Genomic DNA, 57,671 nt, shown 5'->3' on the forward strand with positions numbered 1-57,671 from the left:
TCGATGCCTGTCACCTGGCCCGCCACGATGATGGGGATGCCCATGGCGCCAAAGGCCACGGGCGCCGTGTTGGCGATCAGGCACAGGCCCGCCGCGTACAGCGGGTTGAAGCCCAGGCCCACCAGCAGCGCCGACGTGATGGCCACGGGCGCGCCGAAACCGGCAGCCCCTTCCAGGAAGGCGCCGAAGGCAAAGCCGATCAGCAGCACCTGCAGGCGCTGGTCGTCCGTGACCGACAGCACGGAGGCGCGGATGATCTCGATCTGCCCCGTTTTCACGACGATCTTGTACAGGAAGACGGCCGTGACGATGATCCACGCGATGGGCCACAAGCCGTAAGCAAAACCGTAACCGGCCGCCGCCAGCGCCTGCGGCACGGGCATGCCGTAAGCGAAAATCGCCACAGCCAGCGCCAGCGCCAGGGTGACGGCGGCCGCCACGTGGCCCTTGATGCGCAGCGCCGCCAGGGCGATAAAGAAGAAAATGATGGGAACGGCTGCCGCCAGCGACGACAGCCACAAGCTGCCGAGCGGGGTATAAAGTTGGGTCCAGGTTTGCATGTCGGGTCTCCTCCGGTGGATGCGGGTTGAGTAAAAAAAACGGCTTTTGATGTAATTGTGTGTAGCGTGTTTTTTGCGGTGCTTCGGTGCTGCCGGGCGGGGCTATTCTTCCTGCCCCCGTGCGTTGAGCAGGTCGGCCAGGCTGCGCGGCGCCGGCGTCAAAGGCTTGCGGTGCTGCGTCCAGCCCAGTTGCGCGCGCGGCGTCAGCAGCCGCAGGCGCGTGGCGGCCCAGCGGAACAGGCGGTAGCTGGCGGGGCGCGCAAAGGCGCCGCTCCAGAAACGCCAGATCAGGCTTTCGCCGCGGCTGAACTTGGCGCCCTGGCCGCGCAGCGGATGGGCCACCTGTTCGCCGGGATTGCGGTTCGCCTCCGTGCGCAGGCGCACGAGCAGTTGCGGAATCGGGATGCGCACGGGGCACACTTCGCCGCAGGCGCCGCACAGGCTGGAAGCGGTGGCCAGGTCGGCCGTCGCGGCGAGCCCCAGCAAGTGGGGCGAGATGATCTTGCCGATCGGCCCCGGATACGTGGTGCCGTAGGCGTGGCCGCCGATGCGCGTATAAACGGGGCAGTGGTTCATGCAGGCGCCGCAGCGGATGCACTGCAAGGTGGCGCGCAGCTGCTCGTCCGCGTAGGCCTGGCTGCGGCCGTTATCGAGCAGCACCAGGTGCACTTCGCGCGGCCCATCCTTTTCACCCGCGCGGCGCGGGCCGGAAATCAGGTTGAAATAGGTGGTGATCGCCTGCCCCGTCGCGGAGCGCGTCAGGAGACTCGCCAGCGGCACGATATGTTCCAGCTTGGCCACCACCTTTTCCATGCCCATGATGGCGATGTGCACCTCCGGCACGGACGTCGTCAGGCGGCCATTGCCCTCGTTTTCCACCAGCCACAGGGTGCCCGTGTCGGCCGCCGCGAAGTTCACGCCCGACAGGCCGATATCGGCCTCGACGAAGGCGTGGCGCAGGGCGCGCCGGCCCGTCTGGATCAGGCTATCGACGTCTTCCGTGTAGGGCGCATCGGGGATATGCTCGGCGAACAGGCCGGCGATGTCCGCGCGGGTCTTGTGAATCGCCGGCATGACGATGTGCGACGGCTTCTCGCCGGCCAGCTGCACGATGTACTCGCCCATGTCCGATTCCAGGCAGGTCATGCCGCGCGCTTCCAGGTAGTGATTGAGCTCGATTTCCTCGCTGGCCATCGACTTGCCCTTGATGAAGCGCGTCGCCTGATTGCGCTGGGCGATGGCGTGGATGATGGCGTTGGCCTGCTCGCCATCCTCGGCCCAGTGCACCTGCACGCCGGCCGCCGTCAGCTTGTCTTCCAGCTGCACCAGCAGATCGGGCAGGCGCGCCAGCGCGTGCTGGCGCACAGCTTCGCCGATGTCGCGCAGGCGCTCCAGCTCATCGCCATCGGGGAATTGGGCGCTGCGTTTGTCCTGTAAAAAATCCATGGCGCCGCGAAAGCTCTGGCGCAGCTTCGGGTCCTCCAGCGCGGCGCGCGCGCGCGCGTGGAAGTCTGCCGGTTTGACGAATTGCAAGGGCTTGGCGTTCATGGCTGGCCTCCTTCATGGGCTGACAAGTCATCGATGATCAGCACCCACAGCCAGCGCGGGCCGTGCGCGCCATAGGCCAGGGTTTGCTGGATATCGGACGTTTTCGAGGGGCCAGACACCAGCACCAGGTTGGCCGGCATGCCGTCCGCCCAGCGCTCGGCGCGCGCCGCCGCGTGCAAGTCCGCGTGCAGGGTGCTCGCATACACGAGGCAAATGTGCAGCGGTGGCGCCAGCGACACCGTGCGCGGCGTGGCTGCGTCAGGTGCGATGACCAGGGTGCCGCTGGCGGCGATACCCGAACGGGCGACCGTGAAACCCGCGTCGACGCTATCGAACAACTCGCCCTTCCATTGCGCCAGGGGACGCTCAAAAGACAGCGCTTCTACGCCGGTCGGCAAGGCGGCGTTCAATGCCCGCCCTTCGGCGCTGCCGGCATCGAACAGCAGACGGTGCACGCCGTGCGCGCCCAGGCGCTGCGCCAGCATGGCGGGCCAGGCGTCTGCGCTCACGCAATCGACTTGCGCATGCGCGGCACGCAAGGCGGCCTGCATGGCGGCCATCTGCTGGTGCGGCGACTGCGGCGCTTGCGCGCGGCGTGCCTGGTAGTGGCTGTCGATGGCGACGTCGATGGTGTCCACCGCCACAGGCGAGGCGGGCTTGGCTGCGCGCAGCCGTCCCAGCATGCGTTCGCGGGCAGTCAGGGCCGCGCTCATGCCGCGCCTCCCGTGCGGCGCCACAAAAAACTGGCCAGGTGCTCGACGGGCAGCGGCGCGCCCTGGTGCTGCGCGGCGTGGCCGATATTGAGCAGGCAGCCGCAGTCGGCCGAGACGAGCCGGTCGCAGCCCGTGGCACAAGCCGAAGCGATCTTGTCGCTGACCATGGCGCCGGAAATGTCCGGGTGCTTCAATGAAAACGTGCCGCCAAAGCCGCAGCATTCCGATTCGCGCTGATGTTCGATGCGCGTCACGCCGGGCAAGGCGTCGACCAGGGCCACGCCGTGCTGGCGCGTGCCCATTTCGCGGCGCGCGCCGCACGAGGTATGCAGCACCACGTTTTCATCCGCCTGCCCGGGGTCGGCCAGGGCCAGGCTGGCCAGGTCGAGTTTCAGCACGCAGAGGAGAAATTCGCTCAGTTCATACACGCGTCCGGCCAGCTCCAACGCCTTGGGACCAGCGACCGGGTCGTCCTGGAACAGCTGCGGCCAGTGGTGGCGCATCATGCCGGCGCAGGAACCGGACGGCACGATCACGGGCCAGGGCTGCGCAAACAGGTCGAGCTGGGCGCGGGCCACGGCACGCGCCTGCTCCGGGTTGCCGCTGCTGTAGGCAGGCTGGCCGCAGCAGCTCTGCCCGCGCGGATAATGCACCAGCAAGCCTTCCCGCTCCAGCAGGCGCACCGCGTCGAGCCCCGCCTGCGGCACGAACAGGTCGACCAGGCAGGTGGCGAACAGGTACACCTGGAGCGGTGCGGGCGGATACTGGCGTGGCTGGCGCGGGTCTGGCTGCATGAGTGTGTCTCCCCGGCGCTCTGCATGTTGCTGCGGCGCCGCTGTGTGTTGTTAAGAATGACCGGTTCACGCATAATTCCAGCTTCCGCGAGCCACTTCAAATTGCTCGGACCACTTGAAAACAACAAACGAGACAACAGCGATGGCGACAGGCATGCAAACGCGGGGCAGGGTCGAAATGGTGATGCGCAGGCTGGAGACAGCCCTGCTGGACGGCAGCCTGCCGGCGGGCGCGCAACTGCCGGCCGAGCGCCTGCTGGCGCTGCAATATGGGGTCTCGCGCAATACCGTGCGCGAAGCGGTGCAGCGCCTGGCGGCGCGGGGACTGGTGCGCAGCCGGCGCGGCGCCGGTGTATTTGTGACAGATCAATTGCGCACCGGCATAGCCTCGCCGTGGAGCCAGCTGGTGGCCGACCACCCCGCCCTGCGCGACGACATCCTGGAATTTCGCCGCGTGCTGGAAGGAGCGACAGCCTATTTTGCGGCGCAACGGGCCAGCACCGGCGAGCGCGCGCTGATCATGGCGCTGCTGGCGGAGCTGGAACAGGCGCGCGCCAGCGACGACAAGCACGGCGAGGCGCAGGCCGATGCGCGGCTGCATGAAGTCATCGCGCAAGCGTCGCACAACACCATGTTCCTGCACTTGCACACCAGCATCATCGGCATGCTGCGCGAACATATCACCATCAATGGCACGGGCTTGCGCCAGCAGGACGACGCCACCTCGCTGCAACTGCTGTCGCAGCACCGCACCCTGTGCGAGGCCATCTGCGCCAGCCAGCCCGAGGAGGCGCGCACGGCCATGCAAAGCCACATCGATTTCGTCCGTACGCGCGTCACCAGCGAAGACGATGGAGGCCACTGGTAGGACCAGTACATGAACTCAAAGGCGGCAAAAACTGCTACCATCGCGCGCCGCCACTCACTTCACTCTCGCATGACCGTCCTTAGCCACACCCATCCGCTGGTACTCCAGCTGGAAAACGACTTGCTGCCCTTGTTCCGCGCCGCCCTGCCGCCACTCGTGGCCGCTGCGCCTCAGGTGCTCGCCTCCGTGTTCGCCTTTTCCAGCGGCACGGCCAGCGCTTTCGAGGATTATCATTTCGGCATTTCCTGCCTGCTAGGGGAAGTGCCCGAGGATGCACCGGAAGAAGTCGCCCTGCTGGTCAGCGTCACGGGACTCGACGCCAGCGCCCGGCTGAGCGCAAAAATCGTCTGGGGCCAGCCATCGGGCCTGGTGGAGGCGCAGACCGAGCTACTGGATGGCGAGCTGCCTGCCCTGCATGCGGCCCTGCCCGGCTTGCTGGCCAGCTTGCAACAGGCAGTCTGCCGTGGCAGGCCGAATGTGACAGGAGCATGAAAAAGTTCCAGGAAACAACAACTTACGATTTCCGTAGCGCAACTTTATTGACTTCCACTAGCCCTAGCCCCTATCCTTTCGGTTACGTTTGGTGAGAATGTGTGCATGTTCCTGCGAACATGCACACGGCGTCGCCTTGCTTGCGCAAAGTCCATTCCGCATTTATTTATTGCAACCATCAGGGCAACGTGCCTGGACGGCCGCTGCCGGCAAATACGGAGCCGACTGCCATGCCATCGAACCGCCATTTTCGTGGAACATCCTTGCTGGGCTGTGTCTTCCTTCTCGCCGCCATGCCCGTGCAGGCGCAGACCACGGACAGCGCTGCCGCCACCTTCAGCGCCAATGCCAGCCTCACCTCGCAATACATTTCACGCGGCTTTCGCCAGACCTGGGGTAAACCTGCGCTGCAAGCGGGTGCCGACTACGCGCACCCCAGCGGCTGGTCGCTGGGCACCTGGGTTTCCAGCGTCAGCGACCGTTATATCGAGGACGCGACCATCGAATGGGACCTGTATGGCGGCTACAGCGGCACGGTAGGCGAACTGGGCTACAGCGTGCTGACGTACTATTACAAGTATCCGGGCGCCGTCTACCGCGCCACAGGCGTCAAGTACGACTATGGCGAACTGTCGCTGGGCCTCAGCTACAAGATGCTGTATGCCAAGTACAACCATACCGTCACGCCGAACTTCTTTGGCATCACGAATGCGCGCGGCACGGGCTACCTGGACGTGGGCGCGAATGTCGACCTGGGCAATGCCTGGACCTTGAACCTGCACGCCGGCAATGGCCGGGTGGCGGGCACGGGTAATGCCATCTGGAACTGGCATGACGCCAAGGTCGGCGTCACCAGAACCTTCGACGGCGGCTGGAGCGCCGGCGCCGCCGTCACGCGCGCCTGGGGCGCCACCGATGCCTACGACCATTACACCCTGGGTATCCCGAATGCGGCCGGCCAGTTTGACACGTCCAACCCCGCCGCCGCCACGCTGGTCGTGGCCATCAGCAAGACGTTCTAGGCGCGCCACACGCGCCGCCCAAGATACCGATACACATCCCCATCAAGGAACAGCATCATGCAACTTTCTCTCAACAGCAAAATCTGCGTCGCCGCTACCGCGCTCGCCATCCTCAGCCTGGGCGTCACGGCGACGGTGATCGGCTACAAGAGCAGCGCCAGCGCCGAGGCAGCCGCTTTGGCACTGGCGCACACGTCGGCGCGCGAAGTGGCGGGCGCTCTGCAGGCGCGCATCGCCAGCAACCTGGCCAGCGTCAGCAGCCTGGCCGGCGCCATGCGCGGCACGAAAAGCGCGAACCTGCCCCTGCAGCGCGAGCAGATCAATGAACTGACCAAGGCCACCCTGAGCAGCTCGGAAGACTTGCTGGGCGCGGCCGTAACGTGGGAACCGAACGCGCTCGACGGCAAGGATGCGGAATTTGCCAACCAAAAACCGAACTACGACGCCAGCGGCCGCTTCATGCCCTACTGGACACGGGGCGCCGGCGGCAAGCTGCAAGTCGAACCGATCGTCTTCGATCCGAAACCGGGCGCCAACGACTGGTATGACGTGCCCAAGCGCACGGGTAAAACCTTCTTTACGGAACCGTATATCTACCCCGTCGATGGCAAGAATGTCCTGATGGCCTCGCTGGTGACGCCCATCATGATCGACGGCAGCTTCAAGGGCACGGCCAGCGCCGACTTCATGCTCACGCGCCTGGCGAAAATCCTGGCCGACCTGAAAGTGATCGAGGGCGGCAAGCTGGCGCTGATCTCGAACGGCGGCCTGTACGCCAGCCACCCCGTGCCTGAGCGGCTGGGCAAGAAGGCCGACGACGTGCCGGCCGCCGGTCTGGAAAAGGTACGCCAGGGCCAGGCGTATGAATACGAGGATGACCAAGGCTACATCCATTTGCTGCAGCCGCTGCAGATCCACCCCGACATCGCGCCCTGGAGCGTGGAACTGAACTTCCCGAAAAGCGTGGCCACCGCCTCGGCGCGCGAGCTGATGACCTACACCCTGATCGTCGCCCTGCTGTGCGCGGCAGCCACGGCCGGTATCCTGATCCTCGTCGTCAACCAGCTGACGCGCCCCCTGCGCACCCTGGGCCGCACCATGACGGACCTGTCCAGCGGCGACGCCGACCTGCGCGTCAAACTGGAAGTCAAGGGCACCGACGAGCTGGCCGTCATCGGCAAGGGTTTCAACGCCTTCGTGGAAAAGATTCACGCCGTGCTGCTGCAAGTGCAAGCCAGCGCTGACAATGTGGCCCGCGCCAGCGCGGAAATTGCACAAGGCAATAACGACCTGTCGGCCCGCACGGAACAGCAAGCCAGTTCGCTGGAAGAGACGGCCGCCTCGGTAGAAGAGCTGACGGGCACCGTCAAGGAAAACGCCGACCATGCGCGCCAGGCGAATCAATTGGCAGCTTCCGCGTCCAGCGTGGCACAAAAGAGCGGCGAAGTGGTCGGCAAGGTGATAGCCACCATGACCTCGATCAATGACTCGTCGAACAAGATCGTCGACATCATCAGTGTGATTGACGGCATCGCCTTCCAGACGAATATCCTGGCGCTGAACGCCGCCGTGGAAGCGGCGCGCGCGGGCGAACAGGGGCGCGGTTTCGCCGTCGTCGCCACGGAAGTGCGCAACCTGGCACAGCGCTCGGCCGCGGCGGCCAAGGAAATCAAGCTGCTGATCGACGATTCCGTGGGCAAGGTGGCTGCAGGCAGCAAACTCGTCGATGAAGCGGGCGCCACCATGGAGCAGGTGGTCGACAGCGTGCGCAAGGTCACCGCCATCATGGCTGACATCAGCGTCGCCACCACCGAGCAAAGCGACGGCATCGCCCAGGTCAACCAGGCGCTGGCGCAGATGGATGGCGTGACGCAGCAAAACGCGGCCCTGGTCGAGGAAGCGGCGGCGGCCGCCGAAAGCTTGCAAGACCAGGCCAGCCATCTGGCCGAGGTGGTCAGCGTGTTCAAGCTGGGCGAGCAGGTGCGCCAGGCGGCACCAGCAGCAAGCGTGGCGACGCCGCGCGCCGCCACGCCAACAACACCGGCGCCCGCCAAGCGCCTGAGCATCGCCAAGCCGCAAGCGGCACAGCGTGCGCCCGCCAAGGCACCGGCAGGGGATGACTGGGAAGAATTTTAAGCCTGCCATCTCTGGCGGCGGCCGGCGCCATTATCAGGCGCCGGCATTCCCTTCACCTGCTGCATTCGCAAGACAATGGCGCTCTGTATATGCGCCCCTATCAATACGTGCTTCATTCATGATTATGCGCGGCACTCCACCCGTTTCTTCTCGCCGTCATTTAATGGCAGCACTTGAGATTGCATTCATATCCCGCCACAAAGATCGGCTTTGTTAATGGTATCTGCCACAGTGGTCTTGACTGGCTGTGGTGGTGGTGGCCGTGCCGGTAGTGTTGACGTCGCTGTCCCGCCAGTGGTGCTCGCGCCCCTTCCTGCACTGGCCGCTTATGTTGATACTTGGCAACCCGCTTGTGAAAACCAGTACCGCCAGCTCCCGATTGCAACGGCCCCGTGCAGTTCAGCGCGTCACCGCGACATGATCCAAATCAAGTCAGCGATAGATTCGGCGAGAATTGCCGCTGATTAATAATCCTATAATCAGGCCGCGTTGACGGCACGCCCTGCTGCCGGATGAAAAAGGATGATGAATGAAAAAATTACTGGCTGTATTGGCTGGCTCGGCCGCAACACTCCTGGCTGGCTGCGGTGGTGGTGACAGCGGTACGGTGCAACAGCTTGCCGGCGAGTCCGGCAGCACTTCGCCGCTGGCCGCGTATGTCGGCACCTGGCAGTCGGCCTGCGACCATCACGACCGCCAATTGCTCGTCATCGCGTTGAAGAGCGACGGCAGCGGTTCGCTGGAACTGACGCCGACCGGCGAAACGTACTTCAAGGCCGATTGCTCCGGCCCCGTGGTCGCGACAGACGGCATGAGCGCGACGATCACCGGCAAGCCGGATGGCACAGCCGACATGCTGATCAAGCTGGCGGAAAACGCCACAGCAACGAGCTTGCGCGTCGACAAGATCACCTCGTCGGTCCCGGCCTATACGTTCCTGAGGAGCGGTACTACCGTAAAATATGTGCAGATGGATGGCAAGAACAACTGGTGCGTTGACGTGGACAATGGCGCTTCCTGCATGCAGGACGACGGCATGCAGCCGGCATTAAGCGTCCCCGGCGGCCTGTCTTTGCGCGCTAACGACCTGTACACGGTGATGCTGGACAAGGGCGCGTATGTGCTGGACATGCACTACGTCAAAAAATAAACGCTTGATCTGCTGTGGGGCCGCCCGGCCCTGCAGCTTGCCACAGCCGCGCCATCCCGCCCGCCGCCGCATCGACTTGAGGCCATTAGCGAGTGTATGTGCAGAATCGAACATACATTGCGAAAATACAAAGCTATTCTGTTGAAAAACAGGAGCTTGCCATGCCGCCCAATGCCTTTCCCCTACCGTCCAACGCTGCACTGGCCGCCCTGCTGCAGCCACAGGACAGCGCTTTCCACCCCATCGAAGGTTTGCAGCGTCTGCGCGACGCGGGGCTGGATCAATTACCCCTGCCCGGCCACGGCTCCACGCTGCAGCGCTGGCAAATGCTGGCCGCCATCGCCGCCATCGACCTTTCTCTGCTCAAGCTGTACGAGGGCCATACCGATGCGCTGGCCATCCTGGCGGAGATCGACGGGCCCGGCGCACCGACCGGCAGCAACTGGGGCGTATGGTGCGCGGAAATGCCGGGCGCGCGCGTACAGTTGCAGCAGGCGGCCGATGGCCGCTATGTGCTCGATGGCCGCAAGGCCTGGTGCTCGGGGGCGAATGGACTCAGCCACGCCTTGGTCAGTTGCTGGAATGAGGAAGGCCAGGCCTGCCTGGCCTCCGTGGCGCTGTCGCAGCCGGGAGTGCACGTCACGGATGAAGGCTGGCAAGCCGTCGGCATGCTAGCCTGCGCCAGCGTCGACGTGACCTTTTCCGGCGCGCGGGCCTTTCCCGTGGGCCCGCCGGGCGCCTACCTGGAGCGCCCCGGCTTCTGGCATGGCGGCGCCGGCATCGCAGCCGCCTGGTATGGCGCGGCCTGCGCCGTCGCCAGCCACCTGCATGCGCGCGCGCAGCACGCTGCCCCCGATCCCGTGCGCCTGGCGCAACTGGGCCAGATCGACTGCGCATTGCGCGCCACCGGCGCCCTGCTGCGCGAAGGCGCCGCCGAAATCGACGCACAGCCGCAGCGCGACGCCATGGGCCTGGCCCTGCGTCTGCGCCTGGCGGTGGAAGACGCCGCCACCCAAGTCCTGCACCTGGCCACGCGTGCACTGGGCGCCGGCCCCCTGTGCCGCGATGCCCGCTTTGCACGCCTGGCGGCCGACCTGCCCGTCTTTCTGCGCCAGAGCCACGCCGAACGCGATCAGGCCGTGCTGGGCGGTATCGTCGCCGGCGCCGAAGACCACCCGTGGGCACTTTGACATGCTCGCCCATCCCGATACGCATGCGCGCCGCATCGAAGGCAGCGGCACGCCGGACCATGTATGGCTATCCTGGCGGGGGTTGAACGACCTGCCCACCATCAGCGCGCACGCACTGGTGCCGCCAGGGACGCGCGCCGTCATCGTCGCGCCCCATCCCGACGATGAAATCCTCGCCTGCGGCGGCTTGCTGCAACTGCTGGCGGCGCAGGGCAGCGAACTGCTGCTCATCGCCGTCACCGATGGCGACGCCAGCCACCCGGGCTCGCCGCTCTGGCCACAGGATCGCCTGCGCCAGGTACGCCCGCAAGAGTCCGCGCAGGCGCTGGCCGCACTGGGACTGGCGTCGCCCGCATGGCTGCGCCTGCACCTGCCCGATGGCGGCGTGGCCGGCATGACACCACACCTGAGCACCACATTGGCAGCGCAGCTGCGTCCCGGCGACAGAGTCTTCACCACCTGGCGCCTGGACGGCCACCCGGACCATGACGCATGCGGCCGGGCTTGCGCTTCGGCATGTGCGGCCAGCGGCGTCACCCTGGTGGAAATGCCCATCTGGGGCTGGCACTGGGCCGCACCGGGCGACATGCGCGTGCCGTGGCATCGCGCACACCGCCTGCCCTTGCCAGCCCATATCCTGCAGCGCAAGCGCGACGCCCTGCACTGCTTCGCCAGCCAGATGCAGGACGATCCGTTGACGGGCCGCCCCGCCATCGTCGCCGGCGACGCCTTGCGGCGCCTGCTGCATGCCTGGGAGGTGTATTTTCTATGAACGCATCTTTCATGCCGGACGAGCAGCGCGGCAGCTATTTCGAACAACTGTATCGCCAGGATGCCGACCCGTGGCGGGTGCGCCAGCGCTGGTACGAAGAGCGCAAGCGCGCCCTGCTGCTGGCCAGCCTGCCACAGCGGCGCTACCGCCACGCCTATGAACCAGGCTGCGGCAATGGTGAACTAACGCTCGAACTGGCGCGGCGCTGCGACCGCGTGCTGGCAGCCGACCTTTCGGCCGAAGCGCTGCGGCTGGCGCAGCAGCGCCTGCTGGACGCGGGATGCGGCGGCAACGTCGTCCTCGCGCAGCACCGGCTGCCGCAGGACTGGCCGCGCATCCTGCCCGGCGCCGACAAATTCGACCTGATCGTCCTGAGCGAGATCGCCTATTACCTGTCCCCGGAAGAACTGGCACGCGTGGTCGAACACAGCATTGCCAGCCTGGCGCCGGGCGGCAGCATCGTCTTGTGCCACTGGCGCGCGCCGTTTGCGCAGCGCATCATCTCAACCGTGCGCGTGCATGCGGCGTTCCAGGATGCGCCCGGCCTGCACCGCGTGCTGCGCCACGAAGAAACCGACTTTCTGCTGGGGATCTGGTCGAACGATATGCGCTCGGTGGCGCAATGCGAGGGCTTCGCATGATAGGCGTCGTCGTACCCGTGCATAACGAGGAAGCGTGCCTGGGCGCCTGCCTGGAAGCGTTACGCCTTGCCGCCACCTGTCCCTTGCTGCATGGCGAGGCGGTGTGCATCGTCATCGTGCTCGATACCTGCAGTGACCAGTCGCAGCGCATCGTGCTGGAGCATGCCATGCAGGCGGACCTGCGCTGGCGTCTCGACTGCATCGCCATCAATGCGCAGAACGTGGGCACCGCGCGCGCGGCCGGCGCGCAGCAACTGCTGCAGCGCGGTGCCCGCTGGCTGGCCTTTACGGATGCGGATACGCGCGTATCGCCCTCCTGGCTGAGCGCCCAACTGGGCCTGGACGCCGATGCCGTCTGCGGCACTGTGGCGGTGGACGACTGGTCGCCGCATGGGCCAAACGCCGCTGCGCTGCGCCAGCACTTCGCGCACACCTACACCGATGCCGACGGCCACCGCCACATCCATGGCGCCAACTTCGGCGTACGCGCCAGTGCCTACCTGCGCGCTGGCGGCTTTGCGCCATTGGCCTGCAGCGAGGACGTGGCCATGGTCGCCGCGCTGCAAGAATGCGGCGCGCACATCGCCTGGAGCGCCGCACCGCGCGTCACCACCAGTGCCCGCCGCCATGCGCGGGCAAGGGGCGGCTTCGGCGATACTTTGCTGCAGGTGGTGGCGGCGATGGAATCGTCACCACTCCTGACGCTGACATAGCCTCAAAAAAGATCGCCGGGCCGGTTTTTTTCCGGTCCGGCGATCAGGTTTGTCCTTGCTACTTGATTACTTCAGCGGCATGGCGATACCGAACATCACCGATTGGGTACGCCCGCTATCGATATTCAGATTGCTGTTGTAGTCCAGCGTGATGGTCATGCCATTCGACAGCAGCAGCTTCACGCCCAGCCCCGCCGTCCAGTTGCCCGTCTGCTGCGGCAAGGTGCGGATCACATACACGGGACCGTCCGCCGCCAGGTCGGCATACGCCAGGCGCGCATCATCGGCGCCCTGGAACTGGTGGCGGTACTCGAGCCGCGCACGCGGGAACCACGTGCCCAGGCCTCCCACGTACAAGCCCTCGGCCCGCACACCCAGCGCGCCGATGCGCGAACGCACGGTTTGCTTGAAGTAGCTCAAGGCATTGATGCCCGCCGCCTTCTCCGTGTACGGATCGAGCTTGGCCGACATCAGTTCCACCCGGCCATATGGGGACCACATCCATGTTTCATGGCGCATCTCGATACCGCCGACGACTGCACCGAACACTTGCTTGCCGTCGCGTTCACCCGTGGCGAAACCGCTGCCATCGCTCAGGTAGCGCGAGGCGTCGTATTGCAAGGTGCCATAGCCGAGCACACCGTCGAGGAAGACGCCTTTGCTTGGGCGCAGGGTGCCATACACGGCCGCCACGGCGCTGTCGGCCGTGCTGCGGCTGCCGTTCTGGCCCACGTCGCTGCGGTCATGGCTGAAGCCGGCACCCACGCCCAGGGTGGCCAGGTCGCTGAGACGGTAATCGCCGCCCACGCTGACGCCATTGGTGCGGAAACGGAAGCCCGTCTCGCGGCCATTCACATAGTGCTGGCCGAAATCGACCGCGCCACCAAGCCACAGCGATAAGGCCTGCTTCTGCCTGTCCGGCTTCTGCGGCATGTCCGGCAAGCCATTTGTAGCCTGGCCGACATCCACACCGCCCGCCTGTCTGTCGCTACTGAAACCAGTATCAGTTTGGCGCAAGGCTGCCTTGCGCATATATGGTTTCACGGCCGTACCAAACACGCGGTCTGCTTCCTGCTCCTGCCAGCGCGCCAGCGCCGCCGTCGGGTTGCCACTGTCGTTCGGCGGCGTCATGCTCAGACCGAAGTTGGAACGTCCCCAGCCGTCACCATGCAGGCTTTCCAGGCGCTGCGTGAAGTTCGACAGCTGCGCGCTGGCGAAACGCCGTGCCGCATCGGCTTGCGCCGCCTGCAAGCCGATCACTTCCGGATCGAGCGACGGATCGCGACGCGCCGTCACGGTCACGTTGACCACGCCCGGCTTCGAGGTGGCAAAGGCATTGCTCAGGGTGTAGCTGACGACAGCCGCGCCGGCAAACTTGCCCGACGCAGCAAAGCTCAGCTGGTACGACGGCTTGCCGGCCGTGCCCACGTCGCGCACCTCCGCCTTGCCCGCCTCCGCCGGCGTGACGCTGAGCACATTGGCCGCCGTGAACGGACCGCCCGTGGCGCCCGCAGTGAGATCGACGGTCACCGTCAGGCCGGCCACCACCGTGGCGCTCTGGTCGAGCACTTGCGGCATCGGATTGACCCTGATCGTCGATTTCACCGGCGCCGAAGTGCCGAACACGTTCGACACGGTGTAGCCGATGCTGATGTCGCCGCTGGTGTTGATGCCTGGCGTGTAGACGATATCCATGCCGCTGACCGTTGCCGTGCCGCTGACGGGCTGCGTGGTGATGGCCACTGCCGTGAACGGGCCGCCGGTGGCGCCTTCCGTCACATGCAGGGTCACCGGCGTGCCGGCCAATACCGTCGCCGTTTTGGCGACAGGCACGGGCACTGGCTGCGGCGCCACCGTCACGCTGACCGTGGCCGGCGCGGACGTGCCGCCAGGGCCCGTGACCGTGTAGCTGAAGGCGTCAGGACCAAAGTAGTCGGCATTCGGCACATACGTCAACTTGAAGCTCGCGCCCACGGCGCGCGCCATGCGCGCCAACGCCCCCGTCGATACCACCGTGACGCGCCCATGCCGCGGCGGCGTGACGATGGTGACGTCGGTGATCGGGCTGCCATCGGTGGAAGCGATGGTCAGGCTCAACTCCTGGTTGACCGAGGTCGTCGCCGTTTCATTGGCAATCGGTGGCGGCGCCTGGTTCACCTGCAGGGTCAACGCTTGCTGCACCGTGAACTGGTGTGCATCCCTGGCCTGCAAGGTGAAGTTGTAACTGCCCGCCACCGTCGGCGTGCCGCTGACGATGCCGGTCGCCGCATCAAGCACCAGGCCGGTTGGCAAGGTGCCGCTGCTCAGGGAATATGCATAGGGCGCGATGCCGCCGGCTGCCGTGAACTGCTGGCTGTAGGCGTCGCCGGCGCGAATGCCGGTCAGGCTGGAGGGCGTGAGCGTCAAGGCTGGCGCGGCCACCGTCAGCGTATAGTTTTTGCTGACGCTGAATGGTGCCCCTACACCCGTGCTGCTATCCGTGACCTTGATGCTGAACGGGAAACTGCCGGCCACATTCGTCGTGCCGGAGAGTACGCCCGTCGCTGCGTTCAGGCTCAGGCCGACAGGCAAGCTACCAACCACGGCATAGCTATATGGCGCCGTGCCGCCCGTGCCCGTCAAGGTGGTGCTGTAGGCCGCTTCCGCCGTCGGATTGGGCAGGCTGGCTGGCATCAGAGCGAGCGTTGCCGAAGCTACAGTCAAGGTATAGTTTTTCGTCGCCGTGAACTGACGTGCATCCTTCACTTGAACGGTCAGCGCAAAACTACCGGCTGCCGTTGGCGTACCGCTCAGCACACCGCTTGCGCTCAGCGCCAGACCGGCTGGCACGCTACCGGAAACCGTAAAAGCGTATGATTCGATACCGCCGGTGGCCGTCAATTGCTGGCTGTAAGCGGTACCAACTGTGGCGGCCGGCAAGCTGGCTGGCGTGATGTCCATCGCGGATGTCACCGTCAAGGCATAGCTTTGCGCTGCCTGGGCATTCACGCCAGCCACTGCGGCCTGCGTCGCGGTGATGCTGCTGGTACCAGCGGCAACGGGCGTGATGACGCCAGAGCTGCTGACGGTCGCCACGCCCGCATTCGAACTGGTATAGCTGATGGCGCCATAGCTGCCGCCCGCAAGGCTGGAAGTAGCCGCATTGGTAAAGCTATTCCCCAATGGAACGGAAGCCGCAGTCGGTGTCGCAAACGTGATGACACCGGTCGGGATATACGTGAATTGATCCGCCACGCTGCTGGCACTGGTGCCGCCAACCGTAGTGACCTTCACGTCCACCACGCCCAAGCTGCCCGATGGACTGGTGGCCGTGATCTGCGTAGCACTGTTGACCGTGAAGCTGGTGGCATTGGCGCTGCCGAATCGCACCACCGTGGCGCCGGCAAAGCCCGTGCCGGTGACGACGACGCTGGTGCCGCCGGTGATGGCGCCGGAAGCGGGCGCAATGCCGGTGACAGCCGGTACCACCACATAGGTGAACTGATCTGACGCGCTGGTAGCGCTGGTGCCGCCTGTCGTGGTGATGCGCACATCGATCGTGCCGGTGCCAGCCGGCGCCGTCGCTGTAATCTGCGAGGCACTGTTGACCGTGAAGCTGCTCGCCGCCGTGGCACCAAACGTCACCGCCGTGGCGCCGGAAAAGCCTGAGCCGTTGATCGTGACGCTGGTGCCGCCCGTCGTTGGACCGGACGCTGGCGACAGGCCGCTCACCACTGGCGCGCCCACATACGTGAATTGGTCCGCTGCAACCGCGGCACTGGTACCGCCCGTGGTGGTGATCCGCACATCGACCGTGCCGGAACCCGCCGGCGCCGTCGCCGTGATCTGCGTGGCGCTGTTGACCGTGAAACCGGTCGCCGCCGTGGCGCCGAAGGTCACAGCTGCCGCGCCCGAAAAATTAGTACCGGTGATGATGACCGTCGTGCCCCCGGTCGCCGGACCGGAGGTGGGCAAAATGCTGGTGACCACCGGTGCCGCCACATAGGTAAATTGATCGGCCCCGCTGGTAACGCTGGTGCCCCCCGCCGTGGTGACGCGTACGTCGACCGTGCCGGAACCCGCTGGCGCCGTCGCCGTGATCTGCGTGGCGCTGTTGACCGTGAAACCGGTGGCCGCCGTGGCGCCGAACGTCACCGCCGTCGCACCGCCAAAATTCGAGCCAGTGACGATGACCGTGGTGCCGCCCGTCGACGGACCGGAGGTGGGCGAAATGCCACTCACCACGGGCCGTGCCACATAGGTAAATTGATCGGCAACACTGGTGGCGCTGGTGCCGCCTGGCGTGGTGATGCGCACGTCTACCGTGCCACTGCCCGCTGGCGCCGTCGCCGTGATCTGCGTGGCGCTATTAACCGTGAAACCGGTCGCCGCCGTAGCGCCGAAGGTGACAGCTACCGCGCCCGAAAAATTAGTGCCGGTGATGATGACCGTCGTGCCGCCGGTCGCCGGACCGGAGGTGGGTGAAATGCTGGTGACCACAGGTGCCGCCACATAGGTAAATTGATCGGCCCCGCTGGTAGCGCTGGTGCCCCCCGCCGTGGTGACGCGTACGTCGACCGTGCCGGAACCCGCTGGCGCCGTCGCCGTGATCTGCGTGGCGCTGTTGACCGTGAAACCGGTGGCCGCCGTGGCGCCGAACGTCACCGCCGTCGCGCCGCCAAAATTCGAGCCGGTGACGATGACCGTGGTGCCGCCCGTCGACGGACCGGAGGTGGGCGAAATGCTGGTGAGTACGGGTGCCGCCAAGTAGGTAAATTGATCGGCCCCGCTGGTGGCGCTGGTGCCGTTTGGCGTGGTGACGCGTACGTCGACCGTGCCTGAGCCCGCGGGCGCCGTCGCCGTGATCTGCGTGGCGCTGTTGACCGTGAAACCGGTCGCCGCCGTGGCGCCGAACGTCACCGCCGTCGCGCCGCCAAAATTCGAGCCAGTGATGATGACCGTCGTGCCGCCCGTCGACGGACCGGATGTGGGTGAAATGCTGGTGACCCCCGGTGCCGCCACATAGGTGAACTGGTCTGCACCGCTGGTAGCGCTGGTGCCACCGCCGGTAGTGACGGTGATATCCACCGTACCAGTGCCAGCAGGCGAAGTGGCTGTAATTTGTGTGGGGCTATTGACTGTAAAGCTGCTGGCATTGCTGGCGCCAAACTTCACAGCCCCTGCACCCGTCAGGTTGGTACCGGTGATGACCACGCTGGTGCCACCCGCAGTGGAGCCAGTGGAGGGCGAAATACTGCCCACCGTAGGGATAGGTGCGGCATTGATCGTCAGGCTGATGCTGATTGTCTTGGAATAAGGACCACCGCCAGCCGTGCTGTCCGTAGATTTCAAGACAAAATTAGAAGTGCCTGTGGCAGTAGGCGTCCCCGACAACAGGCCGCTGCCTGACAAACTCAAGCCTGTCGGCAAGGCGCCGGACTCCACCACATAAGTGTAGCCAGAGGTACCGCCGCTGGTACTGAACTGCTGGCTATAAGTCTGTGACACGGCTCCTGCGGGCGGACTTGCTGGCGTAATCGCCAGCACAGGTGCGGCCACCGTAAATGAATAATTCTTGGTGGTAGTGAGCGCTGTAGGCATGGTCGAATCCGCGATCTGCACCCCAAATACAAACACCCCGCTCTCCCTCGGTGTGCCGGAAATAATGCCGGTGGACGACAAACTCATCCCTACCGGCAAGGCGGAGGAGAGAGTGTAGGAATAAGGAGCGATGCCACCGGTTGAACTAATATTTTGGTTATAGCTCACACTAATCACAGGAGCGGCCAAGCTTGCAGGCGTCACCGTGATGGGGCTAGATGGTGGCAAAATAGTCACTACAAAAATGATATCACCAGCAATGTCATCCCTCAGGGTAAAGGTATCGGAAGTAGCTCCGTCACCATTATTGGTGTAATACACGATGCCGTCGCCATTACCCGCGACGTTAGGGATACTGCCATGCGAAGGCGGCACGGGCATACCCGTAAAGCCGAACGGCGTACATCCTGACAGGTCTATCGTGTGGACTGCGCCTGAAGCCACCGTGAAGCTTTGGTTGGGAGGGCACTCTATACTGGGCCCTGCCGCCTGCGCTGGGCTGTTGCTCAAGGCCAACATCAGCAGGCATAGCCAGGCTAACAGTTTTATCGAACTGGACTCTAATCTGGACATCAAGCTGGCGCCGCCTGCCCCAGTGCCAATTATTTGCTGTCGATGATGTGCGGGAAGAAAATGAGAAAAGAGGCGAAGCAAACGATGAAATATGCCGTTGCAAAGAAATAACATTATTTCTCCCGCGCAGAATTTTTTTGAACCAGAATTGGATAGGAATCTGAATCACAAATGATGCTAAAAAACACATTCCACCGGGACAACAAATATTTACACTTGTCTTATGTCAACGTATGCTACCTTGCGTAGCTAATAAAGCAACTGGAAAAAGGAGCATACTAAAAAACAACAATAGTGCCAAATTTGAAATATAAGCAATCACACCGGAACCCCCCACTTGACACCTGGAGAACAAAAATGGCTGATGTTTATGTTGGACAAATAATGATGAGCGGATTCGCATTTGCACCGCGCGGTTTTGCACTCTGTAACGGGCAAATTCTGCCTATTCAGCAAAATCAAGCCCTGTTTTCACTGCTGGGGACTACCTACGGCGGCAATGGCACAACGACATTTGGATTGCCTAATTTACAAGGAACTGTGCCCATCCATGCGGGTCCATCGGTCGATGCAACATGGCAACCCAGCAACTATCCCTTAGGTACCCGCGCCGGCGTAGAAACTGTCAACTTGACAGTGACTCAGATTCCCGTGCATTTACATACCGCCACTGCCTTGAGCACGGCAGCGACCTTGAAGAATCCCAGCAACGCGCTATTTGGCGATAGTGGCACGGCAGCCATTTATGGCAGTGCATCGGGCGCCAGGGTGACGCTGGCGAGCCAGACTCTGGGCACGACGGGCGGCAACCTGCCGCATCCGAACATGCAGCCATTCCGTGTCATCAATTTCTCCATCGCCTTGAACGGCATCTACCCTAGCCGCAATTAATCCAGCCACCATTCCCGGAGATAGCCATGAGCACACCTTATATAGGCGAGATCCGCCTGTTTGCCTTTCCCCGTATTCCCAATGGCTGGCTGGCCTGCGATGGCAGCTCGGTATCGATTGCCGACAATGAAACCTTGTTCACCTTGCTGGGGACCACCTTTGGCGGCGATGGCGTCAGCACTTTCGGCGTGCCTGACCTGCGCGGCCAGGTTCCTGTGCACCAGGGCACGGGACCACAATTGACGACACGGGTACTGGGCCAGAATGGCGGTACCGAGCAAGTGACTCTGCTGGCGACCCAATTGCCGCAGCATACGCATGAATTCAATGTGAGTAGTGCACTGGCCACTGCCTCTGCACCGGCAAGTAGCCTGCTGCTGGCAGCTCCGGCCAATAACGACAAGATGTACACCAGCAGCCTGGCTGGCCTCACCTCGTATCCACTATCGCAGGCCGCAATCACTTATACGGGCGGCAATCAGCCGCACGACAATACGATGCCAACCCTGACCGCATCATTTTGTATCGCTGCGTTCGGCATTTATCCATCCCAGCAGTAACAGCTTCCGTGCAGACAAGGCACCACCACAGGTGCGCATTGCCAACCAAACTGACCAGGAGAACCTATCGTGACATCACCATTCCTCGGCGAGATACAAGTCTTTGGCTTCAATTATGCCCCGGCTGGCTGGGCCAGCTGTAATGGCGCCACCCTGCAGATACGTCAATACACCGCCCTGTTCTCATTGATCGGCACGCAATATGGTGGAGATGGAGTAACAACCTTCCAATTGCCCAACTTCACGGGACGCGCGCCCTGCGGCCAGGGTCAGGGGCCAGCCCTGACAGCACGCACCATAGGCGACACATTCGGCAGCGAAAGCGTGCAACTCGATGTGACGCAAATTCCCGGCCACACCCATCAGCTCACTGTTGCGCGTCAACCGAATACGAGCTTGCAACACAATGTTCCATTGACTAATGACGGTTTGATTACCATCGGTAGCGTGAATACTTTCTTGCCGGCGGCAGCCCCTTCCACCACGTTTGCTGCCGAGGCGATCTCTCCCGCGGGAGGCAACCAGGCACACGAAAATCGTCAGCCGCTGCTGGCATTGAACTTCTGTATCGCCTTGCAAGGTGAATTTCCTGCATTTGGCTAATTACATCTATACAGGGACAGGCAATGCCATCGCGGCAATGCCTGGCCTGCCCCTTCTTTAGTTGAACACCGCCTGATACAGGAAACCTTGACCATCACGCGCCACCGGCACCAGGAAGATGCCAACCTCGCCCAACGCATCATGCTGCAGCAGAAAGATCTTTTGGTTGAAGAGGATGGGGGAACTATGATGGAACAACAAGCTGAACGGCGCGCGCAGCATGCCCTCGATCGTGGCGGACTGCAAGGGACACACCTCCTTCAAGATGAAAGCGGCATTCCCGTCGTTGGCAGAGATAAAGGTATCGTTGACGCGCGTGGCGAAGTGTTCCAGAGTCAATACATTCATCATTGCAGGTATTCCATTCCATGAACGCTGTGATTGAAGCAACGATTTATTCTACTGGAAGCATTGCCTCTTTGGCACAACTTTTAACATGCAATTATCCCCATCTGCGCTCGGCAGCAATGCGGCCGCTCGGGCCATCAAGCCCGGCCGCCGGCACCGCAACTACCATGTAGCTTAGGCCACCTAGCGCATCGCTTCCAGCAAACCCGGCGCAAATTCGGCGCCGTGCCTGACCTGCGCGGTGGATGCCTTCAGCGTGGCGCCGATCGGTTCCGCGCGGCAAGCCAGGCATAGGCCCTGGAAGTTTTCCGTCACCGCATTGAAAGCGATGTTGTTCACGGGCCGGGCAAAGCCGTGGCCTTCGTCGGGAAATAGCACGTACGTGACGGGGATATTCTTCGCCGCCATGGCTGCCACGATCTGGTCCGATTCGGCCACGTTGACGCGGGGGGCGTTCGCCCACTGGCCGATCAGCAGCGGTCGCTGGATATTCTGCGCAAAGTTCAACGGCGAGCGTTCCATCAGCAGCGCCTTGCCTTCTTCCGTGGCCGGGTCGCCCATGCGCTTGTAAAACTGCTGCTTGCCCGCTTCCCAGTAAGGCGGGATGGTTTCAGCAGGGTAAACAGGTTCGACGGGCCGACGATGTCGACGCCACAGGCAAAGGTCGTCGGCGTGAATGCCATGCCGGCCAGGGTGGCGTAGCCGCCATGCGAGCCACCCATGATGGCCGCCTTGTCGGCCGAGGTCACGTCACTCGTCACGGCCCATTGCACCGCGTCAAGCAGGTCGTCATGCATCGTGCGGCCCCACTGCAGGTCGCCGGCCGAGATGAATTGCGTGCCGAAGCCCGTCGCCCCCCGGTAATTCACCGGCAGCACAGCGTAGCCGCGCTGCTGGGCAGTTCGCACCTTGTGGAAGGCTCGATGCCACATGCCTGCGTGGAGTTCAAAGAAAATAAGCTGAGTAACTACGGCAAGGACAAGCACGTGATTGCGGATGTTTCCGAGATTCCGATGGCGTTACCCTGGCTAGAATAAAGCCCGACTTTTGCAAATAGCCGCCATCCTCTGTCAGCGCTGAATGGCTGCTTTCGCCCCATTGCAGCCGTTGGGAATCGCTGGGAAGTGCGGTTTGAAGCGGTGGCTAAGGTTCTTCGTCTGCTCAGGTGTGTAATGCTCAACGACTTGAACCGTGTCGGATAATTGAATAAGAGGGTAGTGTTCCCGCATCCCCTTGAGCATTACCATTGGCGGCCACATGGCCTCCATGCCGCAGAACGCGGCGGCCTTATTTAAAGGCATGTACGTGCAGCGGGTGACCCATACGACAGCCGTTTGACTAGGTTTTCCTTCGCACTCATAACGCAGATAGCCCGGTTCAATGTGCAATTCGCCGAAGCGGATCGTCGACCTCTTGTTTCCATTTAGCAAATCTGGGAAAAGTCGAGAGACCACCATCAAAGTTTGCATGCTTGACTCCTTGGTAAGCAAATAAAATGATCTGCTTTAAATTTGATGGAGACTCTTGGCCAGCCATGGCTCCTTTCAAACTCAGTAATGCAATGATGCCCGCTATGACTTTGCGCACGAAGCGCCCCCTAATTCTATGTGAGCGACCGTTTGTGGCCGAACCCGGCCGTTCGGGCAGCATAGCAGGTTGTCAGGGTGAAAATCTAGCGGCTGCATCGTCAGGCTGGATTCGCCCCAAAACGGCCGGTCGTAACCAGCAGATAATGCTTACTTCAGGATCATACTGAGAAGGGTGATAGCCGCGATCCGAAGTCATTAGAGGTATCATTAATGCTCGGAAGCAACCCGTTTTTCCACCTGGTTATTTAACATTGATTGCAACTAATGAAGAAAATCGCGATTATGGCAATTATTGCCACTATGTTAGCCCCCATCGCTGAAGGCTCCTCTCTCACCATCGACGGAGTGGTGGTTGGGTCGCCGTCGGGTCAAACCAGAGCGACCACTGTAACATTTGAGAATGCTTTTTCCCCAGATGATGGGGCTGAGGCTTTAGTTCTTAAGGTCATCAATACATCCGTTTCGACAATCAGGCTTGCAGCGTACTCCTTCAATTCACTGAAGATAGTAGAAGCTTTGCTTAACGCGAAGAAACGAGGTGTCGATGTTAAAGTCATAGTTGATGACCGACGAAACCAACGAAAGAACAGCATTAAGGCACTCAATCTGTTAGTTAACGATGGTATCCAAACCAAGACTATTTCAGTTTATGCTATGCATCATGACAAATACATAGTTGCTGATGATTTAACTGTGCAGAATGGAAGCTTCAACTACAGTAAAGATGCCGCCACATCAAATAGTGAAAATGTGGTTGTAGTATGGAACAGTCCAGAATTAGCGAAATCGTTCATGCTCCACTGGCAAAACCGATGGTCTAAGGGTGTCGACTACCGATATTCACAAGAATAAATAGCCACAACTACACTGGACTCAGCTGAATCTCTTACAGCTCATTGCAGTTAATCCACTCCAATGGCTCATCAACGACCGCTCCTGGCCGCTGGACGAAATGTTTGAGCGGACACACCCACCTAATGAACTCACCCGATATATGTTAAAACGGCAAAGCCAGCGCAGAAGTGGCGTGGACGTGAGCCATCTACCTCCCGCTCAGCGGCTGCTTTTTGGCCGATAGCGGACATCGGCATGCTGTAACGAAAATCATACGTCATGTAAACGGAAAAACCCAGCACCGATATTATACAAACGTATAATATACGGTACTGGGTTTCTATACAGCTTGCGCTGTATCTCCTTGAATCTAATGGTCGGGGCGAGAAGATTCGAACTTCCGACCCCATGCACCCCATGCATGTACGCTACCAGGCTGCGCTACGCCCCGACGAGGTTGGAATTATAGCAGAGGCTTTTAGGTTTTTGCCATGCTTTGCGCATGATTCATATCGAACTGCGCAAAGTTTTTTCAGCCTGGCGGCAAAGCGTTCTACTCGCCCAGCAGCAATGCCGTCAGGACGATGCGAAAACCGGCGATCAAGGGTTCGACCTTCATGTCCGGATTGTGCACCGCCCGCACGGGCAAGCCCTGGTACATGGCGATCATGGCATTCAGGCGCCCTTCCAGCATCTCTTCGTCGGCCGGCAGGCTGCGCTTGATGCGCGCATCGCGTATGATCGAAAGAAACAGCTTGCGCGAACGGATATCCGCACAGTGCAACATTTCCGCGATGGCGGGATTGCGCGAAGCCTCGGCAAAAATTTCCAGCGGCATCACCCAGGTTTTCGGGTCCAGGCTTTCCAGCACATGCTCGCCAGCATTGTCGACCACGGCCTGCAGCGGGTCCTCGCGCTGCGCCAGGTCCTGCATCAGGTTGGTGACCCGCTCCATGTTCTTCATGACGAAGGCGGCGATGATCGCATCCTTGCTGTCAAAATAATTATAGATGTGGCCCGCGCTCATGCCGGCCGCCTTGGATATCTCGGCCATGCTGGCACCGTGGAAGCCGCGGCGGCTGAAACAGCTTTCGGCCGCATCGAGCACCTGCTTGCGCCGCGTGTTGGCGCGCTCGGGGTCTGGATGCTTCTTTTCAACTTGATTCATGATTTTCCAGTAGCGCGCCGGCCCTGCCCTTGCGGGCAAGGCCGGCGTCGGCGTCCCCGTGATTATTGGACGCTGCCAGCCGCCGCAACGGCTGTCTGCTCAGGCTGCCAACCGCCGCCCAGTACCTTGTACAAGGTCACCAGGTTGGTCGATTTGGCCAGGCGCGCCGTGATCAGGCTTTGCTGCGCCGTGTACAGCGCGCGCTGCGCCACCAGGGCGCTCAGGTAGGACTCGGCGCCCTGCTTGTAGCGCGCGTCATGGATAGTGTAGCTCTTCGTCGACGCCTCGACCAGCGAGACCTGCGACTGCAGGCGCTCGTCGATGGTGCCGCGCTGGGCCAGCGCATCGGACACTTCACGGAAGGCGACCTGGATCGCCTTTTCGTATTGCGCCACAGAAATTTCACGCTGCACCTTGGCGATATCGAGGTTGGCGCGGTTCACGCCGCCATCGAAGATCGGCAAGCTGATCTGCGGAATGAAACTCCACGTGCCGCTGCCCGCCTTGAACAGGCCCGACAGGTTGTCGCTCAGCGAACCGGCCGTGGCCGTCAGCGAAATGCGCGGGAAGAAGGCCGCGCGCGCCGCGCCGATGTTGGCGTTGGCAGCGCGCAAGGTGCGCTCGGCCGCCAGCACGTCGGGGCGGCGTTGCAGCACGTCCGACGGCAAGCCGGACGGAATGTCCGCCAGCGCCGTCACGTCGCCGAACTCGCCTTGCGGCAGCAGGTCGGCCGGCACGGGGCCGCCCACCAGCAAGACCAGCGCGTTCTGATCCAGCGCCACCTGGCTCGTGAACACAGCCACGTCGGAACGGGCCGACTCGACACTGGTCTGGGCATCGTACTTGTCCAGGCCCGAGGTGGCGCCGGCACTGAAGCGGCGCACGGCCAGGTCATACGACGACTGCTGGCTTGTCAACGTGTCCTGCGCCACACGCAGGCGCTGCTGGTCGGCCACCAGGTTCAGATAGGTGCTGGCCACTTCGGCCACCAGGCTGATCTGCTGCGCACGGCGTGCTTCTTCCGTGCCCAGGTATTGCTCCAGCGCGCTGTCGGACAGGCTGCGCACGCGGCCAAAGAAGTCCAGCTCGTACGCCGATACGCCCAGGTTCGCCGTGTATTGGCGATTGATGGACGCTTCGCCGTTGGCACTGGCGTTCTTTGGCACGCGTGTGGCCGACTGGCCGCCGGAGGCCGACAGGGTCGGGATCAGGGCGGCGCGTTCGATGCCGTAGGTGGCACGCGCCTTCTCGATGTTCAGGATCGAGACGCGCAGGTCGCGGTTGTTGGCCAGCGCCAGTTCCAGTACCTGGCGCAGGCGCGCATCGGCAAAGAATTCGCGCCAGGCGACGTCCGCCACCGGCTTGGCGTCGGCGGCGGCCGTGTCGGCCTTGTAGGAAGGGCCCGTCGGCCACGCCGTGGGCGCCGGCGCTGCCGGACGCTCATACGTGGGAGCCAGGCTGCAACCGGCCAGCAAGGCCAGTGCCGCCATGGAGAGTAGCGTTTTTTTCATATTAATGCGCATCCTTAGAAAGCGTGACGGCTGGCGAGCCAGGCGTCGCCGGCGTGGTTGGCGCGTCCGGCTTCGAGAAGAAGCCGCGCACCAGCACGAAGAACACCGGCACGAAGAAGATACCGAGGAACGTGGCCGTCAACATACCGCCCAGCACGCCGATACCGATGGCGTTCTGGCTACCGGAACCAGCGCCGCTGGAGATGGCCAGTGGCAACACACCGAGGCCGAAGGCAATCGAGGTCATCAGAATCGGACGCAGACGCAGACGCACCGCATGCAAAGTCGCGTCCAGCAGCGACATGCCCGATTCCTGCATTTCCTTGGCAAATTCCACGATCAGAATCGCGTTCTTCGCCGACAGGCCCACCACCGTGAGCAAGCCCACCTGGAAGTATACGTCGTTCGACAGGCCGAACATCCACGTACCGAGCACGGCACCGATCACGCCCAGCGGCACGACCAGCAGCACGGAGAACGGAATCGACCAGCTCTCATACAGCGCAGCCAGGCACAGGAAGACGATCAGCAGCGACAGCGCATATAGCTGCGGCGTCTGCGAACCGGATTCACGCTCTTCCAGCGACACGCCGGTCCAGCTGAAGCCTATGCCAGGCGGCAACTGCGCCACCATCGCTTCCATGGCGTTCATGGCGGCGCCCGTGCTCTGGCCCGGTGCCGGCGTACCCAGGATCTCTACTGACGGCAAGCCGTTGTAGCGTTCCAGGCGTGGCGATGCGTAAATCCACTTGCCGGTGGCAAAGGCGGAGAACGGCACCATCTGGCCTGCGGTATTGCGCACGAACCACTTGTTCAAGTCTTCCGGCAGCATGCGCGATTCGGCATTGCCTTGCATGAACACTTTCTTCACGCGGCCACGATCAAGGAAGTCGTTCACATACGAACTACCCCAGCCCACGCTCAGCACGCGGTTGATTTCCGAGATCTGCAAGCCCAGCGCGGTAGCTTTCTGCTGGTCGATGTCGATCTTGTACTGCGGCGTATCTTCCTGGCCGTTCGGGCGCACGCCCACCATGGCCGGGTTTTGCGACGCCATGCCCAGCAACTGGTTACGCGCTGCCATCAGGGCGTCATGGCCGACACCGCCGATATCCTGCAGTTGCATGTCGAAACCCGTGGCGTTACCCAGTTCCAGCACGGCAGGCGGTGCGAACGTAAACACCATCGCATCCTTGATCTGCAACAACTTGCCCATGGCGCGGCCGGCCACGGCCGGCGCTTTCTGCGCCACGTCCTTGCGCAGAGACCAGTCTTTCAGGCGCACGAAGGCGATACCCGTATTCTGGCCGTTACCGCCGAAGCTGAAACCGGCGACGGCAAACACGGAAGCGACGTTGTCTTTCTCGCTGTTCATGAAGTGGTCTTCGACCTGCTCGATCACTTTCAGGGTGCGCTCTTGCGTGGCGCCCGTCGGCAATTGAATCTGCGTAAACAGGATGCCCTGGTCTTCTTCCGGCAGGAAGGAGGTCGGCAGGCGCATGAAGACGAATACCAGGCCGGCCAGCAAGATGACATACAACAGCATCGAACGGCCGCGGTGACGGATCATGCTGCCGACCAGGCCCTGGTACTTGTTGCTGCTGCTGTCGAAGCTGCGGTTGAACCAGCCAAAGAAACCCTTGTTGGTGGCGTGATGGCCCTTCTCTACCGGCTTGAGCAGGGTGGCGCACAAGGCTGGCGTGAATACCAGCGCGACGACCACGGAGAGCACCATCGACGACACGATCGTGATCGAGAACTGGCGGTAAATCACGCCCGTCGAACCGCCGAAGAAGGCCATCGGCACGAATACTGCCGACAGCACCATGGCGATACCGACCAGCGCGCCCGTGATCTGCGTCATGGACTTGCGCGTCGCTTCCAGCGGCGACAAGCCCTCTTCGCTCATCACGCGTTCGACGTTTTCCACCACCACGATGGCATCATCGACCAGCAGACCAATGGCCAGCACCATGGCGAACATGGTCAGCGTGTTGATCGAATAGCCAAACGCGTTCAGGATGCCGAACGTACCCAGCAGCACGACCGGCACGGCCATGGTCGGAATCAGGGTAGCGCGGAAGTTTTGCAGGAACAGATACATCACCAGGAACACCAGGATGACCGCTTCCACCAGCGTCTTGACCACTTCTTCGATCGACAGTTTCACGAACGGGGTGGTGTCGAACGCTACCTGGTAGCTCATGCCTTCAGGAAATTGCTTGCTCAGGTTGCCCAGCATGGCTTTCGCCGCATTGGCCGTATCGAGTGCATTCGCGCCGGTCGCCAGCTTGATTGCCACGCCGGTGGCCGCATGGCCGTTGTAGCGGGCCACGGTGTTGTAGTTCTCGCGGCCCAGTTCCATGCTGGCCACGTCCTTCAGGTACACCATGGCACCGTTGGTGGTCGTTTTCAGCAAGATGGCGCCGAACTGCTCCGCCGTTTGCAATCGGCTCTGCGCCGACACGGTGGCGTTCAGCTGCTGGCCCTTGACGGACGGCGTGCCGCCCAGTTCACCAGCCGACACTTCCGCATTCTGCGCCTGCACGGCCGTGATCACGTCCGCCGGGGTCAGGTTGAAGCTTTGCAGCTTGGCCGGATCGAGCCAGATACGCATGGCGTACTGCGAACCGAACAGTGTCACATCGCCCACGCCGGCAACACGGCTCAGCGGATCGACGACGTTGGCGGCCACATAGTCGCTCAAGTCGGTCTGGTCCATCTTGCCGTTTTCGGAAATGAAGCCGAACACCATCAGGAAGTTCTTCGTGGCTTTCGACACGACCAGGCCTTGCTGCGTGACAGCCGTCGGCAGCAGTGGCGTCGCCAGCTGCAGCTTGTTCTGTACTTGCACCTGGGCGATGTCGGGATTGGTGCCGCTGGTAAACGTCAGCGTGATGCTGATGCCGCCAGTCGCATCGCTCGACGAGGCCATGTAGCGCAAGCCGTCGATACCCTTCATCTTTTGTTCGATGACCTGGGTGACAGCATCTTCCACGGTCTTGGCGGAAGCGCCAGGGTAGGAGCCGCTGATCGAAATCGACGGCGGAGCGATGCTCGGGTACTGCGCGATCGGCAGGCTGAGGATCGAAATCACGCCGGCAAGCATGATGACGATCGCGATCACCCACGCAAAAATCGGGCGATCAATGAAAAAACGGGCCATTGATATTCTCCTGAATTAGTGGGCGCTGGCAGCCGGTGCGGCGGCAGAAGCGGCAGCGGCAGCGGCAGGTGCAGCAGCGGCCTTGGCCGGTACGGCGACGGCTGGGGCACCTGGCTTGACTTTTTGCAAGCCTTCCACGATCACGCGGTCGCCAGCGGCCAGACCGGACGTCACCAGCCAGTCGTTGCCGACCGTGCCGCTGGTGGTCAGCACGCGCTGCTCGACCTTGTTTTCCTTGTTCAGGATCAAGGCGGTGGCCTGGCCCTTCTGGTTACGCGTCACGCCCACTTGCGGCACGGTAATGGCTTTTTCATCCACGCCCGTTTCCAGCTGCGCACGTACGTACATGCCTGGCAGCAATTCGCCTTTCGGGTTCGGGAACAGTGCGCGCAAGATCACGTTGCCGGTGGTCGGATCGACCGTCACGCCGGAGAACTGCAGCTTGCCCGCTTCGCTGTACTTGCTGCCGTCCGGCAGGATCAGGTCGACCTTGGCCTGGCCTTCGCCCACTTTCTTCAGCGAGCCGTCGGCCATCTGGCGTTTCAGGCGCAACAGGTCGGTGCTCGACTGGGTCACGTCGACATACATCGGGTCAAGTTGCTGCACGGTCGTCAGCGCTTCGGCCTGGCCCGCCGTGACCAGCGCGCCGGCCGTCACGGTCGAGCGGCTGGTACGGCCGTTGATCGGTGCCGTCACGGTGCTGTATTTCAAGTTGATGTTCGCCGTTTCCAGCGCTGCGGTGGCCGACTCGACGTCAGCCTTGGCTTGCTCGAACGCGGCGACGGCATCATCGTATTCCTGGCGGCTCACGCCTTCGATGGCGACCAGTTCCTTGTAGCGGGACGCTTTCGGACCAGCCGTCAGCAGGTTGGCCTTGGCTTTCGACAGCGCGGCCTTGGCCGAGTTGTATGCCGCCTGGTAGGTGGCCGGATCGATCTGATACAGGGCCGTGCCCGCTTTCACATCGCTACCCTCGACAAACAGGCGCTTCTGGATCAAGCCACCGACTTGCGGACGCACATCGGCGACCTGGTAGGCATTCGTGCGGCCGGGCAATTCGGCGCTCATCGGCAACGCGGCCGGATTAACAGTAAACACGACCACCTGTGGCGCTTGCTGCGCGTGAGGTGCTTCCTGTTTTTTACTGCAGCCGGCCATGATTACAGTGGCGCACAGAACGGCAATAGCGCCGCTCGTACGCGGCGACGTCAAGGAAAAGGTTGGTTGCATCTTGGACTTTCTGAAAAAGAAGCTGGCTAGTGTCGTTAGAAATGACTAAATTTATTAACGCAGATCAAAGAATGAACGATCATTCTAAAATCGTCAAGCATCGTTACAATTGAAACATAGCAACTAACAAGCGAATTAAATTATCAATGAAGCAACAATGATAAAACAGCGACAGCGTCGTGACGTCAGCCAGGTCGAAGAGGAAGCTGGCGGGCGGCGGCAAAACGGCAATGCGGGAAAGTTGGATTGAATGAATACTGTAGCAGGGTAATGCGTTTTTTGCTGAAGCCGTGATCGCGCACGCAACACTGTCCAGGCCGCCCTCGCCCGGCCACCATGAATATTTACCAATGGTATCGAAAAGACATGCCGCGGCCGACGCGCTACTAACTTGGCCACAGCGTGGCAAAGCGGGCTGCAACGGTGACAGCACAGACGCAAGAAACGATGCAACACGATGGTCCCAACGGCCCGGACACGCTGGCGTTGCAACTCGGGCCGAGGGCGCGCGCAGCGCCAGTTACAGGTGCGCGCGCCGCAGTGGCGCAAGGCGCCCTGACGGGTTGGGTACGGCCCGCTCACGCAAGGAACAAGCTGGCTTCGCTCATCACCTGACGAAACCGGTGGATGTCGACGCCGTCGCCGCCCTGCTGGAACAGCACCAGGCGCAGTTGGCGTAGTTGGCGTAGTTGGCGGGGGCCGCTACGCGGGCAAAAGAACGTAAATAGCGTTCATTTCCACTTGCCGCGCAATTCCTGCACCTTTTGCTGCAGCAACTCCGGCGTGGCGGCCTCGGGCGCCACAGGCATGCCCACGGCCAGCGACAAACGCGAACGCAAGCCTGCCTTGAAGGCGCGCTCGAACAAATGGCCATTGCGGTGGCTCAACAGATGACCCCATAAGCCACGCAGCGCCAGCGGAATCACGGGCACCTTGCTGCGCTCGACGATCTTGGCGATGCCGCCCTTGAATTCGCTGATCTGGCCCGTGCGCGTCAGCTTGCCTTCAGGGAAAATGCACACCAGTTCCCCCTCGTGCAGCGCTTGCGCAATGTCGATGAAGGCCTTTTCCATGAGGAAGGGGTTTTCCTTGGCTGGCGCGATGGGGATGGCCTTGGCCGTGCGGAAAATCCAGCCCATCAGCGGCATCTTGAAGATGCGGTGGTCCATGACGAAACGGATGGGGCGGGGGCTGGCCGCCATGATGACGATGGCGTCCACATAGCTGACGTGGTTGCACACCAGCACGGCCGCGCCTTCCGTCGGGATGCGCTCGCCATCAACGACTTTCACACGGTGCACGGTCTGGATGAGTATCCACGCCAGGAAACGCATGAGGAATTCCGGCACCAGCGAGAAGATGTAGGCGGCCACCAGCGCATTCAGAATGGCCGTGACGAGGAACAGCTGGGGTATGGTAAAACCTCGTCCCAGCAGCACGATGGCCACGCCAGCGGCCGCCACCATGAACAGGGCGTTCAAGATATTCATGCCGGCGATCGTGCGCGAAATGTGTTTCGGGTCGCAGCGCGTCTGGATCAGGGCGAACAGGGGCACGATGAAAAAGCCGCCAAACACGCCGATCATGACGATGTCGAGCAAGATGCGCGGCACGCCCGCCTGGCTGACAAACGCCAGCGCGTCGACAACTTGTGTATTCATATACGCATTGCTGGCGAAATACAGGTCGATGCCGAACAGCGACAAGCCGATGGAGCCGAACGGCACCAGGCCGATCTCGATCTTGTGGCCGGACAGGCGTTCGCACAGCAGAGAACCGGTGCCGATGCCAACGGAAAACACCGTCAGCAGCAGCACGAAGACGCTGTGGTCGCCATGCAGGAAATCCTTCGAATACACGGGGAACTGCGCCAGGATCAGGGCGCCGTAAAACCAGAACCAGGAATTTCCCAGCATGGCCAGGAAGACGGGACGGTTCTTGCGCGAGAAATTCAGGTTGCGGAACGATTCGGCGACAAAGTTCAGGCTCACCTTCAAGTCCGGCTCGGGCGCGGGCGTGCGCGGCACGCGGTAGCTGGCGATCAGCCCGAAAATGGCCACGGCAATCGTTGCGCCGGCCACCAGTTCCACGCCCAGCGGCTTGTGCACGATCAGCACGGCGCCGAGGATTTCACCCAATAAAATGCCGACGAAGGTGCCCATCTCGATCAGGCCATTGCCGCCGACCAATTCCTCGGGCTTGAGCTGCTGCGGCAGATACGCATACTTGACGGGGCCAAACAGGGTCGAATGCACGCCCATGCCCACCACGGCGGCCACCAGCAGCCAGAGGGTATGCGTCATCCAGCCAGCGGCGGCCACGGCCATGATGGCCAATTCCATCCATTTCACGAAACGCGCCAGGCCCGCCTTTTCGAATTTGTCGGCCAGCTGGCCCGCCGTGGCCGAGAACACGACGTAGGGCAAGATGAACAGGCCGGGAATCAGGTTGGTGATGGTGGACGGGTCTAGCGTGGTCCAGCTCAGCGCGTCATAGGCGAGAATCACCATCAGGGCCGTCTTGAACAGATTGTCGTTGAAGGCGCCGAAGAACTGGGTCCAGAAGAAGGGCCCGAAACGGCGCTGCGACAATAGGGAAAACTGGCTGCTTTGACTCATGGCATGGGGAACTGGCAATTAAGGAATTGCTAAAATACAGCACTATCCTGCGCACGACAATCTGAATGTCGTCATCTTGCTCGGCATCAATAAGAAAAGCCTGCCGCAGGTCCAAACTTGTCTTGCAGCAGTACAAGGCGCGGCACTTGCCGTGATACAACAGAAATCGCTTGTTTCTTGATAATAAGGTAATGTGCGCATAGCGCTGGCGCCCCTGCCCGCCCCTCCCGGAAAGCTGCCACCATGTTTGGAATGACATCATTGACCATCCTGGCCTTGCTGGTCACCGCCTTCGTGCTGGTGCTGCAGCACCGCCGAAAGGTGGCGGATCTGGAGTTGCTGACAGCGCGCCTCCGCAAGGAAGTCGACGGCATCCAGCAGCGCCTGCGCGCACTGGAAGGACTAGCCGAAGCGCCAGCGGCCACGCCCGTCGTGCCCATCGCACCCGCCGTGCCCGATAGCGTGGCGCCAATGGCAGTGCCGACACCCTTGCCGCCGCCCACCCCCGTGCCGCAAGCGGCCGCGATCAAGGTGGCCGAGGTGGCAACGGTGGCGCCGGCAGCAGCCCCCGCAACAGCCGCGCCCTTGCCGCCGAAACCAGCTGCGCAGGCTCCCTCCAGGCCCGCCCCTGCCGCCCCCAATACTCCCTCCTGGATCGCGCGCCCGGACGGCCTCGTTGCCAAGGCGAAGAACTGGTTATTTACCGGCAACCTGGTTGCCAAGCTGGGCTTGCTGATCCTCTTCCTCGGCGTCAGCTTCCTGCTCAGCTATGTGTCGGCCCAGGTCACGGTGCCCATCGAGTTGCGCCTGGCCGGCATCGCACTGGCCGATATTGCCCTGCTGGCATGGGCCTGGCGCATCCGGCTCAAACGTCCCGGCATCAGCTTGCCGCTGCAGGGCACGGCGCTGGCGATATTGATGCTGGTGACGTTCGGCGCCTTCCGCCTGTACGAACTGATTCCGGCGGGCCTGGCGTTTGCCGTGCTGTTCGTGCTGACGGCGTTCACGTGTTTGCTGGCCGTGCTGCAAAACGCCGTCTGGCTGGCCGTCTTCGGCATCGTCGGCGGCTTTGCCGTGCCACTGCTCGTGTCGACAGGCAGCGGCAACCATATCGGCCTGTTCAGCTATTACGCGCTGCTCAACGCGGGCGTCTTCGCCATCGCCCTGAAGCGCGCCTGGCGCGTCCTGAATGTGCTGAGCTTTGGCTTTACCTTTGTCGTCGCCACCACCTGGGGCCTGCTGCGCTACACGCCCGAGCACTACCTGTCGACCCAGCTGTTCTTGATCCTGTTCGTGCTGTTCTATATCGGCATCGCCATTGCCTATTGCGCGCGCCAGGCGCCGCGCCTGAAACACTATGTGGATGGCACCCTCGTCTTCGGCACGCCACTGGCGGCCATGGGCCTGCAATACGGCCTGGTCCAGCACTTTGAATTTGGCCTGGCGTTTTCCGCGCTGCTTGCCGGCCTGTGCTACACGGGACTGGCCGTGGCGCTCTGGCGCCGCATTGGCTTCCGCCTGCTGGCCGAAGCCTTCCTGGCGCTGGGCATCGTGTTTGGCACGCTGGCCATCCCGTTCGCCCTCGACGGCCGCTGGACGTCTGCCGCCTGGGCGCTGGAAGGCGCGGGCATCGTCTGGGTCGGCTTGCGCCAGCGCCAGACCCTGGCCTGGGCCTTCGGCCTGCTGGTGCAGGCGGCCGCCTGGATTTCCTTCCTCCTTGCCATGCAGGAACTCGATACAGCAACTGCCCTGCACGCCAACATCTGGCTCGGCTGCACGCTGCTGGCCGCCGCCGCCCTTGTGATGGCCTACAATTTCCGCCGCCACGCCAGCCACCTGTATCCGGAATTCATGAGCAGCCTGTCCGTGCTGTTCCTGACGGCCGCCACGGCCTGGCTGCTGGGCGGCCTGTGGAGCGAAATCCTGCTGCGCACGGATGCAGCGACGCAACTGAATCTGCTGACCGTCAGCGCGCTGGCGGTGGCAGCCCTGCTGGCGGCGCTGGCGCGGCGCGAACAATGGCATGCGCCGCGTGCCCTGCTGCTGGCCGTGCAGGTGCTGGCCGGCATGGTCATGCTCAGTCGTGCCAGCTGGGCCTGGTACCAGCACCCGGCCAGCCTGTTCGACGGTTCCTTCCTCAGTGCCCTGCTGCTGGGCGCCGCCGCCTTTGCCAGCGCCCGTTTCCTGGCGCTGCGTGCGCGTGGCGGCGACGCGTTGCTGGCCCTGGTCGCGCGGCCCCTGCTGGTCTGGAGCGGCTTGCTGTGGTTTGCCGCCATCCTCGTGCCGCTCGTCAGCTGGCTGCTGCGCCTGATCGACGGCGACCTGACGATGCAGCCGCATGCGGGCGAACACTGGCTGGCGCTGTACCTGATCGCCGTGTGCGTCACGACGCCCGCGTTCGCCATCCTGGCGCGGCGCCTCGACTGGCCGCAGCTGCGCTGGTTCAGCGTGGCTACCTGGCTCGGTTTGGGCCTGTGGAGCGCCAACCTGCTGCTGGCGCTGTATCTGCGCGACTACCTGCCGACCGGCTTGAGCTGGCTGGCCCTGGCCAGCGCGCTGGTGGCCGGCGAGTACCTGCTGCTGGCCTGGCCGCAAGCGGGCTGGCAACTCGACGTGCGGGCGCTGCGTTTCTTGCATACGCAGCGCACGGCCGCGCCGTGGCTGATGCTGTGGCCCGTGGGAGCCATGCATGTCAACGCCTGGCTGGCGCGCCACGAAGGCGGCGTCAGCCCTGCCTGGGCCCGCTATTTGCCGGCCTGGGCCATGATGCTGGCCCTGGCCTGGCTGATCCGCCGCTGCAGAACAGGGGCCTGGCCGGTGGCGCCGATTGCCGCGTGGTACCAGCGCACCCTGATACCGCTGGGCGCGCTGTGGTCGCTGCTGCTGATCGCCGCATGGAATATTGTCGACGATGGCGCCATGGCGCCCCTGCCCTATTTGCCGTTGCTCAATCCGCTGGACTTGAGCACGGGCTTCGCCGTCTTGCTGGCCATTGCCAGCTACCGTTTGCTGCCAGCGAAACAAGTGCCGTTGCCCGCCCTGTGGCAAGCGCGTTTACCGGCCGTGGCCGCCTGCTGCGTGTATGTCTGGTTCAACCTGATGCTGCTGCGCACGGTGTCGCACTACCTGGGCGTGCCGTACACCTTTGACGCCATGCTGGCCTCGCAATTCGTGCAAGCCATGCTGTCGCTGGTGTGGAGCATCACGGCCCTGCTGCTGATGCGCCATGCGGCCCGCCACCAGCGGCGCCAGCAGTGGGGCATGGGCGCCATGCTGCTGGGGCTGGTCGTGCTGAAATTGTTCCTGATCGACCTGTCGAACGTGGGTGGCATCGAACGCATCGTATCCTTCGTGGGCGTGGGCTTGCTGATGGTCTTGATCGGCTACCTGGCGCCCTTCCCCAAGGCTGCCGCGCCAGCGCCAGCCGAACCGCAAACGGGAGCAACATGAAAACCAGACTCATGTTCGGCATCGTGTTGATGGCAGGCGCCGCGCTCGCTGCGCCTGGCCAGGACCGGCCACAGGACTACGGCTGGAGCATGCCGATCCAATCGCCGGCAGGCGCGGGCATCGTCCAGCTATCGTTGCCCAGGGAAGTCTACCTGCACGCCCGCTCTGCCAGCCTGGCCGACCTGCGCCTGTTCGATGCCGACGGCAAGCGCCTGCCCTACGCCATCGGAGCTCCGCCAGCGCAATCAGCCACGCAGAGGACAGCCATTCCAGCCCGCATTTTCCCCGTCACGGGCGCGCCAGCAACTGGCGACGGCTTGCAAGGCATCGATATCCGCACGGCCGACGATGGCCGCTTGCTGTCGGTCAGCACGCGCGCCGGCACGACAGCGGCCACAGCGGCGCTGCAAGCGCTGATCCTCGACCTGGGCAAGCAGACGCAAGACAAGCGCATCGCCGCCTTGCGCTTCACGCCACCGGCCAGCACGGACAATTACAGTGCTCAAGTGTTGCTGGAAGTGAGCGATGACCTGAAGCAATGGGACGCCATTGGCACCACCACCTTGAATTGGCTCAGCAACAGCGACACGCAAACCTTGGCCAACGACAGCATCGCCTTTGCGCCACGCGCTTTCCGCTACGCGCGCCTGAGCTGGCAGGAAGGCCAGCCGCTGGTGTTTGCATCGATTGCCGCGCAAGCCGTCAGCGAAACGGAGGCGCCGCCGCCACGCGCGAGCATCGTGCTGAGAGGTGCTCCAGGCAAACTTGCTGGTGATTGGGCGTATGCCACGCCGATCGCGATTCCCGCCGACAGCATCGCGCTGCAATTCAAGGAGAGCAACGTGGTGTTGCCCGTCACACTGGGCGTGTATCGCCAGAACGATTATATTCCCAGGCATCGGCTGCACTTGCGCCATCAGGCACGCCCGGCGCAAGGTGCGTATTTTGAAACGCTCCTAAGCACTACCTTTTACCGCATCGGCCTCGATGGCAAAGAGCGCGTCTCGGGCGAACTGGCCATGCCCGTGACCCAGACAGCCGAATGGGTGATGCGTACGTCGCCAGAGCATCCGCTCTCCGCCGGCAATGCTCCCGCCTTGCGCCTGGGCTGGATACCGGCCACCGTCGTGTTGCTGGCCAGCGGCAAGCCCCCCTATCGGCTAGCCTTTGGCAGGAGCAACGCGGTATCCGTGGCGCAGCCGCTGTCGCAGGTAGCCCCAGGCTTCCAGGCAACTGAATTGCGCGCGCTCAAGACGGCCAGCACCGGCCCGCTGCAATCCAATGCGGACGCAGCGCCCACGCCCAAGGCCGGCGATGGCGCGCCATGGCGCCTGGCCGCGCTGTGGGCAGCGTTGCTGCTGGGAATGGGCGTATTGGGCTTTTTTGCCTGGCACCTGCTTAAAGAGTTGCAAGCGCAATCACATCAGGACAATTAGAGGGTGGCGACGCTGGAACAAGCGAAGATGGGATGAGTCCAGGAAACTCAGGACGCTGACGTTACCCCGCCTTCACACAAGCAAGAGTAACGTCGCCGGAAATACGGATGAGCGGAAGCCTTTGGGCACCACGCTTTTAATTATTGAACAAACCCGTTTTGTGCGTCACGTCAGATTCGCTCATCGAATAACGCTTGACGATGTTTGTCTGATCGTACATCACAACCAGTTCTTTTTTCTTGCCGCTGGCGCTGGCACCAAACAGGTTCACGATAGGAATATAGCTGACCGCATCGGCAGAAACATTCGAGAAGTCATAATTCCAGATTTCCAGGCCGCCATCCGTAAAACTGGTTTTTGTTGGCGAGCCAAACATGGTCCGGATTTCTCCCTTTGTCGTCTTACCTTCGACAATCTTTTGGGAAATGCTCGACTCCGATTCCTTGCGCAGCGATTCACTACCCACGCTGGCACAACCCGTCACTAATGTAGCCAATACAAACAAACCAACAGCAGGGGAAAATTTTTTCACGAGAGTTCCTGTTTCCATTATTTTTTATTACTACCTGACACAGGCAGTATGCGAAAAACAAATCTTGCCTTTAAGAAAGTTGTTTTTCGGAATAATAACATGCGGTTTTCCCAATACAAGTCTTTTGATATGATATTATTTATTTATAAAAAGTGTTTATCTTTCACCACAGAATGATTACTTTTTTCTCTCTTTTAATATATGCAATCTGTGAATACAATCATCTGAGCGCCACGCAACAAGGTTCACGATGAAAGTGAGTGTTTCGCTCATCCTTGCCTTAGCAGCGCCTTGAACGTCTGCGGCATCCACGGCCGCGCGGCCAGCATGAAGCTGATGGCCAGGCGCTCCTCACCAGGCAGGCGCGCGTCTTCCTGGTGCTGCTGCGAAAACTCCACCGCCACTTGCTTCAAGCGCTCCAGCAAGGCCGCCGTGGATTTTTTCGACAGCATCACGTTCACCAGGCGCAGCAACTCTGTCTCGCCATCGAACTGCGAGTTCAAATAGTCGCCATAAGCTTCCTTTTTGAAATAGGTATGAATCGGGCCATTCGGTATCCACGCAAACGTGCGCGCCACCAGCAGTTTGACCCGGTTATTCGGCAGCAGTTCCAGGAAACCGATCTTGTCGAGGCGCAGCAAATATTTGACGGCTTGCGCCTCGCTGATGTCATAGATGGCGACAATCTGCTCCAGCGGCAGCAAGTTCAGCGCGGACACAGCCACCACGAACAGCCGGGTATCCTCGATGATTTCCTTTTCCTGGGCATACGTCAGCCCGGTGATCAGGGTGGGCGTAGCCTGGGCTGACTGCACGGCCAGCGCCAGTTGCTGGAAATCGCTGCCGATGGCCACCAGGATCTGGTCCAGGCGCTGCAGCGTAAATTGCTTCTGCGAAAACATCCGCTTGACGCTGGCTTCGGACACGCCGATGCGCTGGGCCAGCTCGGCATACGTGACGGCGCGCGCTTTCAACAGGCGTTTCAAGGCTTCGATCAAGGCGTGGGTTTGCGGCATGCACTTCCTTTATAAAAATAGCATCGGTTCTGGCGGCAAAAAAGTAGCGCAATACGCTACCTGCGGTATGCCTGCCCGCTACGAGTAGCGTTTCCATTGACCAATTGCCCACAGTCTACAATGATGGCGTTGCCACTTGGCACACTTGAAGGAGAAACACATGAAACGCTTGCTGCCCCTCTGCCTGTCCCTGTCGCTGTTGACGCTCTCCGTGGCCGCTCCCGGCCTGGTCCACGCCGCGGCCTCAGAGAACCTGTCGAAAGGCTCGCAAAACCTCAGCGAAGGTTCCGCCGTGGTCGTCGCCGGCTCCATGTCGATGCTGGTCGCTTCCGGCCAGGTAGTCGTTGCCAGCGTGGAAACGGTGGGCGAAGGCATCGTCATCGTACTGATAGGCGCGTCAGAAGCGGGCGGCGCTTCCATCCAGATGAGCACGCAAGCAGCCAAGGGCCTGTCGCTGGCGGCAGGCACAGTGGTCAATGTGGTGGCACTGTCCACCGGCCATATGCTGGTTCTTTCCGGCAAGGCCATCGCCTTCATCCCGAACGAACTGGGCAAGGCACTGCTGCACCACTCCAAAGTGTAATGCCCTCATCAAGAAGAACAGGATCTCCATGAAACACGTACTCGCCATTACCCTGCTGTGCGCCGTCAGCCTGACGGCCCAGGCTGCCAACTCCGACACCACCAACGCCTCCGACAACGCCAGCATGGCGTCGGCCATCGTGCTGGTCGGATCCATGTCGGTGCTGGCCGCCGCCGGTGAAATCGTCATCGACAAGGTGGAAGACGTGGCTGACGGCAGCGTCCTCGTGCTCAAAAGCGCAGCCACGAGCGCGTCCGCCGCCGCCACGGCCTCCGTCAAGCTGAGCCAGAAGGCCATGCAAGGCCTGTCGCTGGCGGCCGGCACGGTCGTCAAAGTGGTGGCCGTCTCGACGGGCCACATGCTGGTCCTGTCGGGCAAGGCCATCGCCTATGTGCCGAACGCGGCCGGCAATGCCATCCTCCACCATTCGAAAGCGTGACCCCATGAAACGCCTGACCGCCATTATCATCAGCCTGGCCCTGACCGGCGCCGCCCATGCGGGGCGCTCGTGCGAGGAAAAGCAAACGGATGCCACCACGCTCGTCAAATCGATGGACCTGGCGCAAAAGACCCTGAAAGCGCTCGATGGCTCGGGCGCGCAAGTGGCACTGGTGGCGCGCGCCGGCCAGGACCTGTCGAAGTACAATTTGCGCTATTCGCACATGGCGCTGGCCTGGCGCGACCACCCCAAGGGTCGCTGGCTGGTGGTACATGAACTCAATGAGTGCGGCACGGCGCAATCGTCGCTGTACAACGAAGGCTTGGGCAATTTCTTCATGGATGATGTATTCATGTATGAAACCCTGATCCTGATTCCCGGCCAGGATACGCAGCAGCAACTGGTGCGCCTGCTGACATCGAACACCCCCAAGCGCCTGCATGAGGCGAACTACAATATGCTGGCCTACCCGTTTTCCACCAAGTACCAGAACTCGAACCAGTGGGTGCTGGAAACCCTGGCCGCTGCCAGCAACGAGCCTGGCAAGATCGAAACGCGCGCCGAAGCGCAAAGCTGGTTGCGCAGCGCCAGCTACGCGCCGCAAACGCTCAGCATACCGGCCGCCACGCGCCTGGGCGCGCGCATGTTCCGTGCCAATATCGCTTTTGACGATCACCCGTTCGAGCGCCGCATGACGCGCCAGATCGACGTCGTCACCGTCGATTCCATCGCGCGCTTCATGCGCCAGCGTGAACCGAAGGTGCAGGAAATCGTGGTGCGGGGAAATTAAGGACGTTGCAGCAGGCGAAATAGCGGACCGATCAGCAAGACCAGCACCACCATGCGCGCCACGTGAAAGGCTGTGACGATGGGCACGCCCAGATGCAAGGTCTTGGCCGTCAGCGACATTTCCGCGATACCGCCGGGCGAGGCGGCCAGGATGGCCGTGCCGGGGTGGATGCCCATCCAGTGCGACAAGCCCAGACCGAAGGCGGCCGCCAGCAACACCATGAGCATGGTGCACACGGCCACGCCCGCCAGGTAGCGGGGCGCCGCATGCAGGAAGGCGGGGCTGAAGCGCGTGCCCAGGGCGATACCGATGAACAGCTGGCCCGCGCGTATTATCCATTCGGGCAGGCGCGACAGATGGATGCCGCACGCCGTCAGCAGCAGCGCGGCCAGCAGCGGGCCGATGACCCAGGCGTTGGGCAGCCTGCCCCGTTTGAATGCGAGGGCCGCCAGCACCGTGATGCCGACCAGCAGTGCCAACCCGCCATAGTCGACCAGCGCGGCGCCGGGCACGAAGCTTTCATGCCCCGCCTCCAGGCCATGGCTGCCCCAGTAGCGCACGCCGAACGGGATCGTCGCCACTACCAGCATCATGCGCAGGCTGTGCGCCGCGGCGACCTTGCCCACATCGGCGCCATGGCGCTCGCTCTGTACCGCCATCTCGGACGCGCCGCCCACCGCCATGGCAAAGAAGGCGGTGGCATGGTCGACACCGGAGAGGCGCCGCAGCAGCATGGCGCCAGAAGCCCCCAGCGCCAGCGCGAACAACACGGTGCCGGCGATCCACGGCGTGTAGACAGTGAGCACGGCCAGCACGGGCGCCGTGAAATACAGGCCCAGGGCCGTGCCGATGGCCCACTGCCCCGCTTCGCGCACGCGCACGGGGCAGGCCAGTTCGCGCCCCGCCAGGCGCAGCCCGGCCGTGGCGAACAGGGGGCCTATCATCCACGGCAGCGGCGTGTGCAGCCACAGGCAGATGGCGGCGCCAGCCAGCCCGGCGGCCAGGGCAGCACCGACGGCGCGCCAGCGTGGCCACCACGGCACCGTTAAAACACCCAGAGTTTATCGGCCGGCATATGCAGCCAGTACTTGCCCGCTTCAAGCTTGTGGCGCGAATAGGCGCGCAGGCTGATATTCTCGGCGCCACCGCGCTCGAACAGGCACTCCCAGCGATCCCCCAGGTACATGCAGGTCAGCAGTGGCAGCTCGATGGCGTTGTCCACCTGCGTGGCGCTGATCTTCACTTCCTCGACGCGGATCATGGTGGTAACTTCCGTGCCCACGTTGGCGCCGCGCGCCACGCCCTGCATGGAGGCGCCATCGACCAGCAGCCGGACGGCGCTGCCATCGCGCTGTACCACCTTGCCGGGCAGGCGGTTGTTACTGCCCATGAATTCGGCCGTAAACAGGGTGTCGGGCGTTTCATACATGCTTTGCGGTGTGCCCTGCTGCTCGATCTTGCCGTTATTGAGCAGCAAAATGCGGTCGGAAATGGCCATCGCCTCGCCCTGGTCATGCGTCACCATCAGTGCCGACAGGCCCAGGCGCACGATCAGTTCGCGCAGGAAGGCGCGCGCTTCCTCGCGCAGCTTGGCGTCCAGGTTCGACAGCGGTTCGTCGAGCAGGATCACGGGCGGGTTATACACCAGTGCGCGGGCGATCGCCACGCGCTGCTGCTGGCCGCCGGACAGCTGATCCGGATACCGTTCGCCCAGGTGCCCCAGACCCAGCTGCGTCAGCACTTCCTTGATGCGCGCGGCGATCTCCGTGCTGCCCATCTTGCGCAATTTGAGGCCGTAGGCGACGTTGTCGAACACGGTCTTGTGCGGCCACAGCGCGTACGACTGGAATACCAGGCCCAGGTTGCGATGCTCGGCCGGCATCTCGAAGTGCTTCGCGCCGTCGAAGACATTGCGCTCGCCGATCTCGATGGTGCCCGCCTTCGGGCTTTCCAGCCCGGCGACGGCGCGCAGCAAGGTAGTCTTGCCGCTGCCCGAAGGCCCCAACAGGGCGACCACTTCGCCTTTTTTCAGGTGCATCGAGACACCCTTCAGGATCTGGTTGGCGGCAGCGCCGGTGCCGTAGTCCAGGTACAGCTCATTGACGGTCAATTCATTCATGATGTGGTCTCAGTCTTTGTATTTAGTTATGCAGCTTGACGCCGAAGCGCAGCGCGATGCCCAGGCCGATGGCCACCAGGGTGATATTGATGAAGGACAGCGCCGCCACCAGGTCGGTCGAGCCGCCTGCCCACAGCGACACCAGCATGGCGCCGATCACTTCCGTGCCCGGCGAAAGCAGGTACACACCCGTCGAGTATTCGCGCTCGAAGATCAGGAACACCATCAGCCAGGCGCCCAGCAAGCCGTATTTGATCAGCGGCAGCGTGACGTCGCGCGTCACCTGGCCACGGCTGGCACCAACGGCGCGCGCCGCCTCTTCCAGCTCCGGCCCCACCTGCAGCAGCGCGGTGGAAATGAGCCGCATGCCGTAAGCCATCCACACCACCGAATACGCCAGCCACAGGGCGAAAATCGTCGAGCGCACTTCGCGCAGCACGGGGATGACATGACCGCTCAGCCACAGGGCCACGCCGTTGTCCATGCCCTTGAGCATGCCGTCAAGCCAGGCCGGCACGAACAGGAACACCCACAGGAACGACAGGCCGGCCAGCAGGCCCGGCACGGCGCGCGGCACCAGCACGCTGTAGTCGAGCAGGCGCGTGATGCCGTCCTGCTTGCGGTGCATGGCCAGCGCGATGAAGCTGTAGCAGCCCACGGCCAGGGCGCCGCCGACGACGCCGATCAGTATGGTGTTGACGATACCGCGCACCAGCGATGGCTGGTCGAAAATATCGCGGAAATGCTGCAGTGTCAGCACGTCGGCCAGATGCACGCCTTCGCCCCAGTACTGCACGAATGAGCGCAGCACGATGCCCGTCAATGGCAGGATGATGGTGAAGATCAGCCAGCCGGCCAGCAAGGCAAACGCCAGCCATTTCCAGCGGCCCAGCGGCATGGCCTTGCTGCGCGCGCCCTTGCCCTTGATCGATACATACTTGTTGGCGGACTTGAGCAGCCAGCGCTGTATCATCACCAGCGGCATGGTCACCATCACCAGGCAGACGGCGACGGCGGCCATCAGGTGGTAAGACGGCGTGCCCAGTTTATTCGTCAGCTTGTACAGATAGGTTGGCAGCACCAAATGGCCTTCCGGATCACCGAGCACCAGCACCAGGCCGAACACTTCGAAGCCGAGGAAGAACACCAGCACGCCAGCATACGCCAGCGCAGGCATGATCATCGGCAGTGACACATTAAGCATCACCTGGATCGGCGAGGCGCCCGCCACGCGGGCCGCTTCCTCCACGTCCGAACCCAGGCTTTTCAGCGCCGAAGAAGCATACAGGTAGACGTGCGGCACGTGCGTCAGGCCGGCAATGATGACGATGCTGGTGAAGGAATAAATATTCCAGGGCACGAAGCCGAGCAGCTCCTTGGCCCAGATCGAGTAAAAGCCCACGGGCCCCATCGAGACGACGTAGCCAAAGCCCATCACCATCGGCGAGACAAAGATGGGCACCAGCAGCATGGGCGCCACCCAGCCGCGGCCGGGCAAGTCGGTGCGCACCATCAAGAAGGCCAGCATGCCGCCCAGCGGCACGGCGATGACGGTCAGGCCGAAGGCCAGCATCAGGCCATTCTTGAAGGCCATGGCGAAATCGGGATCATCGAAGATGAAACGGTAGGAGTCAAAGCCGAATTCGCGCACGGGCATGAAAAACGGCGCGTTCAAAAAGCTCTGATAAAAAATCAGGAACAGCGGCAAGAAGATGGCGATCAGCGTGATCGTCACGACCACGCCGCGCGACCAGTTCAGGCGCGACAAGGGAGAGCGCGACCGTGCAGGCAGCGGCAAGATGGCAGTTTGCATGATGAATCCAATGAATGAAGGGTGCGGCATCCGTCCGCAGGTATGCGCCTGCGGACGGCTAAGACGGCCTAGGAACGATTCCTACTTCTTGCCGGCTGTTTCTTTCCACTGTTTCAGGAAGGCCATGCGCTTGGCCGGTCCCAGAAATTGCAGGATGATCGGGTGCACGGGAATCGGCTTGACGTTGGCCGCACCGATTTGCTTGATCAGGTCAGCCGACGTGGTTTCGCCCGTGACGTCAGCGCGGATGGCGAACAGCTTGGCGCCGTTGGCGATGATGGTCTGGCCGCGATGCGACAAGATGTAATCGAGCCACAGTTTGCTGGCATTGACGTTCTTCGCGTTCTTGTTGATGAACTGCACGCGCGACAGGATCAGGGTGTAATCCTTGGGCAGCACCACGCCGATCGACGGATCGGTCTTGGCGCGCACCAGGGCATACGAGCCCAGCACGTTGTAGCCGATCAGGTTTTCACCCGACGAGATGCGCTCCATCATGGTGCCCGTCGACGACTGCACGCGCACCTTGGCCGTGCCAAAGGCGTTTTGCAGCGCCAGGAATTGCGGATATTCTTTCGCATCCTGCGCCATGAACATGAAGCCCACGCCCGATTTTTCGATGTCGTAGGTGGTGACCTTGTCCTTGAATTTCGGCGTGGCGATCAGCTTGACGAAGTCGTCGTGATTCTTCGGCACTTCCTTGGGATCGAGCAGGCGCTTGTTGTAGACAATGGCGGCCGGCTCGAACGTGGTGCCGTAAGCCTGATCATCCCACATGGCCCAGCCGGGGATCTTCGCCGCTTCGACCGATTTGTACTTGAGCGCATAGCCATCGGAGGCCAGGCGCATCTGCAAGTCCATCGCCGACGACCACATCACGTCGGCAGTGTTGCCGCCGGCGGCCACTTCGGAAATGAAGCGGTTATACACTTCGGTGGAATTCATGTCGTTGTATTCGACCGAAATGCCCGGATACAGGGCGCTGAAATCCTTGATCAGCGGAGCGGCAGCCTTGCTGTCGGTGGCGCTGTAAATCACCACCTTGCCTTCCTTCTTGGCCGCGTCGATGATCTTCTGGTAGTCGGCCGGATAGCCGGCCGGCACTTGCGCGAAAGCGGCGCCGGCCAGGCTGGCAAACGCGGTGGCAAAGGCGGCTTGAAGCAGGGTCTTGGTTTGCATGGGTTGTCTCCGTCTATGAATAGGTTTTTTTAATAGGATGTCGTTCAGCGCATCAGGCCAAGCTCATTCGCTTGCCTGGCATACTCATCGACCGCCTTCTTGACATATGCTGTCAGCTTCGGCCCCGTCAGGGCGAATGGGTACAAGCCGGCCTGCGCGCGCCACTCGGCGAACTGCGGCGTGGCCATGACACGGTCAAAGGTGGCCACCCAGCGCTGGTAGTCCGCCTCGGGCACCTGGGGTCCCATCCACACGCCACGGATGATGGGCCAGACCACGTCGAAGCCCTGCTCGCGCGCCGTCGGCACGCCGGCCAGCACGCCGGGCAGGCGCTTTTCCGACAGTACCGCGAGCACGCGCGCATGGTTGGCGCTGGCGTTCAGTGTGGCCTCCGACGTGTCGCCCGAGACCACCTGCACATAATCGGCCTGCATCGCCGTAAACACTTCGCCGCCGCCTTCGAGCGCAACAAAACGCAGCACTTTCGGATCGATGCCGGCATGACGCGCCAGCAGTGCCATCTTCAGCCAGTCCTGGCTGCCGATGGTGCCGGAGACGCCGATCAGCACCTTGTCAGGATGCTGGCGCAGCGCAGCGATCAGGTCGGCCAGGCTCTTGTAGGGCGAATCGCTGCGCACGGCGATCATGCCGTAGTCGGCGCCCAGCGCCGCCACCCAGCGCACGTCGCCCGCCTTCGCATTGCCAAACTTGCCCTGCGCCAGGTTGAGCAGCGAACCGCCTGAAAACGCCACCAGCGTGTTCGCTTCCGCGCGGCGTCGTTGCGATGCCATCGAGTGCCAGGCCACGGCGCCAATGCCACCGGGCAGATAACTGATGCGCATTGGGCCCGCCACGCCTGCCGCGCCCTCCTGCGCCAGGCCTTTTTTCGCCAGCTTGCACGTCAAATCCATGGCGCCGCCCGGCTTGGACGGCACCACGCACTCGGCCGGCGCGGACGCCTGTGCCCCGGCCACGGCGGGCAGCAGGCACAGCAACGACAGGAATAGGGAGCGCAGCATCGTCATGGCTTAGAAGCGGTGCTGGATGCCGGCGATCAGGCCGCGCTGCGTGTCGCCGAAACCGGCATCGTCACGCGACAGGCTGACCAGCTGGTTGTGCTTGGCCTTGGCATACGCGCCGGCCACATACAGGTCGGTGCGCTTGGACAGGGCATAGCGCACGCGCGCCACGTACATGATCGGATCTGCGTCGAGGTTGGCGGCCACGTTTTTCACGTCCTGGTAGTAGATCACGCCCGTCAGGGTGATGACCGGCGTGGTCTTGTAGCTGACGCCGCCCCAGTACAGGGTGCCGCGCACGTCGGCCTTGCCGGAGGCAGCCGGATCGAGCTTGTAGTCGCGCGCCGCCGCCTGCACTTTCCACGGGCCGTCGTCATACATGGCGCCCAGGTGGTACGCGGTGGTCTTGTCGCGCGCGCCGCCGGCGATGGCATTGCCGTTCACCTGTTCATACGTGGCCAGCAGGCTGACAGGGCCGGTCTTGTAGGTGACGGCCGTGGCCAGCTTGGCGCTGTCCGAGTTGCCCGTCGACTGTTCGCCGAAACCGTACGATGCGCCGTAGCTGAAGTCGCCCGTCTTGCCCGAATACTTGACCATGTTGTCGAAGGCCGTCGTCATGCCGTATTTGCTCGGGCCCGTCGCGTTGGCCGAAGTGGCCCACGAGTAGAACGGTGCATAGGCCATCGGATCGAACGGCAGCACGAAGTCATACACGGTGGTGAAGGAGCGGCCCAGCACGACGCGGCCAAACGCGCCTTCCAGGCCCACATTGGCCTGGCGCTTGAACAGCGCGCCATCGGCCGCGCCCGTGTCGACCAGAATGCCGCCTTCCAGATTGAAGACGGCCTTCAGGCCGCCGCCCAGGTCTTCGCTGCCCAGGATGCCCCAGCGCGAGGTGTTCATGCCGCCGGAGCTCACCTGCGTCATCGAGCTTTTGTTCGGACCGGCGTTGCTGGTGTTGCTGATGCCGGCGTCCAGGCGGCCGTACAGGGTGACGTTCGACTGGGCCTGGGCGCTGCCGGCAGCGGCGAGTACCGCCATGGCGGCCAGCGAGAATGCAGTTTTCTTCATGTAAAGTGTCTCCCTTAGATATAGTTATTGGTGATATACCTGATCAATTTCATGAATCAGGATCACACTATATGAGCGCCATCCTTTCAATTGGCTTTCAGCATGACAGGTGTCGCCGGCCAGCCACAATGGACATCAACATATTCATCGCCTGCCCTGCCGCCAGGCTTACACTGCATCATTTCAACGAATGGCGGAGACCATGCGCATATTATTAGTGGAAGACCATCTGGAGCTGTCGCACTGGCTGGCAAAGGCCCTGCGCGACGCGCACCTGACGGTGGAGACCGCCCACAACGGCGCAGATGCCGACGCCCTGCTGCATACGCAGGAATACTCGCTGGTGCTGCTCGACCTGACACTGCCGAAGATGGATGGGCTGGACGTGCTGCGCCGCCTGCGGGCGCGCGGCGGCACGCGCGGCAAGACGCCCGTCATGATACTTACGGCGCGTGGCGGCCTGGATGAGAAAGTGCAGGGCCTGAACCTGGGCGCAGACGACTACATGGCCAAGCCGTTCGAGCTGGCCGAACTGGAAGCGCGCGTGAAAGCCCTGCTGCGCCGCAGCCAGGGCAACGAAGCGCTCGTGCACACCTGCGGCGCGCTCAGTTTCGACACCGTCACGCGCATGTTCAGCTATGCAGGCGCCGCCTTCCCCCTGACGCCGCGCGAACACGCGGTGCTCGAGGCGCTGATCACGCGCTCCGGGCGCGCCGTATCGAAGGAAAAGCTGTTCGATGAAGTGTTCGCGCTGGCCGACGACGTCAACCTGGACGCCATCGAACTGTATATCCACCGCGTGCGCAAGAAACTCGAAAGCGGTGTGGAAAGCGGCTCACCCGACGGCGCCGTCATCACCACCCTGCGCGGCATCGGCTACCTGCTGCAACCGCGCAGCGCCATGGTGCCGGCCACGCCACGATGAGCGTGCGCGCCCCACACCTGCCCGTATTCGAGCGCCTGCGTCGGCGCTGGGGGCAGGGCCGCCCGCTGGGCAGCCTGCGCAGCCAGCTGCTGCGCTGGCTGCTCATCCCGCTGGTGATGCTGGTGCTGCTGGACGCCGTCTTTGTCTACCGCAACGCGCTCGACGCGGCCGACATGGCCTACGACCGCTCCCTGCTGGCATCGACGCGGGCGCTGGCCGAGCGCGTCTCCATCGTTGGCGGCAAGGTGGTGGCCGAAGTGCCTTACGTGGCGCTCGACAGCTTCGAGACCGATACCCTGGGCCGCATCTACTACAAGGTCACGGGCATCAACGGCGAACTGGTCTCGGGCTATGGCGACTTGCCGCCCGTGCCGAAAAACGTGCCTCGCTCGCAGAACTACCCCGCCCTGGTGCGCTTCTACCACGCCGATTACCACGGCAAGCCGATCCGCATCGCCGCCCTGCTGCAACCCGTGTATGACGACTCGATGCGCGGCATCGCCCTGATACAGGTGGCTGAAACGCTGGACGCGCGGCGCGGCCTGTCGAACCAGATCCTGTTCGATACCCTGAGCTGGCAGGCGGCGATGATACTGGTGATGGGCGCCCTCGTCTGGTTTGCCGTGCGCCTGGTGCTGCGGCCGCTAATGCGTTTGAAAACGGAAGTCGAGACACGCACCTTGTCTGACCTGTCCGACGTCGATCCCAAGCTGGTGCACAAGGAAATGCGCCCGCTGGTGAGCGCCATGAACGGTTCCATGTCGCGCCTGCAGCAGCTGATCGCCAGCCAGCGCCGCTTCATCGCCGACGCCTCGCACCAGCTGCGCACGCCGTTGACGGTGCTGAAGACCCAGGCCGAACTGGCCATGCGCGAATGTGACCGCCAGGCCGGCACGCCGCCGGACATGGCCGCCCTGCGCGACATTGTGCGCTCGATCGCCGCCACCACGGATTCGACCGTGCTGCTGGCCAACCGCCTGCTGACCCTGGCCCGCATCGAGCATGGCGGCGACAGCCTGGCCATGGATACCGTCTCGCTGCGCGACATGGCGCAGCAGGTGGGGTTGGAAATGGCCATGGCTGCCGTCGGCAAAAATATCGATTTATCGCTGGAAGCGCCCGATGACGCGCCCGTGCATGGCCAGGCCTTGCTGCTGCACGAACTGCTGGCCAACCTAGTCGACAATGCCCTGCGCTACACACCGCAGGGCGGCAGCGTGATCCTGCGCGTGCGCGCGGCGCAGGCAAGGAACGGGCACGGCGCCGTGCTGGAGGTGGAGGATAGCGGTGCCGGCATCCTGCCTGCGGAACGTGAACGGGTATTTACGCCGTTCTACCGGGTTGGCGCGGCACTCGAGAGCAACCCTGGCGGCGCCGGCCTGGGACTGGCCATCGTGCGCGACATCGCTGCCCTGCATGGCGCGCGCCTGGAACTGGCCACGGCGGCGAATGGACATGGACTGAAAGTCGGCGTGTATTTCACCGCAACGCCAGTCGATGCTAAGATCGCGCCCTGAGATTTTAATGAAGGCCCACTGCCATGATGACCAAAGAAGACGTAACCGAACTGTTTGCCAATATCGCAGAAAACGCGCCGTGGGATTTGTCCCAGCCGCTGCTGTGGGGCTATTACTTCACCAACCCCACGTCCGAACCACTGGAACAGGCCGCCACCCTGCTGGCGCTGCAGGGCTACCGCCCCGTGGAACTGTACCAGCCCGAACTGGACGACGCGGCCGCCGCCCCAGTGTGGGTGCTGCACGTGGAAAAAGCCGAAGTGCATGGCGTCGATAGTCTGCACGCGCGCAATGGCGAACTGATGGCGTTTGCCCAGGAAAACCAGCTGGCCAGCTATGACGGCATGGATGTGGGTCCCGTCGGTACCGCAGAGTAGGTCGGATTAGGTCCGCAGGACCGTAATCCGACAGCACCATCGGCCACGCCAACATCACGAATAAAAAACGGCGCCCTCGGCGCCGTTTTTGCGTGGATCGCTGAAAACGCTCAGCTCAGGTTTTCCAGGCGGATCTTGGTCACCGTGCCCACCACGCTGTTCAATGCTTCCATCTTTTCGATGGCGGCCGTGACGTTCTTCTCCTGCGTCTGGTGCGTCAGCATGATGATGTCCGTATGCGTCTCGCCCTCGGCCGGCTCTTTTTGCAGCATGGCGTCGATCGAGATGCTGCGTTCGGCCAGGATGCGCGTCAGGTCGGCCAGCACGCCCGGCTGGTCGGCCACGTGCATGCGCAGGTAGTAGCTGGTGGTGATTTCCGACATCGGCAAAATCGCGATATCGGTCATCGCGTTCGGCTGGAAGGCCAGGTGCGGCACGCGGTGTTCCGGGTCGGCCGTGGCCAGGCGCGTGATGTCGACCAGGTCGGCGATCACCGACGAGGCGGTCGGCTCGGCGCCCGCGCCACGGCCCGAGTACAGGCTGGCACCGACGGCGTCGCCATGCACCAGCACCGCGTTCATGGCGCCTTCCACGTTGGCGATCAAGCGCTTGGCCGGGATCAGGGTCGGATGCACGCGCAGCTCGATGCCTTCCACGCCGTTGACGGTGGCGCGCTTGGTAATGCCCAGCAGCTTGATGCGGTAGCCCAGCTGCTCGGCGTAGCGGATGTCGACGGCATTGAGGTTGCTGATGCCTTCCACGTAGGCCTTGTCGAACTGCACCGGGATACCGAAGGCGATGGCCGACATGATGGTGGCCTTGTGCGCGGCATCGACGCCCTCGATGTCGAAGGTGGGGTCGGCTTCCGCGTAGCCGAGTTCCTGCGCCTGTTTCAGCACGGTGGCGAAATCGAGGCCCTTGTCGCGCATCTCGGACAAAATGAAATTGGTGGTGCCGTTGATGATGCCGGCGATCCATTCGATGCGGTTGGCCGTCAAGCCTTCGCGCAGCGCCTTGATGATGGGGATGCCGCCGGCGACCGCCGCTTCGAAGGCCACCATGACGCCCTTGTCCTGGGCGGCGGCGAAGATTTCGTTGCCGTGCACGGCCAGCAGGGCCTTGTTGGCCGTGACCACGTGCTTGCCGTTGGCAATCGCCTGCATCACCAGGGTTTTCGACAGGTCGTAGCCGCCGATCAGTTCGACGACGATATCGATCTCGGGATCGTTGACGATCAGGTAGGGGTCACTAACGACCTTGCAGCCGCCGGCGACCAGCGCTTCGGCGCGCGCCACGTCGCGCACGGCGACGGCGACGACTTCAATGCCGCGGCCCGCGCGGCGCTTGATTTCTTCCTGGTTGCGTTTCAGGACGCTGAACGTGCCGTAACCGACATTGCCCAGGCCCAGCAGGCCGATCTTGATGGATTTCATAGTTGTGCTTGACTGCTCATAAGTGGCGCCCCCCTTTGGCGGCGCCAGGTTGATCGGTATGGTTGATCGAGATTGCTGCTGGCCGGTTCAGCCCCGGCCGTGACGTTTGCGGTAACCTTCGAGGAAGCGCGCAATGCGCCCCATGGCCTCGGTCAGGTCATCGGAGTTGGGCAGGAAGACGACGCGGAAATGGTCGGGCGCGATCCAGTTGAAGCCCGTGCCCTGTACGATCAGGACCTTGGCTTCGGCCAGTAATTCATAGGCAAACTGCTGGTCGTCGGCGATCGGATAGATCTCCGGGTCCAGGCGCGGGAACATGTACAGCGCGGCCTTCGGCTTGACACAGGTAACGCCCGGGATATCGGTCAGCAGCTTGTGCGCCAGATCGCGCTGTTTCAACAGGCGCCCGCCGGGCCCCACCAGGTCTTGTATGCTCTGGTAACCGCCAAGCGCCGTCTGGATGGCAAACTGCCCCGGCGCGTTGGCGCATAGCCGCATCGAGGCCAGCATGTTGAGGCCTTCGATGTAATCTTTTGCGTGGCGCTTTTCGCCCGAGACCACCATCCAGCCGGAGCGGTAGCCGCAGGAGCGGTAATTCTTCGACAGGCCGTTCATGGTGATGAACAACACGTCGTCGGCCAGCGAGGCGATCGACACGTGCTCGGCTTCGTCGTACAGCACCTTGTCGTAGATCTCGTCGGCGAAAATGATCAATTGGTGCTGGCGCGCCAGGTCGACGATCTGCTGCAGCACGGAAACCGGGTACAAGGCGCCAGTGGGATTGTTCGGGTTGATGACGACGATGGCTTTGGTTTGCGGCGTAATCTTGCGGCGCATGTCCTCGATATCGGGATACCACTCGTTCTGCTCGTCGCACACATAATGCACGGGATTGCCGCCCGACAGGCTGACGGCGGCCGTCCACAGCGGATAGTCAGGCGCCGGCACCAGCACTTCGTCACCACTGTTGAGCAGGGCGTTCATCGACATGACGATCAGTTCCGAGGCGCCGTTGCCCAGGTAGATGTCATCGATGGTCACGCCGGCGATATTCTTGCCTTGCGTGTAATGCATGACGGCCTTGCGTGGCGCGAACATGCCTTTCGAATCCGTGTAGCCGGCCGCATTCTGCAGATTGAGCATCATGTCGCGCACGATTTCATCGGGCGGATCGAAGCCGAATACGGCCAGATTGCCGATATTGAGCTTGGTGATCTTGTGGCCTTCTTCTTCCATTTGCCTGGATTTTTCCAGGACCGGGCCGCGGATGTCATAGCAGACGTCCGCCAATTTATTCGATTTCTGAATCGGTCGCAAAATAAATCCCTGTCGTGATGCGGCGCGGCCGGCCTACGCTTGCAGCATGAAAGCCGCGCCAGAACTGTGAACTCGTGAGACTGCAATGCGAAAACAACCATTCTCGCCGAAAGCAGGCCATTTTATCAAATTAAACATGGCAAATTGCAGCATTTCGCGCCGTTTATGCCACGCCATCCGGCACGCGCGTGCTTTTTCCACCGGAAGCTCTTCATCTTCTCTTAATCTTTGCCTACTACTATGGCAAGCGCCGCCTGCCATAGTTACTCCAAAGAATTACCCATAGATTGCAAATTGGAAAGGATGTTGCTTTTCAGTCGCTCTTTTCTGTCACTTATGGCATGCTTGCGCCCTTGGCGCGCAGCGCGCATCCGCACCGCGCGCACACCGATCAACCGACACGAACAGCCCCGACATCGCCATGAAACTGCATGCCAGCAGCACCCAACAATACCAAACCGTCACAGGCTACGATGAAAATGGCGTGGAGATCAATGCCCAGCCATACAACTACAGCCTGATCGTCATGCCGGAAATGCCACCACGGGCGTGGGATGTCGGCAGTTTCGAGCAGCTGAGCGAGGCACATTTCGCGCAAATCCTGGCCGATGCGCCCGACGTGGTCATCCTCGGTACGGGCGAGCGCCAGCGTTTCGTGCATCCGAAGCTGACGGCCGCGCTGACCATGCGCCGCATCGGCGTCGAGTGCATGGATAGCCAGGCAGCCTGCCGCACCTACAATATCCTGATGGGCGAAGGCCGCAAAGTCACCCTGGCCCTGATTCTGGCTCCCGGCGCAGGCAGCGCTGCATGAAAATCAATGTCAACGAACTGCACAGCTCGAGGCTGCTGATGTGGTCCCTGCTGGGCATCTTCATCGTCGTCACCCTGTATGCGTTGGGCGTGCGTACCCTGGTGCCGCCCGACGAGGGCCGCTATGCCGAGATGGCGCGCGAAATGTTCGTCACGGGCGACTGGATTACCACGCGCCTGAACGGCATCAAATACTTTGAAAAGCCGCCACTGCAAACGTGGATGAATGCGCTGACCTTCGCCGCCTTCGGCCTGGGCGAATGGCAGGCACGCCTGTGGACTGGCCTGTGCGGCATCATCGGCGTGTGCATGACAGCATTTGCGGGCAAGAAAGTGTTCGGTCCGCGCGTGGGCCTGTATGCTGGTCTGGTACTGGCGTCGAGCCTGTTCTGGCTGGCTTCCGGCCAGATCAATTCGCTCGACATGGGCCTGTCCGGCATGATGACCCTGACCCTGGCCAGCCTGCTGGTGGCCCAGCGCGACGACGCCACCGCGGGTGAGCGCCGCAACTGGATGCTGGTATGCTGGGCTGGCATGGCGCTGGCCGTGCTGGCCAAGGGCTTGATCGGCATCGTCTTGCCGGGCGCCGTGCTGGTGCTGTATTCGCTGTGCGCGCGCGACTGGCGCATCTGGACGCGTCTGCATCTGGTCAAGGGCTTGCTGGTGTTCTTTGCCATCGCCACACCGTGGTTCGTGCTGGTCGCCCTGCGCAATCCGGAGCAGCCGCATTTCTTCTTCATCCACGAGCATTTCCAGCGCTTCCTGATGAAGGGGCACAAGCGCGAAGGCGCCTGGTACTACTTCCTGGTCCTGCTCATTCCCGGCATCCTGCCATGGATAGGCGTGCTGCCGCAAAGCCTGGCCGCCGCCTTCAAGCGCCAGGAGGGTGCCTTCCAGCCCCGCTTGATGCTGCTGGTCTGGGCCGTCTTCATTTTCTTCTTCTTCAGCTATTCGACCTCGAAGCTGCCTGGCTATATCGTGCCCATCTTCCCAGCGCTGGCCCTGCTGGTGGCGCTGTACCTGGAATCGGCGTCGCGCCGCCAGCGCCTGTTCGCCGCAGGCCTGCTGTGCGTGCTGGGCGCGGCCATCCTTATCGGCGGACCGATCGCCTTCGGCAAGGCCAGCGCGCGCGACGCGGAAGCCTTGATCGCGCTCAAGGGCTACCAGCCATGGCTGATGGCGGCCGGCTTCTTCGCCCTGGCCGGCGGCGCCCTGGCCTTGCTGCATGCGCGCCAGTTGCGCCGCGACATGACCGTGCTGACGATCGCCGGCGCCGGCTTCCTGGCCACGCACTGCATCCTGGCCGGTTCCGAACTGTATGGCCAGAACCGCGCAGGCACCGACATGCTGCCGCAGATCCAGGCCGAACTGACGGCCGATACCAAGCTCTATTCTGTCGGCATTTATGAACAGTCGCTCACGTATTACCTGCAGCGGCCCGTGATCCTCGTCGATTACTGGGATGAATTCACGTTTGGCCTGAAACAGCAGCCCGAACTGTCCATCCCGACCATCGAACCGTTCATCACGCAGTGGACGAACGATGCCAACGCCGGCGTGCACGACATGGCCATTATCAGCCTGGACCGTTACAAGAGCTTGCAACAACGTGGCGTGCCCATGCGTGTTATTGCCGAGGACGCGCGCCGCATGGTGATTGCCAACAAATAAATGTTTAAAGGAGTGCGAGCCAGTGCGGCTCGCACTCCCGGCCAGCTTGCCGCACCCCATACCAGCATGATTTTTCACCGCTGAACCGACTGCGCCGCCATACTGACGATATAAAATAGCTATGCCTGCCGGCGGACGTTGACCGCATTGGCAGCCTCGGCGACGACGCCCCTGACAAAATACAGAACCAAGAACCGCACCCCATGACCTCTACCCTGCCCTTTTTGCCTTTTTCCAAACCCACCATCGATGAAGCAACCATCGCCGCCGTCGGCGAGGTGCTGCGCTCGGGCTGGATCACCAGCGGCCCGAAAGTGCAAGCCTTCGAAGCCCAGCTGTCCGAGTATTTCGGCGGGCGCCCCGTGCGCACCTTCAATTCGGGTACCTGTACCATGGAAATCGCGCTGCGCATCGCCGGTGTCAAGCCTGGCGACGAAGTCATCACGACGCCCGTGTCATGGGTAGCGACGGCCAACGTCATCATCGAAGTGGGCGCCACGCCCGTGTTTGCCGATATCGACCCCGTCACCCGGAATATCGACCTCGACAAGCTGGAAGCGGCCATCACCCCGCGTACGAAAGCCATCATCCCCGTCTACCTTTCGGGCCTGCCTGTCGACATGGACCGCCTGTACGCGATTGCTGAAAAGTACAATTTAAGGGTCGTGGAAGATGCGGCGCAAGCGTTCGGTTCCACCTGGAAGGGCAAGCGCATCGGCGCGTTTGGCGACTTCGTCTCGTTCAGCTTCCAGGCGAACAAGAACATCACCACGGGCGAAGGCGGCTGCCTCGTCCTCAACAACCTGGAAGAAGCCAGGCTGGCCGAGAAGTACCGGCTGCAAGGCGTCACGCGCAGCGGCGTCGACGGCATCGATGTCGATGTTCTGGGCGGCAAATACAA

The 57,671-nt window shown here is 62.4% G+C and carries 48 protein-coding genes and 1 tRNA gene (2 of these 49 only partly in view); 24 read left to right on the forward strand and 25 right to left on the reverse strand.

Annotated elements, in window-relative coordinates; all coding sequences use genetic code 11:
• The 4 genes from CLU92_RS12880 to CLU92_RS12895 form a co-directional block, all read right to left on the reverse strand.
• Positions 1-560, reverse strand: partial view of a lactate permease LctP family transporter gene (locus CLU92_RS12880; protein ID WP_101482203.1) — the 5' portion only. The gene continues 1,147 nt to the left of window position 1, outside the view; 560 of the gene's 1,707 nt are visible here — the first part of the coding sequence; it begins with the start codon at positions 558-560; its stop codon lies off the left edge, out of view.
• Positions 561-662: 102 nt separating this feature from the next.
• Positions 663-2,108, reverse strand: a complete 1,446-nt coding sequence (locus CLU92_RS12885; RefSeq protein WP_101482204.1) for a LutB/LldF family L-lactate oxidation iron-sulfur protein — start codon at positions 2,106-2,108, stop codon at positions 663-665.
• Complete coding sequence (locus CLU92_RS12890; protein ID WP_101482205.1) at positions 2,105-2,821, reverse strand: LUD domain-containing protein; 717 nt, start codon at positions 2,819-2,821, stop codon at positions 2,105-2,107. Before CLU92_RS12890 ends, CLU92_RS12885 begins: the two co-directional genes overlap by 4 nt.
• Entirely contained in the window at positions 2,818-3,615 is a 798-nt protein-coding gene (locus CLU92_RS12895; RefSeq protein ID WP_101482206.1) for a (Fe-S)-binding protein, read from the reverse strand. Before CLU92_RS12895 ends, CLU92_RS12890 begins: the two co-directional genes overlap by 4 nt.
• Positions 3,616-3,769: 154 nt before the next feature.
• Here CLU92_RS12895 and CLU92_RS12900 point away from each other — a divergent pair, with 154 nt between their 5' ends.
• The 9 genes from CLU92_RS12900 to CLU92_RS12940 all read left to right on the forward strand — a co-directional run bounded on the left by CLU92_RS12900 (position 3,770) and on the right by CLU92_RS12940 (position 12,599).
• Positions 3,770-4,483, forward strand: a complete 714-nt coding sequence (locus CLU92_RS12900; RefSeq protein WP_257561074.1) for a FadR/GntR family transcriptional regulator — start codon at positions 3,770-3,772, stop codon at positions 4,481-4,483.
• A gap of 69 nt (positions 4,484-4,552) precedes the next feature.
• Positions 4,553-4,975 (forward strand): hypothetical protein, encoded by a 423-nt coding sequence (locus tag CLU92_RS12905; RefSeq protein ID WP_133990018.1) that lies wholly within the window; start codon positions 4,553-4,555, stop codon positions 4,973-4,975.
• A 230-nt stretch (positions 4,976-5,205) separates the two neighbouring features.
• Positions 5,206-5,997 (forward strand): TorF family putative porin, encoded by a 792-nt coding sequence (locus CLU92_RS12910; RefSeq protein WP_180338508.1) that lies wholly within the window; start codon positions 5,206-5,208, stop codon positions 5,995-5,997.
• 57 nt (positions 5,998-6,054) lie between these two features.
• Entirely contained in the window at positions 6,055-8,133 is a 2,079-nt protein-coding gene (locus CLU92_RS12915) for a methyl-accepting chemotaxis protein (RefSeq protein WP_101482209.1), read from the forward strand.
• 529 nt (positions 8,134-8,662) lie between these two features.
• Entirely contained in the window at positions 8,663-9,283 is a 621-nt protein-coding gene (locus tag CLU92_RS12920) for a hypothetical protein (protein WP_101482210.1), read from the forward strand.
• 161 nt (positions 9,284-9,444) lie between these two features.
• Positions 9,445-10,473, forward strand: a complete 1,029-nt coding sequence (locus tag CLU92_RS12925) for an acyl-CoA dehydrogenase (RefSeq protein WP_101482211.1) — start codon at positions 9,445-9,447, stop codon at positions 10,471-10,473.
• A 1-nt stretch (position 10,474) separates the two neighbouring features.
• Complete coding sequence (locus CLU92_RS12930) at positions 10,475-11,245, forward strand: PIG-L deacetylase family protein (RefSeq protein ID WP_101482212.1); 771 nt, start codon at positions 10,475-10,477, stop codon at positions 11,243-11,245.
• Positions 11,242-11,886 carry a class I SAM-dependent methyltransferase gene (locus tag CLU92_RS12935; protein WP_243857981.1) on the forward strand — a complete coding sequence of 215 codons (645 nt, stop codon included), beginning with the start codon at positions 11,242-11,244 and terminating at the stop codon, positions 11,884-11,886. Before CLU92_RS12930 ends, CLU92_RS12935 begins: the two co-directional genes overlap by 4 nt.
• Positions 11,883-12,599 carry a glycosyltransferase family 2 protein gene (locus CLU92_RS12940; protein ID WP_101482214.1) on the forward strand — a complete coding sequence of 239 codons (717 nt, stop codon included), beginning with the start codon at positions 11,883-11,885 and terminating at the stop codon, positions 12,597-12,599. The genes CLU92_RS12935 and CLU92_RS12940 overlap by 4 nt, the downstream gene beginning before the upstream one ends.
• A 66-nt stretch (positions 12,600-12,665) precedes the next feature.
• Here CLU92_RS12940 and CLU92_RS12945 read toward each other — a convergent pair whose 3' ends face one another.
• Entirely contained in the window at positions 12,666-18,866 is a 6,201-nt protein-coding gene (locus tag CLU92_RS12945) for an IPT/TIG domain-containing protein (protein WP_101482215.1), read from the reverse strand.
• A 243-nt stretch (positions 18,867-19,109) separates the two neighbouring features.
• Between CLU92_RS12945 and CLU92_RS12950 the strand changes: the two genes are divergently transcribed.
• The 3 genes from CLU92_RS12950 to CLU92_RS12960 all read left to right on the forward strand — a co-directional run bounded on the left by CLU92_RS12950 (position 19,110) and on the right by CLU92_RS12960 (position 20,806).
• Positions 19,110-19,643, forward strand: coding sequence for a phage tail protein (locus tag CLU92_RS12950; protein WP_101482216.1), 534 nt, complete (start codon positions 19,110-19,112; stop codon positions 19,641-19,643).
• A gap of 26 nt (positions 19,644-19,669) precedes the next feature.
• Positions 19,670-20,203 (forward strand): phage tail protein, encoded by a 534-nt coding sequence (locus CLU92_RS12955; RefSeq protein ID WP_101482217.1) that lies wholly within the window; start codon positions 19,670-19,672, stop codon positions 20,201-20,203.
• 69 nt (positions 20,204-20,272) lie between these two features.
• Positions 20,273-20,806, forward strand: a complete 534-nt coding sequence (locus tag CLU92_RS12960; RefSeq protein WP_101482218.1) for a phage tail protein — start codon at positions 20,273-20,275, stop codon at positions 20,804-20,806.
• Positions 20,807-20,863: 57 nt separating this feature from the next.
• On the opposite strand, the gene CLU92_RS12965 is transcribed toward CLU92_RS12960, so the two are convergent.
• From CLU92_RS12965 to CLU92_RS12975, 4 genes are all read right to left on the reverse strand, one after another.
• Positions 20,864-21,157, reverse strand: coding sequence for a hypothetical protein (locus tag CLU92_RS12965; RefSeq protein WP_257561075.1), 294 nt, complete (start codon positions 21,155-21,157; stop codon positions 20,864-20,866).
• A gap of 180 nt (positions 21,158-21,337) precedes the next feature.
• Complete coding sequence (locus CLU92_RS28280) at positions 21,338-21,715, reverse strand: S9 family peptidase (RefSeq protein WP_257561076.1); 378 nt, start codon at positions 21,713-21,715, stop codon at positions 21,338-21,340.
• The gene (locus CLU92_RS28285; protein ID WP_257561077.1) at positions 21,676-22,086 is read right to left on the reverse strand and encodes a S9 family peptidase; all 411 of its coding nucleotides are present in this window, start codon (positions 22,084-22,086) and stop codon (positions 21,676-21,678) included. Before CLU92_RS28285 ends, CLU92_RS28280 begins: the two co-directional genes overlap by 40 nt.
• 138 nt (positions 22,087-22,224) lie before the next feature.
• The gene (locus CLU92_RS12975) at positions 22,225-22,623 is read right to left on the reverse strand and encodes a hypothetical protein (protein WP_180338510.1); all 399 of its coding nucleotides are present in this window, start codon (positions 22,621-22,623) and stop codon (positions 22,225-22,227) included.
• Between the two features lie 384 nt (positions 22,624-23,007).
• Between CLU92_RS12975 and CLU92_RS12980 the strand changes: the two genes are divergently transcribed.
• Positions 23,008-23,595 (forward strand): phospholipase D family protein, encoded by a 588-nt coding sequence (locus CLU92_RS12980; protein ID WP_101482219.1) that lies wholly within the window; start codon positions 23,008-23,010, stop codon positions 23,593-23,595.
• A 356-nt stretch (positions 23,596-23,951) separates the two neighbouring features.
• Here CLU92_RS12980 and CLU92_RS12985 read toward each other — a convergent pair.
• The 6 genes from CLU92_RS12985 to CLU92_RS13010 form a co-directional block, all read right to left on the reverse strand.
• Positions 23,952-24,028, reverse strand: a tRNA-Pro gene (locus tag CLU92_RS12985).
• 102 nt (positions 24,029-24,130) lie between these two features.
• Positions 24,131-24,745 (reverse strand): TetR/AcrR family transcriptional regulator, encoded by a 615-nt coding sequence (locus CLU92_RS12990; RefSeq protein ID WP_101482220.1) that lies wholly within the window; start codon positions 24,743-24,745, stop codon positions 24,131-24,133.
• Positions 24,746-24,807: 62 nt separating this feature from the next.
• Positions 24,808-26,256 (reverse strand): AdeC/AdeK/OprM family multidrug efflux complex outer membrane factor, encoded by a 1,449-nt coding sequence (gene adeC / locus CLU92_RS12995; RefSeq protein ID WP_101482221.1) that lies wholly within the window; start codon positions 26,254-26,256, stop codon positions 24,808-24,810.
• A 1-nt stretch (position 26,257) separates the two neighbouring features.
• Positions 26,258-29,422 carry an efflux RND transporter permease subunit gene (locus CLU92_RS13000; RefSeq protein WP_101482222.1) on the reverse strand — a complete coding sequence of 1,055 codons (3,165 nt, stop codon included), beginning with the start codon at positions 29,420-29,422 and terminating at the stop codon, positions 26,258-26,260.
• Between the two features lie 15 nt (positions 29,423-29,437).
• Positions 29,438-30,652, reverse strand: coding sequence for an efflux RND transporter periplasmic adaptor subunit (locus CLU92_RS13005; RefSeq protein ID WP_101482223.1), 1,215 nt, complete (start codon positions 30,650-30,652; stop codon positions 29,438-29,440).
• Positions 30,653-31,383: 731 nt separating this feature from the next.
• Entirely contained in the window at positions 31,384-33,270 is a 1,887-nt protein-coding gene (locus tag CLU92_RS13010) for an MFS transporter (protein WP_101482224.1), read from the reverse strand.
• A 252-nt stretch (positions 33,271-33,522) separates the two neighbouring features.
• Here CLU92_RS13010 and CLU92_RS13015 point away from each other — a divergent pair, with 252 nt between their 5' ends.
• On the forward strand, positions 33,523-36,720 hold the full coding sequence (locus tag CLU92_RS13015) for a DUF2339 domain-containing protein (protein ID WP_257561078.1): 3,198 nt from the start codon (positions 33,523-33,525) through the stop codon (positions 36,718-36,720).
• Positions 36,717-38,156, forward strand: coding sequence for a DUF3999 family protein (locus CLU92_RS13020; RefSeq protein ID WP_101482226.1), 1,440 nt, complete (start codon positions 36,717-36,719; stop codon positions 38,154-38,156). The genes CLU92_RS13015 and CLU92_RS13020 overlap by 4 nt, the downstream gene beginning before the upstream one ends.
• A 136-nt stretch (positions 38,157-38,292) precedes the next feature.
• Here CLU92_RS13020 and CLU92_RS13025 read toward each other — a convergent pair whose 3' ends face one another.
• Together CLU92_RS13025 and CLU92_RS13030 are read right to left on the reverse strand one after the other, a co-directional pair.
• Positions 38,293-38,688, reverse strand: a complete 396-nt coding sequence (locus tag CLU92_RS13025) for a hypothetical protein (RefSeq protein ID WP_218973460.1) — start codon at positions 38,686-38,688, stop codon at positions 38,293-38,295.
• A gap of 269 nt (positions 38,689-38,957) precedes the next feature.
• Positions 38,958-39,704, reverse strand: coding sequence for a helix-turn-helix transcriptional regulator (locus tag CLU92_RS13030; protein WP_257561079.1), 747 nt, complete (start codon positions 39,702-39,704; stop codon positions 38,958-38,960).
• A gap of 160 nt (positions 39,705-39,864) precedes the next feature.
• Here CLU92_RS13030 and CLU92_RS13035 point away from each other — a divergent pair, with 160 nt between their 5' ends.
• The 3 genes from CLU92_RS13035 to CLU92_RS13045 are packed head-to-tail and all read left to right on the forward strand — an operon-like array spanning position 39,865 to position 41,516.
• Positions 39,865-40,287, forward strand: a complete 423-nt coding sequence (locus CLU92_RS13035) for a hypothetical protein (RefSeq protein WP_101482228.1) — start codon at positions 39,865-39,867, stop codon at positions 40,285-40,287.
• Positions 40,288-40,315: 28 nt separating this feature from the next.
• Positions 40,316-40,726: a hypothetical protein gene (locus tag CLU92_RS13040; RefSeq protein ID WP_101482229.1), complete on the forward strand. Its 411-nt coding sequence runs from the start codon at positions 40,316-40,318 to the stop codon at positions 40,724-40,726.
• Positions 40,727-40,730: 4 nt separating this feature from the next.
• A complete protein-coding gene (locus tag CLU92_RS13045; RefSeq protein WP_101482230.1) occupies positions 40,731-41,516 on the forward strand; it encodes a DUF2145 domain-containing protein in 786 nt (261 codons plus the stop codon).
• Here the strand turns inward: CLU92_RS13045 and CLU92_RS13050 are convergent.
• From CLU92_RS13050 to CLU92_RS13075, 6 genes are all read right to left on the reverse strand, one after another.
• Positions 41,513-42,559: an AbrB family transcriptional regulator gene (locus CLU92_RS13050; protein WP_101482231.1), complete on the reverse strand. Its 1,047-nt coding sequence runs from the start codon at positions 42,557-42,559 to the stop codon at positions 41,513-41,515. The genes CLU92_RS13045 and CLU92_RS13050 overlap by 4 nt on opposite strands.
• A 2-nt stretch (positions 42,560-42,561) precedes the next feature.
• Positions 42,562-43,635, reverse strand: a complete 1,074-nt coding sequence (locus CLU92_RS13055; RefSeq protein WP_101482232.1) for an ABC transporter ATP-binding protein — start codon at positions 43,633-43,635, stop codon at positions 42,562-42,564.
• 22 nt (positions 43,636-43,657) lie between these two features.
• Positions 43,658-45,448 carry an iron ABC transporter permease gene (locus CLU92_RS13060; RefSeq protein WP_101482233.1) on the reverse strand — a complete coding sequence of 597 codons (1,791 nt, stop codon included), beginning with the start codon at positions 45,446-45,448 and terminating at the stop codon, positions 43,658-43,660.
• Between the two features lie 81 nt (positions 45,449-45,529).
• Positions 45,530-46,627, reverse strand: a complete 1,098-nt coding sequence (locus CLU92_RS13065) for an ABC transporter substrate-binding protein (RefSeq protein WP_101482234.1) — start codon at positions 46,625-46,627, stop codon at positions 45,530-45,532.
• Between the two features lie 44 nt (positions 46,628-46,671).
• On the reverse strand, positions 46,672-47,652 hold the full coding sequence (locus tag CLU92_RS13070) for a tripartite tricarboxylate transporter substrate binding protein (protein WP_180338511.1): 981 nt from the start codon (positions 47,650-47,652) through the stop codon (positions 46,672-46,674).
• Between the two features lie 3 nt (positions 47,653-47,655).
• Positions 47,656-48,717 (reverse strand): porin, encoded by a 1,062-nt coding sequence (locus CLU92_RS13075; RefSeq protein WP_101482235.1) that lies wholly within the window; start codon positions 48,715-48,717, stop codon positions 47,656-47,658.
• 202 nt (positions 48,718-48,919) lie between these two features.
• Here CLU92_RS13075 and CLU92_RS13080 point away from each other — a divergent pair, with 202 nt between their 5' ends.
• The 3 genes from CLU92_RS13080 to CLU92_RS13090 are packed head-to-tail and all read left to right on the forward strand — an operon-like array spanning position 48,920 to position 51,536.
• Positions 48,920-49,642: a response regulator gene (locus CLU92_RS13080; RefSeq protein WP_101484663.1), complete on the forward strand. Its 723-nt coding sequence runs from the start codon at positions 48,920-48,922 to the stop codon at positions 49,640-49,642.
• A gap of 2 nt (positions 49,643-49,644) precedes the next feature.
• Positions 49,645-51,159, forward strand: coding sequence for a sensor histidine kinase (locus tag CLU92_RS13085; protein ID WP_373917964.1), 1,515 nt, complete (start codon positions 49,645-49,647; stop codon positions 51,157-51,159).
• A 23-nt stretch (positions 51,160-51,182) separates the two neighbouring features.
• Positions 51,183-51,536, forward strand: coding sequence for a ribonuclease E inhibitor RraB (locus CLU92_RS13090; RefSeq protein ID WP_101482236.1), 354 nt, complete (start codon positions 51,183-51,185; stop codon positions 51,534-51,536).
• A 110-nt stretch (positions 51,537-51,646) separates the two neighbouring features.
• Here the strand turns inward: CLU92_RS13090 and CLU92_RS13095 are convergent, their stop codons facing one another.
• Positions 51,647-52,969 (reverse strand): homoserine dehydrogenase, encoded by a 1,323-nt coding sequence (locus CLU92_RS13095; protein ID WP_101482237.1) that lies wholly within the window; start codon positions 52,967-52,969, stop codon positions 51,647-51,649.
• Positions 52,970-53,056: 87 nt separating this feature from the next.
• A complete protein-coding gene (locus CLU92_RS13100) occupies positions 53,057-54,286 on the reverse strand; it encodes a pyridoxal phosphate-dependent aminotransferase (RefSeq protein ID WP_071076139.1) in 1,230 nt (409 codons plus the stop codon).
• Positions 54,287-54,707: 421 nt separating this feature from the next.
• Between CLU92_RS13100 and CLU92_RS13105 the strand changes: the two genes are divergently transcribed.
• The 3 genes from CLU92_RS13105 to CLU92_RS13115 form a co-directional block, all read left to right on the forward strand.
• Positions 54,708-55,100, forward strand: coding sequence for an Mth938-like domain-containing protein (locus tag CLU92_RS13105; protein WP_101482238.1), 393 nt, complete (start codon positions 54,708-54,710; stop codon positions 55,098-55,100).
• On the forward strand, positions 55,097-56,770 hold the full coding sequence (locus tag CLU92_RS13110) for a glycosyltransferase family 39 protein (protein WP_101482239.1): 1,674 nt from the start codon (positions 55,097-55,099) through the stop codon (positions 56,768-56,770). The genes CLU92_RS13105 and CLU92_RS13110 overlap by 4 nt, the downstream gene beginning before the upstream one ends.
• 203 nt (positions 56,771-56,973) lie before the next feature.
• Positions 56,974-57,671, forward strand: partial view of a DegT/DnrJ/EryC1/StrS aminotransferase family protein gene (locus tag CLU92_RS13115; protein WP_101482240.1) — the 5' portion only. The gene runs 439 nt beyond the window's last position; 698 of the gene's 1,137 nt are visible here — the first part of the coding sequence; it begins with the start codon at positions 56,974-56,976; the stop codon falls past the right edge of the window.

The sequence above is a fragment of the Janthinobacterium sp. 61 genome, assembly GCF_002846335.1.
GTDB lineage: Bacteria > Pseudomonadota > Gammaproteobacteria > Burkholderiales > Burkholderiaceae_D > Janthinobacterium.

Bases quoted from the DNA above. Each gene is read 5' to 3' on its own strand.
- CLU92_RS12885 (WP_101482204.1), bottom strand. From the start codon at position 2,108: ATGAACGCCAAGCCCTTGCAATTCGTCAAACCGGCAGACTTCCACGCG.
- CLU92_RS12890 (WP_101482205.1), bottom strand. From the start codon at position 2,821: ATGAGCGCGGCCCTGACTGCCCGCGAACGCATGCTGGGACGGCTGCGC.
- CLU92_RS12895 (WP_101482206.1), bottom strand. From the start codon at position 3,615: ATGCAGCCAGACCCGCGCCAGCCACGCCAGTATCCGCCCGCACCGCTC.
- CLU92_RS12900 (WP_257561074.1), top strand. From the start codon at position 3,770: ATGCAAACGCGGGGCAGGGTCGAAATGGTGATGCGCAGGCTGGAGACA.
- CLU92_RS12905 (WP_133990018.1), top strand. From the start codon at position 4,553: ATGACCGTCCTTAGCCACACCCATCCGCTGGTACTCCAGCTGGAAAAC.
- CLU92_RS12910 (WP_180338508.1), top strand. From the start codon at position 5,206: ATGCCATCGAACCGCCATTTTCGTGGAACATCCTTGCTGGGCTGTGTC.
- CLU92_RS12915 (WP_101482209.1), top strand. From the start codon at position 6,055: ATGCAACTTTCTCTCAACAGCAAAATCTGCGTCGCCGCTACCGCGCTC.
- CLU92_RS12920 (WP_101482210.1), top strand. From the start codon at position 8,663: ATGAAAAAATTACTGGCTGTATTGGCTGGCTCGGCCGCAACACTCCTG.
- CLU92_RS12925 (WP_101482211.1), top strand. From the start codon at position 9,445: ATGCCGCCCAATGCCTTTCCCCTACCGTCCAACGCTGCACTGGCCGCC.
- CLU92_RS12930 (WP_101482212.1), top strand. From the start codon at position 10,475: ATGCTCGCCCATCCCGATACGCATGCGCGCCGCATCGAAGGCAGCGGC.
- CLU92_RS12935 (WP_243857981.1), top strand. From the start codon at position 11,242: ATGAACGCATCTTTCATGCCGGACGAGCAGCGCGGCAGCTATTTCGAA.
- CLU92_RS12940 (WP_101482214.1), top strand. From the start codon at position 11,883: ATGATAGGCGTCGTCGTACCCGTGCATAACGAGGAAGCGTGCCTGGGC.
- CLU92_RS12945 (WP_101482215.1), bottom strand. From the start codon at position 18,866: ATGTTATTTCTTTGCAACGGCATATTTCATCGTTTGCTTCGCCTCTTT.
- CLU92_RS12950 (WP_101482216.1), top strand. From the start codon at position 19,110: ATGGCTGATGTTTATGTTGGACAAATAATGATGAGCGGATTCGCATTT.
- CLU92_RS12955 (WP_101482217.1), top strand. From the start codon at position 19,670: ATGAGCACACCTTATATAGGCGAGATCCGCCTGTTTGCCTTTCCCCGT.
- CLU92_RS12965 (WP_257561075.1), bottom strand. From the start codon at position 21,157: ATGATGAATGTATTGACTCTGGAACACTTCGCCACGCGCGTCAACGAT.
- CLU92_RS28280 (WP_257561076.1), bottom strand. From the start codon at position 21,715: ATGGGCGACCCGGCCACGGAAGAAGGCAAGGCGCTGCTGATGGAACGC.
- CLU92_RS28285 (WP_257561077.1), bottom strand. From the start codon at position 22,086: ATGTGGCATCGAGCCTTCCACAAGGTGCGAACTGCCCAGCAGCGCGGC.
- CLU92_RS12975 (WP_180338510.1), bottom strand. From the start codon at position 22,623: ATGCAAACTTTGATGGTGGTCTCTCGACTTTTCCCAGATTTGCTAAAT.
- CLU92_RS12980 (WP_101482219.1), top strand. From the start codon at position 23,008: ATGAAGAAAATCGCGATTATGGCAATTATTGCCACTATGTTAGCCCCC.
- CLU92_RS12990 (WP_101482220.1), bottom strand. From the start codon at position 24,745: ATGAATCAAGTTGAAAAGAAGCATCCAGACCCCGAGCGCGCCAACACG.
- adeC (WP_101482221.1), bottom strand. From the start codon at position 26,256: ATGAAAAAAACGCTACTCTCCATGGCGGCACTGGCCTTGCTGGCCGGT.
- CLU92_RS13000 (WP_101482222.1), bottom strand. From the start codon at position 29,422: ATGGCCCGTTTTTTCATTGATCGCCCGATTTTTGCGTGGGTGATCGCG.
- CLU92_RS13005 (WP_101482223.1), bottom strand. From the start codon at position 30,652: ATGCAACCAACCTTTTCCTTGACGTCGCCGCGTACGAGCGGCGCTATT.
- CLU92_RS13010 (WP_101482224.1), bottom strand. From the start codon at position 33,270: ATGAGTCAAAGCAGCCAGTTTTCCCTATTGTCGCAGCGCCGTTTCGGG.
- CLU92_RS13015 (WP_257561078.1), top strand. From the start codon at position 33,523: ATGACATCATTGACCATCCTGGCCTTGCTGGTCACCGCCTTCGTGCTG.
- CLU92_RS13020 (WP_101482226.1), top strand. From the start codon at position 36,717: ATGAAAACCAGACTCATGTTCGGCATCGTGTTGATGGCAGGCGCCGCG.
- CLU92_RS13030 (WP_257561079.1), bottom strand. From the start codon at position 39,704: ATGCCGCAAACCCACGCCTTGATCGAAGCCTTGAAACGCCTGTTGAAA.
- CLU92_RS13035 (WP_101482228.1), top strand. From the start codon at position 39,865: ATGAAACGCTTGCTGCCCCTCTGCCTGTCCCTGTCGCTGTTGACGCTC.
- CLU92_RS13040 (WP_101482229.1), top strand. From the start codon at position 40,316: ATGAAACACGTACTCGCCATTACCCTGCTGTGCGCCGTCAGCCTGACG.
- CLU92_RS13045 (WP_101482230.1), top strand. From the start codon at position 40,731: ATGAAACGCCTGACCGCCATTATCATCAGCCTGGCCCTGACCGGCGCC.
- CLU92_RS13055 (WP_101482232.1), bottom strand. From the start codon at position 43,635: ATGAATGAATTGACCGTCAATGAGCTGTACCTGGACTACGGCACCGGC.
- CLU92_RS13060 (WP_101482233.1), bottom strand. From the start codon at position 45,448: ATGCAAACTGCCATCTTGCCGCTGCCTGCACGGTCGCGCTCTCCCTTG.
- CLU92_RS13065 (WP_101482234.1), bottom strand. From the start codon at position 46,627: ATGCAAACCAAGACCCTGCTTCAAGCCGCCTTTGCCACCGCGTTTGCC.
- CLU92_RS13070 (WP_180338511.1), bottom strand. From the start codon at position 47,652: ATGACGATGCTGCGCTCCCTATTCCTGTCGTTGCTGTGCCTGCTGCCC.
- CLU92_RS13075 (WP_101482235.1), bottom strand. From the start codon at position 48,717: ATGAAGAAAACTGCATTCTCGCTGGCCGCCATGGCGGTACTCGCCGCT.
- CLU92_RS13080 (WP_101484663.1), top strand. From the start codon at position 48,920: ATGCGCATATTATTAGTGGAAGACCATCTGGAGCTGTCGCACTGGCTG.
- CLU92_RS13090 (WP_101482236.1), top strand. From the start codon at position 51,183: ATGATGACCAAAGAAGACGTAACCGAACTGTTTGCCAATATCGCAGAA.
- CLU92_RS13095 (WP_101482237.1), bottom strand. From the start codon at position 52,969: ATGAAATCCATCAAGATCGGCCTGCTGGGCCTGGGCAATGTCGGTTAC.
- CLU92_RS13105 (WP_101482238.1), top strand. From the start codon at position 54,708: ATGAAACTGCATGCCAGCAGCACCCAACAATACCAAACCGTCACAGGC.
- CLU92_RS13110 (WP_101482239.1), top strand. From the start codon at position 55,097: ATGAAAATCAATGTCAACGAACTGCACAGCTCGAGGCTGCTGATGTGG.